The organism is Streptomyces sp. NPDC104814, from assembly GCF_055583185.1.
Genome location: NZ_JBVJOL010000005.1, coordinates 1 through 57,671 on the forward strand (window position 1 = coordinate 1; position 57,671 = coordinate 57,671).

A 57,671-nucleotide genomic window follows, 5' to 3' on the forward strand; every position below is an offset into this window, starting at 1 on the left:
GCCCGGTTACATTCCGAACCCGGAAGCTAAGCCTTACAGCGCCGATGGTACTGCAGGGGGGACCCTGTGGGAGAGTAGGACACCGCCGAACAATTCTTGGGAAAACCCCCGCATCTTCGGATGCGGGGGTTTTCTGCGTTTCCGGACGCTTACAGTCGACGTATGCGCTATGAACTGGTCATCTTCGACAACGACGGCGTCCTGGTGGACAGCGAGCCGATCTCCAACCGGCATCTCGCGGCCTATCTGACCGAGCTGGGGCATCCGACGACGTACGAGGAGTCCATCCGGGACTACATGGGGTCCGCGATGCACCGGATCCATGAGCTGGTGCTGGAGCGCACCGGGCAGCGGCTGCCCGACGACTTCGACGACGTGTTCCATGCCCGGGTGTTCTCCGCCTTCGAGCGGGAGTTGCAGCCGGTGGCCGGGATGGCCGGCGTACTGGAGAAGCTGGCGGCCGACGGGGTGCCGTACTGTGTCGCCTCCTCGGGGAGTCATGAGCGGATCCGGGTGGGCCACCGGGTGACCGGGCTGGACCGGTGGTTCGACGACACGCGGATCTTCAGCTCGCAGGACGTCGGGCGGGGCAAGCCGGCCCCGGACCTCTTCCTGTACGCGGCCGAGCGGATGGGGGTCGCGCCGGAGCGGTGTGTCGTGGTCGAGGACAGCCCGCTGGGGGTGCAGGCGGCCGTGGCGGCCGGGATGGACGTCTTCGGGTTCACGGCCATGACGCCGGCGGAGAAGCTGGCGGGTGCCACCCAACTCTTCTCCGAGCCGGGGCAGTTGGCTGACCTGCTGGTATGACCCGGGCCATGCGGGCGTGCTGACAATTGTCATGCCGAGGCCCGGACGATCGTTTCTACTGGGCGACCCCTCCTGGCCGCGAAGCTGGGGGCATGACGACGACGAAGAAGAACCTCCGGCCGCTTCTGCTCGACGTGGCGGTGCCGCTCGCTTCGTACTACCTCCTCAAGGAAGCCCTCGGGATGAGCACCTTCGCGGCGCTCGCCTGGAGCAGTGTGGTGCCGGCCGTGCGCACGCTGTGGAGCGTCGTGCGGGAGCGGACGGTGAACGGACTCGCGGGCCTCATCCTGGTCGTGAACGTCGTCAGCCTGGCGCTGAGCTTCGTCTCCGGCGACCCGCGGCTGATGCTGGCCAAGGACGGCGTGGTCAGCAGCACCGTCGGTATCGGGATCCTGGTCTCGGTGGCGCTCGGGAAGCCGCTCATGACGGCGGCGTTCAAGCCGTTCGTGGTGAAGGGTGACGCGGACCGGGAGGCCGCCTGGGAGCGGCTGATCGCCGGTTCCGCGGCCTTCCGGCGGGGTGAGCGGGTGTTCTCGCTGGTGTGGGGCGTGGTCCTGTTCGCGGAGTGTGTCGCCCGGGTCGTGGGTGCCTACACCGTGCCGGTGGACACGATGGTCTGGCTGGGCACGGTGCTGACGGTCGTCACCTTCGGACTCGGGTTCCTCGTCAGCGGCGGGCTGGCAGTGGAGCCGATGCGGCGGATGCTGGCCGCCGAGGTGGAGGCGGCGCAGGCCGCCGCCACCCGGCCGGAGGTCGCGGTCGCCGCGTGAGGCCGATCCGAAGCCGGGTCGCACGCTGACGGAAGCTGAGCGGAATTCATCTTTGGCTGGATCTACCCAGCAGTAGCCCGGGGCCCTACGCTCGCCGCCATGACTGATGTGCTGCGGCGCGGCAGGGCCTCGCTGGCGTTCAGCTTCTTCGCGCAGGGCGTCGCCTTCGCGCTCCTGGTGACGCGCATCCCCGCCATCCAGGACCGGTACGGCATCTCCGACGCGCTGCTGCCGGCGTTCCTGGCCGCCGTCCCGATCCTGGCCGGTGTCGGGAGTGTGACCACCGAGCACCTGGTGAAGCGGGTGCGGCCGAGCCGGGTGCTGCGGTGGTCCCAGCCGGTCGTGCTGCTGGCGCTGCTCGGGGTGGGGGCCGGGGACCGGCTGGGCGAAGTGGCGGCGGCGCTGGCGGTGTTCGGGCTGGCGGTGGGGGCGCTGGACGCCTCGATGAACATGCTCGGGGTCAGTCTGCAGCGGTCGTACGGGCGCAGCATCATGCTCAGCTTCCACGCCGCGTACAGCCTGGGCGGGATTCTCGGGGCGTCGCTGGCGTGGGTGGGGGCGCACTGGCACCTGGCGCTGTGGGTGTCGTATCTGCCGGTCGTGGTGGTGCTGTTGCCGGCGGTGCTGGTGGGGAGCCGGTGGTATGTCGACGGGGGCGCGGCGGCGGTGGAGGAGCCGGGCGGGAAGAACGGTCTCGTCTTCAAGCTGCTGCTGCCGCTGTGTCTGGTGATGACGTTCGCGTACATCGGGGACTCGACGGTCTCGAACTGGTCCGCGAAGTATCTGCAGGACGTGCTGGGCAGCTCGGAGCAGCTGGCGACGGTGCCGTACAACGTGTACATGGTGACGACGCTGCTGGGGCGGGCCATCGGGGATCTCGGGGTGCGGCGGTTCGGGGCGGTGGCCGTGGTGCGGGGCGGGGCGCTGGTGGCGGCGGCCGGGTTCGCCGTGGTGGCGGCGGCGCCCGGGGCGTGGGTCGGGATGCTCGGGTTCACCCTGCTGGGGCTGGGGCTGTGTGTGCTGGTGCCGCAGACGTTCGCGGCGGCCGGCCGGCTGTTCCCCGGTGCCTCGGACGCGGCGATCGCCCGGCTGAACGTCTTCAACTACGTGGGCTTCCTGATCGGCTCGCCGCTCGTGGGGGCGCTCGGTGACACGTGGAGCTATCGCGGGGCCATGCTGGTGCCGATGGCGTTGGTGCTGGTGACGTTGGTGTACGCCAGGTCGTTCGCGGCTCAACCGGACCGATACGGTGGCGGGCATGAGCGGCCGCGCACAGCTGATGTGGGACGAGGCAGTAACGGGCTATGACTTCGGTCCGGAGCATCCGATGGATCCGGTCCGTCTCGCCCTGACCCGGAAACTGGTCGGTGCCTTCGGGCTCGACCGTGAGGTGGACGTGGTGGCGGCGAAGGCCGCCGGGGAGTCGACGTTGCGGCTCGTCCACCGGGAGGACTACATCGACGCCGTGAAGGCGGCGTCCGCGGATCCGGCGGCGGCCGACCAGTCGTACGGGCTGGGGACCCTGGACGATCCGGCGTTCGCGGGGATGCACGAGGTGTCCGCGCTGATCGCGGGGCAGTCGGTGGGGGCGGCGGAGGCGGTGTGGCGCGGGGAGGCGCTGCACGCGGTGAACTTCGCGGGCGGGCTGCACCATGCGATGCCGGCGGGGGCGTCGGGGTTCTGCATCTACAACGACGCGGCCCTGGCGATCGCGCGGCTGCTGGAGCTGGGGGCGGAGCGGGTGGTGTACATCGACGTCGACGTGCACCACGGGGACGGGGTGCAGGCGGCGTTCTGGGAGGACCCGCGGGTGCTGACGATCTCGTTGCACGAGCATCCGCAGACGCTGTTCCCGCAGACCGGGTGGCCGCAGGAGACCGGGGCGGACTCGGCGGAGGGGTCGGCGGTGAATCTCGCGCTGCCGGCGGGGACGGGGGACGCGGGGTGGCTGCGGGCGTTCCACGCGGTGGTGCCGGAGCTGGTCGTGGACTTCCGGCCGCAGGTGGTGGTGTCGCAGCACGGGGCCGATACGCATTTCGAGGATCCGCTGGCGCATCTGGCGGTGTCGCTGGACGCGCAGCGGGCGGTGCAGGTGGCCTGTCACGACCTGGCCCACGAGTACGCGGACGGGAAGTGGGTGGCGCTGGGGGGCGGGGGGTACGCCGTGGTGGACGTCGTGCCGCGGTCGTGGACGCATCTGGTGGGGATCGCGGCGGGGCGGCCGGTGGAGCCGACGTCGGTGATTCCGGAGTCGTGGCGGCAGGAAGTGTTCGCGCGGACGCGGCAGTTGGGGCCGGGGCGGATGACCGACGGGCGGTGGCCGGTGTCCTTTGCCGGGTGGGACGAGGGGTACGACCCCGCTGATCGCTTGGATCAGGCGGTGCTGGCCACTCGGCGGGCGGTGTTTCCGTTGCGGGGGTTGTTGGCGTAGGGCTGCGCGCCGGGCGGGGGCTGTGGGGGTTGGGCTGGGCGCCCGGGGTGGCCCTGAGGGGGGGTGGGCTGGGCGCCCGGGCGTTTGCTTGTGCCTGCGTTGTGGTCGGCCGGGGGTGGGTGCGCTCGCCGGCGCCGGCGGGGTGCCTCCCCCAAGCACTACGTGCAGGGGGTACCCCCAGCCCACCCGTGCCGCCCTGGGGCACGACTGCCCGCAGCTGGGTGGGGGCGGTCCTGCAATCCCCTAGGGGCGCGGGGAACTGCGCGACCAGCCACAACGCAACCCGCGCAGGCCGCCGCAGGCCTGCTGCACACGCCGCTCCAGGCAGGCGCCGGTACCGTAGCCGTGGTTACGCCGACCGTGCGGTCTTTGCCGGAAAGCGGGTGTGCCGGCGGCCGGTCCGTCACCATCGGTCGTGTGGTGGGTGTGGGTGCTCTGCGGGACCATCTGCTGCGGACCCGGCTGGCCGGGGCCGTGGCGACCTCGAGGGAGGTGAGCCTGCGGAGCTATCGCGCGTTCGCGGCACGCGACCCCCGGGTGCTGATCGGGATCGATCCGCAGCGACCGTGGGCGCCGCGGGACGTGATCGAGTTGATGGCGGACAGGTGTGGGGTTTCGGCCGATCCGGGCCACACTTCCGGGCAGGATGTGATCGACCCGGAGCGCACGCTGGCCGCGCTGGACGCCTTCGCGGAGCGGCTCGCGGCGGTCGCCGGGCGTCGCGGGAGCGTACTGTTCGGCACCGGGCACCCGCACCGGCTGCTCGGTTTCTACGCCGCCCTCGCAGACGCGTTGTCGGCGGTGGGATGTGCCGTCCTCACCCCGGCGCAGGGTCATCGTGTCGACATATTGACCCAGTTCGGTCTACGCACGCACAACCTTGACTACGTACGAGGAGTCGCGTTGATCCGCGAAGGCGGCACGGAACGCCCCGGTGGTGCGCCCGGCGCACACACGCACTCGCCCCTCCCGGTTCGTCTCGCGCTGGCCGCGGCGGCCGAGACCGGCGGGTCGCTGCCGGACCTGGTGGTCGGCGATCACGGCTGGGTCTGCGGTGCAGGTCAGCTGGGGTTCGAGGCGATCGGGCTGGCCGACACCGACGATCCGGCGCTGTTCGTGGGGGAGGCCGAGGGCTCCGTGGCCGTCGTCGTTCCGCTTGATGACGGGGTGCGGGCGGCTTACTACCGGCCGCTGACCCGCTACGTACTCAATCGAGCGTGTCTGTCACAGTAGGACGCTGTTGGGTGCACCTCTTCCCCACTTGCATCACCCGCCCCTAGTCTGGGGAGTGAGCACGCAGCGACGAAGAGTCACCGGAAGGGGAAGCCGGTGGCCGTCGAGTGCGGAAGGTTCAGGTGTGTCATGGCTGCTGAGCAGAGGCCTCTGAGCGAGGTTCAGTTCCTTACCGTGGCGGAAGTCGCTGCGGTGATGCGAGTGTCGAAGATGACCGTGTACCGGCTGGTGCACAGCGGTCATCTGCCCGCGATCAGGGTGGGGCGGTCCTTCCGTGTCCCCGAGAACGCGGTTCACGAGTACCTTCGCGAGAGTTACGTGGGGGTGGAGACTGCCTGACGGCAACAAGGGAGGCCAGCGATCGGAACAGGGCACTTCCGGTCTCCCCGGACCCCTCGATTACGACCTCAGCGCTCGGGCGGGTAGGCTAGCCCCTCGTAGGTCGTGTGGGCCCATGGCGCCCAAACACCGAGTGATGAGAAGTGAGCGAGGATAGTCGTGGGCTCTGTTATCAAGAAGCGGCGTAAGCGGATGGCCAAGAAGAAGCACCGCAAGCTGCTGAAGCGCACGCGCGTCCAGCGTCGCAACAAGAAGTGAGCGACGCGAGCAACGCCGCGTAGAGCGTGTCTGTGGCCCCCCATCGCACTCGGTGGGGGGCCGCAGTCGTATCGGCGCACCTCGTCGGGCTCGCGTGGCCCCGTGTCACTGTGCTCCGCCCGGCCGTTTCTCGTCACTTCCCGCATCGGGTGGTCATCACAGCGCAACACCGAACCGCTAAGTTGGCCGCTGATGGGGAACGCGGGCGTGGTACGAGGTCTGGAAGGAAGGCGCTGATCTTGGGGAAGGTCGTGCTCGTGACCGGAGCGGCCCGTCAGCTGGGCGGCCGCTTCGTACGACGGATCCAGCGTGACCCGCAGGTCGACCGGGTCGTCGCCGTGGACGCGGTGCAGCCCGAGCACCATCTGGGCGGCGCCGACTTCATCCGCGCCGACATCCGCCAGCCCACCATCGCGCGGGTGCTGGCCGAGACCGGCGCCGACACGGTCGTCCACATGGACGTCACCGGCATGGCGCTCGGCGGTGGCAGCCGGGCCACGGTGAAGGAGACCAACGTCATCGGCACCATGCAACTGCTCGGTGCCTGCCAGAAGTCGCCCGCGGTCAAGCGGCTGGTGGTGAAGTCCTCCACCAACGTCTACGGCTCGGCGCCGCGCGATCCGGCCGTGTTCACCGAGACGACCCCGCCGAAGTCGCTGCCCAGCGGCGGCTTCGCGAAGGACACCGTCGAGGTCGAGGGGTACGTCCGCGGCTTCGCCCGCCGGCGCCCCGACGTCGCCGTGTGCGTGCTGCGGTTCGCCAACATCCTGGGGCCCACCGCCGAGACCCCGCTCACCTCGTACTTCTCGCTTCCGGTCGTGCCGACGGTGTTCGGTTACGACCCGCGGCTGCAGTTCGCGCACGAGGACGACGTGATCGAGGTGCTGCGCCTGGCCTCGCACGAGCCGCGCCGCTCCACGCTGAACAGCGGCACCTTCAACATCGCCGGTGACGGCGTCGTCCTGCTCTCGCAGTGCGCACGGCGGCTGGGCCGTCCCACGGTGCCACTGCTGCTGCCCGCCGTGACGTGGGCGGGCTCGCTGGTGCGTACGCTGGGGATGACGGACTTCTCTCCCGAACAGATCCGGCTGCTCACCCACGGCCGGGTCGTGGACACCACCCAGATGCGCGAAACGCTGGGCTTCGAGCCGACGTACACGACCGCGGAGACGTTCGCGGACTTCGTCCGCAGCAGGGGGCCGGGCCTGCTGCCCCCCGAGGCCCTTGCGGGGGCCGTCGACCGGATCGCCGCGCTGCCCCTCGCGGGTGGCGGCCACCCCCCGACGCAGAGCGCCAACTGAGGAGCGCAGCAACGATGGCGGACGCCAAGGTCATTCCGTTCGACGACGACCGGTCCCGGGGGAGCGCCGTGCAGCGCCCCGCGCGGCGCCGCGGCGCGGGCAGCCGGCGGGGGAGCGGCGAGCCGGTGCGAGAGCTGCGGGAGTCCCGCGGGGCCCGGGGGAGCCGGTCCGCGCCTGAGGCGCCCGGCGCGCAGGAGGAGGCCGCGGTGAGCCCGGAGTCCGGCGGGGAGGCGGCGCAGCCGCAGTCCTCGGACGGCGGTCTGGAGCGCCGTGTGGCGGCCGGTCTGGCCTTCCTGCGCCGCCGTCTGACCGGGGACTACGAGGTCGACGACTTCGGTTACGACGAGGAACTCACCGACCAGGTCCTGATGTCGCTGCTGCGGCCGGTGTACGAGAAGTACTTCCGGGTCGAGGTGAAGGGCCTGGAGAACATCCCGGCCGAGGGCGGCGCGCTGATCGTCGCCAACCATTCCGGGACGCTGCCGCTGGACGGCCTGATGATGCAGGTGGCGGTGCACGACCACCATCCGGCCGGCCGGCACCTGCGGCTGCTCGCGGCCGACCTGGTCTTCGTGCTGCCGGTGGTGAACGAGCTGGCGCGCAAGCTGGGCCACACACTGGCGTGCGCGGAGGACGCCGAACGGCTGCTGGGCCAGGGCGAGCTGGTCGGGGTGATGCCGGAGGGCTTCAAGGGCATCGGTAAGCCGTTCAGCGAGCGCTACAAGCTGCAGCGGTTCGGCCGGGGCGGTTTCGTCTCCACGGCGCTGCGGCAGGGCGCGCCGATCATCCCGTGCTCGATCGTCGGGGCGGAGGAGATCTACCCGATGATCGGCAACGCGAAGACCCTCGCGCGTCTGCTCGGCTTCCCGTACTTCCCGCTGACGCCGACGTTCCCGTGGCTGGGCCCGCTGGGCGCGATCCCGCTGCCGACCAAGTGGACGATCCAGTTCGGCGAGCCGATCCGCACCGACGGCTATCCGCCGGAGGCGGCGGAGGACCCGATGCTGATGTTCAACCTGACCGACCAGGTCCGTGAACAGATCCAGCACACCCTGTACAAGTTGCTGGTCCAGCGCAGGTCGGTGTTCTTCTGAAACGTTCCTCCGAAACGTTCCGGCATACGACGGTGGGGGCGCCCCTCGAAAGGGGTGCCCCCACCGTCGTCGTACCGGCCTGCGGTCGTTCCGGCTAGTTGGCGTCGTCGCTGTCGATGCCCAGGCCGGGCAGGAGGCCCGGGAGGAGCGGTGGGAGCGTCACGTCCGGCTCGGGGATGGACGGCTTGCTCTGCGACGGCGAGGCGCTGCCGGTCTCCTTCGGCGGGTCGAGAAGGCCGCCGGTGTTGCCACCGAGGAGGCCGTCGTCGATGCCGCCGACGCCGGGCGCGGACTTGCTGGGGCTGCCGGTGCCGGTGTGGTCGCCGGAGTGGGGTTCCCTGCTCGTGCCGCTGCTGGGTCCGTGGGACCGCTGGGGGCCGGACGACCCGGTGGACGCCGATCCGCCGCCGCCCGGCCGGCTGCTGTCACCGCCGCCACGAGTGGCGGGGGTCTGCGGCAGCAGCGACTGGAGCGGGGCGACCTCTTCGTCTATGGCGTCGAACACCGACGACACCTGGTCGCTGACGTCGCCGAGCTGCACAGGCAGCTGGTCGCGCAGCGCGCCCCACATCTGGCGGTGCGAGGCGGAGAACGCGGACAGCGCCTGGATGGGGCCCAGGGAGTCGGGGTCGCGCTCGTAGGCCTCGTGCAGCAGGCGGTGGCCTTCGGCGGCGTCGTGGGTCATCCCGGACAGGGTGCGGCGGATCTCGCCCAGCGACTCGTGGTCGAGGTGGCCGCCGCGACCGCGTTCGAGCAGCCGTCTTGCCTCGCTGAGCCGGGTGGACGCCTGGTCGAGGTAGGAACGGCCGCGTTCGTCGTCCCCCTCGGACAGGTAGTTGAGCCTGAAGTCCTCGATGCCGCGCTTGAGCCCGTACAGCCCGTCACCGGGCAGGGCGTCCGAGCTGGCAGCGGCGACTCCGCCGAAGGCGCCGGCCGCAACACCGACGCTGAGCCCGCCCGCGGTGAGGCCCTTGGCCAGCCGCGAGCGGGGGCGGAACTTGCCCAGCGGGGCGCGATGGGCGCCCCGGGCCCGGTGATTGCGCTGCTCGGGCACGGAAGGGTCCGCCGCCTCGCCCCCCGCTGCGCCCTCCTGCAGCATGGCCTCGAACGCGGCCACGAGCTGGGCTCGCTGGACGACCTTGACCTCCGGATCGAGCTCCGGCTTGGGCAGCGCGCCGAGGCCGGAGGCGAGGGCGACAAGACGCCCCTGCTCGGTGTGCTCCTCGGCGGCTGGGGCCGGTGGCGATCCTTCGGGCTGCTCGGCCGCCGCGCCCTGCTCGGACTGCTCCTCCAGGGCCTGGGCGAAGGCGTTCGCCCGCCGGTGCGCCGATACGTTCGCGATCACTGGCGGCACCTCCTCTCGTCATGACGGTCGACTCCCCAGGGGGTCCTGAGGGTTGCACGCCCCGGCCACTTCCACACGATCGTGTGATCAGCGTTGGCCTGGGCGTGACCACAGGGAGCCTGCATCCCGCACAACGAGCGGCGTGGCACTTGGGTTACGGACGGCGGATGATCGGATCGGGAAGTCAACGAACGCGAACGGAGCGTTACTTGAACGTCGCTGAGCGTGTCTGATCAGCGGGCGTCGTCGGGCAGGAGCCGGGCGAGGGTGCGGACGGCCCGGTACTGGAGGGTCTTGATCGCACCCTCGTTCTTGCCCATGACCCGCGCGGTCTCGGCGACGGACAGGCCCTGCAGGAAGCGCAGGGTCACGCACTCCTGCTGCTGCGGGTTGAGCCGTCGTACGGCGTCGAGCAGGGCGGCGTTGGACAGCGACTCGAGGACGGAGTCCTCCGGGGAGCGCTCGACCTCGTTGGCGTCGAGCATCTCGCCGGTGGTGACCTCCAGCCGGAAGCGGCTGGACTTGAAGTGGTCGGCCACGAGGTTGCGGGCGATCGTGACGAGCCACGCGCCGAAGTCGCGGCCCTGCCAGGTGAAGGTGCCGATCCTGCGCAGTGCCCGCAGAAAGGTCTCGCTGGTCAGGTCCTCGGCAGTGGCCTTACCTCCCACCCGGTAATAGATGTATCGGTAGACGGTGTCGCTGTACTGGTCGTAGAGGCGGCCGAACGCTTCGGCCTCGCCGGCCTGGGCGCGCTCCACGAGGTCCATCATCCGGGCACTGTCGCTGTCCGCGGCGGGGCGGCGGGCGGCGGTGGTGGCACCGGCCGCGCGCCCCCTTCTGCCCACCGCGGCCCCGCCCTCGGCCAGTGCGTAGCACGGGCCGGCGGGGGCGGCGGTGGCGAATGCGGGGACGGCGTGCGCGGCCGGGACGAGGCCGCGCAGAAGGTTTTGCGCCGTCGCGACCGTTGCGCGCAGCGTAGCCAGGCCCGAGGCGTCAACCCCGACGTGTGGGTACACGGGACTCCCAGAGGCAGAGCTTCCATCACGTGCAGTGCGGGACCGTTCACCCGTCGTGGCGACGGAGGGGTACCGGATTGCGTCTGAGGAGAATAACGCTTCGTGCAGGCACTGCTACACCGAGTTGCTCAAATCATCGATTGCGTCGCTTCTGTAGCCCTTTGACGACTGATCAGGTTCGACGTGCTGAGCGATTGTTGATCGAATTGGTTCGCATTCCGGGTGAGTGTGGGGCGTGTTGTGCTCGCGTGAGGAAACGGTGACTGACCGCTCCACGGGTGGGTATGTCCACTGGAATGCCCGGTGCGCCCGGGCGCGCGTCGGCCGCGCCGGGCGGGGTGACTGACCGGCGCTGCGCGGAAGGAAGGGCTACCGGCGTCGCCGGTGCAGGGCGATCGCCGCCGCGGTGCCGCCCGCCACCGCTCCCACGCCCGCCGCCGCCGGGATGCCGACCTTCGCCGCCTTGCGGCCCGTGCGGTAGTCCCGCAGGCGCCAGTCGTGCTCGCGCGCGTGGCGCCGCAGCTTCGCGTCCGGGTTGATCGCGTACGGGTGGCCGACCAGCGACAGCATCGGGATGTCGTTGTGGGAGTCGCTGTACGCGGCGCACCGCGCCAGGTCCAGGCCCTCCGCCGCCGCCAGCGCCCGTACGGCCTCGGCCTTCGCCGGCCCGTGCAGCGGCTCGCCCACGAGCTTGCCGGTGTAGACGCCGTCCACCGACTCCGCCACCGTGCCGAGCGCACCGGTCAGGCCCAGTCGCCGCGCGATGACCTGCGCGATCTCCACCGGTGCCGCCGTCACCAGCCACACCTTCTGGCCGGCGTCCAGGTGGGCCTGGGCCAGCGCCCGCGTACCCGGCCAGATCCGCTCGGCCATGTACTCGTCGTAGATCTCCTCGCCGATGGACTGCAGCTCGGAGACCCGGTGGCCCTTGACGATGGACAGCGCCGAGTCCCGCGCGTCCTGCATGTGCTCCGGGTCCTCGACCCCGGCCAGCCGGAACCACGCCTGCTGCCATGCGAAGCGGGCCAGGTCGCGGGTCTCGAAGAACTTCCGCTTGTACAGGCCCCGCCCGAAGTGGAACAGCGCCGCGCCCTGCATCACCGTGTTGTCCAGGTCGAAGAACGCGGCCGCGTGCTCGTCGCCGAGCACGGGGAACGCCGGCTCGGACTCCGGTTCTGTCAGCGGAGCCTCGGGCACGGACTTGCGCGCGGCCTCCGCCGAGGCCTCGCCTGCCAACACGCTCCGCGCCGTGGCGGAGCGCCTACGGGGAGTGAGCCATCCGAGAGCGGCCATGGCGTGAGCATAACGAGTCGGTACGGCGGTTCCGGACCCGAAGGGTTGTAACCCTGTGAACTCTGCGCGACCGGGTCGTCGACGCGGGCGCGCGACAATGGCCGGCATGAGCCCGCTCTTCCGCCGCCGCCCCCACCGTGCCCCCGAGGACCGTCTGGTCACGCTGGTCCGCAAGCCCGGCTGTCATCTGTGCGACGACGCGCAGCAGGTGATCGAGAGGGTCTGCGGGGAACTCGGCGTGCCCTGGGAGCAGAAGGACATCACGCAGGACCAGGACCTGCACGACCGGTACTGGGAGCAGATCCCCGTCGTCCTGATCGACGGTGAGCAGCACACGTTCTGGCGTGTGAACGAGCAGCGGCTGCGCTCCGCGCTGACCGAGTAGTTCACTGACCGAGTAGTTCAAGTCCGTACCGGACGTCGCTTAGGATCGATGCGGTCTGGTCTCGGGGGCGGGATTCACGAGGAGTGAGCCGGTTTTGCCCCCACGTAGCACGCGACATAAAACGCGCGTGAGTCCGGTCACGTTGGCCGGGCAAATCGGACACCATCTTTGTGCACGCGTTCACAAAGACATAGCCTGCTGTCGACGGGGCGGTCTGGGGACGTACGACCGCCCACAGCCCCGCTCTACCCGCAGGAGCACCGTGGCAACTGGCCGAACTCACCGACCGGCGACCCGCAGCCGAGGGATTCCCGAGGCCACCGTCGCCAGGCTTCCGCTGTACCTCCGGGCGCTGACCGCACTGTCGGAGCGCTCGGTCCCCACGGTTTCATCCGAGGAGCTGGCGGCCGCCGCCGGGGTCAACTCCGCGAAGCTGCGCAAGGACTTCTCCTACCTGGGTTCCTACGGCACCCGGGGCGTCGGCTACGACGTCGAGTACCTCGTGTACCAGATCTCCCGTGAGCTGGGCCTGACCCAGGACTGGCCCGTGGTCATCGTCGGTATCGGCAACCTCGGCGCGGCCCTCGCCAACTACGGCGGTTTCGCCTCCCGTGGCTTCCGGGTCGCCGCCCTCATCGACGCCGACCCCGCGATGGCGGGCAAGCCCGTCGCGGGCATCCCGGTGCAGCACACCGACGACCTGGAGAAAATCATCCAGGACAACGGCGTCTCCATCGGCGTGATCGCGACCCCCGCAGGCGCCGCCCAGCAGGTCTGCGAGCGTCTCGTGGCCGCCGGTGTGACCTCCATCCTCAACTTCGCGCCGACCGTGCTGAACGTCCCGGACGGTGTCGACGTGCGCAAGGTCGACCTCTCCATCGAGCTGCAGATCCTCGCGTTCCACGAGCAGCGCAAGGCCGGTGAGGAGGCCGCCGCGGAAGCCGCCGTCCCCACCACCACCTCGGACGCGGTGCCCGCCACCACGAAGGACGTCGGCGCCCCCGCGAACGCGCCCGCCGCTCCCGCCGCCAAGCGGACGCGTGCCGCCGGCTCCGCCGACCAGGGACCCGACGGGGACGTGCCCGCCGTGATGCCGGCATGAGTCTCCTCGTCGTCGGGCTGAGTCACCGCAGCGCCCCGGTCAGCGTGCTGGAGCGGGCCGCGCTGAACGCGGACGACCAGAACAAGCTGCTGCAGGACACGGTCGCCGCCGAACCGGCCACCGAGGCCGCCGTGCTGGCCACCTGCAACCGCATCGAGCTGTACGCCGACGTGGACAAGTTCCACGCCGGTGTCGCCGAGCTGTCCACGCTGCTGGCCCAGCACAGCGGGGTCGGCCTGGAGGAGCTCACCCCTTATCTCTATGTGCACTACGAGGACCGGGCGGTCCACCACCTGTTCTCGGTGGCCTGCGGCCTGGACTCGATGGTCGTCGGCGAGGGCCAGATCCTCGGCCAGATCAAGGACGCCCTCGCCCGGGCGCAGGAGCTGCACACCGCGGGCAAGCTGCTGAACGACCTGTTCCAGCAGGCCCTCAGGGTCGGCAAGCGCGCCCACTCCGAGACCGGTATCGACCGGGCCGGCCAGTCCCTGGTGACCTTCGGCCTGGAGCAGCTGGCGCAGGGCGCGGACGTCGCCGGGTGGGCCAGGGGCCGCAAGGCGCTGGTGATCGGCGCGGGCTCGATGTCGTCGCTGGCCGCGGCGACCCTCGCGCGCGCCGGTGTCGCCGAGATCGTCGTCGCCAACCGCACCTTCGAGCGTGCCGAGCGCCTCGCCGAGATCCTCACCGGCGGCGACGACACGGACGTGGCCGCCCGCGCGGTACGGATGGACGCCGTACCGGCCGAGCTGACACGTGCCGACATCGCCGTCTCGTGTACCGGGGCGACGGGGCTCGTCCTGACGGCGGAGGCGGTCATGTCGGCGCTGGAGGACCGTACGGGCGCCCCCGTCGCCGTGGCCGAGACCCCGCAGCGCGCGCTGCCGCCCACCTCGGTCGGGACCGAGGACGGCTGCCCGCTGGACCTGTCCGCCGTGCAGCCGGGCTTCTCCGTGGCCGGGGAGGCCGCCGTCGCCGGGATGGACGCGGCGACGCTTGAGCAGCACGCCGCCTGGGTCGACAAGGGCACCGTCGTCGAGCGCCGTGAGGACGCCCGGCGCGGGCCCGAGGCCGACGCCGAGCTGATCGGCGCGCTGGCCGCCGCCGTCAGGACGGTCGGCCGGATCCCGGAGCGGCGCAAGCCGGAGCCGGTCGCCGAGATCCCGCGGCCGCGGCCCTCGCTGTTCCTGCTGGACCTGGCGATGCCCCGCGACATCGACGCGGCCGTGCACCGGCTGGCCGGCGTGCGGCTGGTGGACATCGAGTCCCTCGCCGAGGCGTCCGCGGACGCGCCCATGGCGGCGGACGTCGACCAGGTGCGCCGGATCGTCTCCGACGAGGTCGCCGCGTTCGGCGCCGCCCAGCGCGCCGCGCACATCACGCCGACCGTGGTCGCGCTGCGCACCATGGCCGCCGATGTGGTGGCGGGCGAGATGGCGCGGCTGGAGGGCCGGCTGCCCGGCCTGGACGACAAGCACCGCGCGGAGATCACGCAGACCGTCAAGCGGGTGGTCGACAAGCTGCTGCACGCGCCGACGGTGCGGGTCAAGCAGCTCGCGGCCGAGCCCGGCGGCGCCGGGTACGCGGACGCGCTGCGCACCCTGTTCGACCTCGACCCCGAGGCGGTCGCCGCCGTCTCCCGCGCCGAGGACAGCACCGAGAAGAACGCCAAGAACCGAGGGCCGGCATGAGTACGAAGGCTTTGAGACTGGGGACCAGGCGCAGCAAGCTCGCCATGGCCCAGTCCGGGCAGGTGGCGGAGGCCGTGCGCCAGGTGACCGGGCGGCCCGTCGAGCTGGTCGAGATCACGACCTACGGTGACGTCTCCCGGGCGCACCTGGCGCAGATCGGCGGCACGGGTGTGTTCGTCACCGCGCTGCGTGACGCGCTGGCCCGTGGGGAGGTCGACTTCGCGGTTCATTCGCTGAAGGACCTGCCCACCGCGCAGCCCGAGGAGCTGGCCCTGGCCGCCGTACCGGTGCGCGAGGATCCGCGCGACGTGATCGTCGCCCGGGACGCGCTGAAGTTCACGGACCTGCCGCGCGGGGCGCGCATCGGCACCGGTGCGCCGCGCCGCATGGCGCAGCTGAACGCGTACGCCCGTGCCCACGGACTGGACATCGAGACGGTCCCCATCCGCGGGAACGTCGACACCCGCATCGGGTACGTCCGTGACGGCGAACTGGACGCCGTCGTGCTGGCCGCCGCCGGGCTGAACCGGATCGGCCGCAGCGACGAGGTGACCGACTTCCTGTCGGTCGACACGGTTTTGCCCGCCCCCGGCCAGGGGGCACTGGCGATCGAGTGTTCCGCGGACAACGCGGAACTGATCGCCGCGCTCGCCGAACTCGACGACCCGTTCACGCGGGCCGCCGTGACGGCCGAGCGGTCCCTGCTCGCCGCCCTGGAGGCCGGTTGCAGCGCCCCTGTGGGCGCGTTGGCCGACCTTCTGGCCGACGGGCAGATTGTCAAGGAAATGCGCCTGCGGGGCGTCGTCGGCACCACCGACGGCACCCGCATGGTGCAGCTGTCCACCACCGGTCCCGTGCCCGAGACGGACGAGGGCGCCGCGGCGCTCGGCCGTGAACTCGCCGCCGAGATGCTCGCCCAGGGTGCGGCCGGTCTGATGGGGGAGCGAGCACAGTGAGCCCCACCACCCTTCCCGCCGGTCCGGAACACGGGCACGTCACCTTCCTGGGTGCCGGACCCGGAGATCCGGGACTGCTGACTCTGCGCGCCGTGGAGGCGCTGGCGAACGCGGACGTCCTCGTCGCCGAGCACGAGGTACTCGACGTCGTACGCACGCACGCCCGTCAGGGCGTCAGCGTCGTGCCGACGGACGCGGGTCCCTCGTCGGACCCGAATACGGGCACGGGCACGCCCCAGCCGGCGATCGTTGACGGGGCGTCAACAACCGCTGGGATTCCCGCACTGCGGGATGCCGCACATCTTGTCATGGAGGCTGCGCGGGGCGGCAGGCGGGTCGTCCGTGCGGTGTCCGGCGACCCCGGCCTCGACAACTACGCCGCCGAGGAGATGCTCGCCTGCGCCAAGGCCGGCGTGTCCTTCGAGGTGGTCCCCGGCGTCGCGGCCGCGGTCGGCGTGCCCGCCTACGCCGGTGTGCCGCTGCGCGACGCCGAGGGCGCGGACGTGCGGTTCGTGGACGCCCGTACCGCCTCCGACCGGTGCTGGACCGAGGTCGGCGCCTCCGACGGCACGGTGGTCGTCTCCACCACGCTGGACTCGGTGGCCGCGGCCGCCGGCGAGCTGGTCTCGGCGGGCCGCAAGCCCGACACCCCGATGACGGTCACCGTCGCCGGGACGACGACGCGGCAGCGCACCTGGTCCGCGACGCTCGGCACGATCGCGCAGACGCTGAAGCAGGCGAAGGTGCTGCCCTCGCCGGACGGCGGCCGCCCGGTGATAGCCGTGGTCGGAGACCGCAGCGCCCCCGCCCAGCGCGACCAGCTGGCATGGTTCGAGTCCAAGCCGCTGTTCGGCTGGAAGGTCCTCGTGCCGCGCACCAAGGAGCAGGCGGCCTCGCTCTCCGACCAGCTGCGCTCCTACGGCGCCGTCCCGCACGAGGTCCCGACGATCGCCGTCGAACCCCCGCGCACGCCCCAGCAGATGGAACGTGCCGTCAAGGGCCTGGTGACGGGCCGCTACGAGTGGATCGCCTTCACGTCGGTCAACGCGGTGCGGGCCGTGCGGGAGAAGTTCGAGGAGTACGGCCTTGACGCTCGGGCTTTTGCGGGTATCAAGGTGGCTGCGGTGGGCGAGCAGACGGCGAAGGCCCTCATCGCCTTCGGTGTGAAGCCGGACCTGGTGCCCTCGGGCGAGCAGTCCGCGGCCGGCCTCCTTGAGGACTGGCCGCCCTACGACCCGGTCTTCGACCCGATCGACCGCGTGTTCCTGCCCCGGGCGGACATCGCCACGGAGACCCTGGTGGCCGGGCTGATCGAGCTGGGCTGGGAGGTCGACGACGTCACCGCCTACCGCACGGTGCGCGCCTCGCCGCCGCCGGCGGAGACCCGCGAGGCGATCAAGGGCGGCGGCTTCGACGCGGTCCTGTTCACCTCGTCCTCGACGGTCCGCAACCTGGTCGGCATCGCGGGCAAGCCGCACAACGTGACGGTGATCGCCTGCATCGGCCCGGCGACGGCGAAGACGGCGGAGGAACACGGCCTGCGCGTCGACGTCATGGCGCCCGAGCCGTCCGTGCACAAGCTGGCCGAAGCCCTGGCCGACTTCGGCATGAAGCGCCGTCTGGCGGCGCTGGAGGCCGGCGACCCGGTGACGCGGCCGAGCGAGCGGCGTCCGGGGGCGCGCAGGCGCCGCGCGGCGACGTGAGGTGATGTGAGATGACGACGAGGGCGGAGCGTTCCCGGACGACGGGACGCTCCGCCCTCGTCGTTCACCACCCGGTCAGGTGGTGAGGAAGCCGGTCAGGGCGGCCGCCAGGTCCTCGGGGGCCTCTTCGGCGACGTGGTGGCCGGAGTCGATGCCGTGGCCGCGGACGTCCGTCGCCCATGCGCGCCAGATGCGCAGCGGGTCGCCGTACAGCTGCTCCAGGTCGTCGCGCAGGGACCAGAGGATCAGGGCCGGGCAGTGGATGCGGGTGCCGGCGGCGCGGTCCTCCTCCTCGTGGCGCCGGTCGACGGTGAGGCCGGCCCGGTAGTCCTCCAGCATCGCGCGCACCACCTCGGGGTCGCGGGTGGCCGCACGGAACTCGTCGTGGTTCTCCTGGCCCATCGTGCGCGGGTCGCCCCGGTACCAGGCGTCCGGGTCGGCGTTGATGACGCGTTCCGGGGTGTCCGGCTGGGCGAAGAAGAACCAGTGCCACCACTGGGTGGCGAACTCGGGTGTGATGCGCGCCAGATGCTCGCTCAGCGGCAGGCAGTCGATCAGCGCCACCCGCTCCACCGCCCGCGGGTGGTCGAGGACGAGCCGGAACGCCACGGCGGCCCCACGGTCGTGGCCGACGAGCGCGAACCGCTCATGGCCCAGGGCGCGCATCACCGCCACCACGTCCGAGGCGGTGGCCCGCTTGGAATGGGCCTCGTGGTCCGCTGTCGGCGCCGGGCCGCGGGAGCGTCCGTATCCGCGCAGGTCGGGGCAGACGACGGTGAAGCCGCGCGCCACCAGCAGCGGGGCGACGCGGTGCCAGGTCGCGGAGGTGCGGGGGTGGCCGTGCAGCAGCACCACGGGCGGGCCGTCGCCGCCGTACCGGACGAAGGCCGACCCCTCGTCGGTCCGCACGTGCCTGGTCTCGAAGCCCTCGAACACGCCCGGTCCCTCCCGACGTCGCTGCGGGCCCGCCGCTCTGCTCCGTGCCGCGGCGGGTCCAGCGTTGCGTGTGCCCCGCGCGGCACCGCCGACACCGCTCGGGGCGACCGGCCGGTGCCGCCGTGGCCGACTGGGCGTCGGCAAAGGCACCGGCCGGGCGGGCGTAGCGTAGGCGGTATGTCGAAGTACGGATCTTTTCCCGGTTCGCGGCCCCGTCGGCTTCGCAGCACGCCCGTCATGCGGCGCATGGTCGCCGAGACCCGGTTGCACCCCGCCGATCTGATCCTGCCCGCGTTCGTGCGGGAGGGTGTGAGTGAGCCGGTGGCGGTCGGTTCGATGCCCGGGGTCGTGCAGCACACCCGGGACAGCCTGAAGAAGGCCGCCGCCGAGGCCGTGGAGGCCGGGGTCTCCGGGATCATGCTCTTCGGTGTGCCGGAGGACGACAAGAAGGACGGCCTCGGCACCGCGGGCACCGACCCGGACGGCATCCTCCAGGTGGCCCTGCGCGATGTGCGGGCCGAGGTCGGCGACGAGCTGCTCGTCATGTCCGACCTGTGTCTCGACGAGTTCACCGACCACGGGCACTGCGGCGTCCTCGACGAGCAGGGGCGCGTCGACAACGACGCCACCCTCGAGCGGTACGCCGAGATGGCCCAGGTGCAGGCGGACGCGGGCGCCCATGTCGTCGGCCCCAGCGGGATGATGGACGGGCAGATCGGTGTCGTCCGCGACGCGCTCGACCAGATCGGCCGTGAGGACGTCGCGATCCTCGCCTACACCGCGAAGTACTCCTCCGCCTTCTACGGCCCCTTCCGGGAGGCCGTCGCCTCCTCGCTGCAGGGCGACCGCAAGACCTACCAGCAGGACCCCGCCAACTGGCGCGAGTCCCTGCGCGAAGTCGCCCTCGACCTCGAGGAGGGCGCCGACATGGTGATGGTCAAGCCCGCCGGACCGTATCTGGACATCCTGGCCCGGGTCGCGGACGCGGTGGACGTGCCGGTCGCGGCGTACCAGATCTCCGGTGAGTACGCGATGATCGAGGCCGCCGCCGAGAAGGGCTGGATCGAGCGGGACCGGGCGATCCTCGAGACGCTCACCGGCATCAAGCGGGCGGGTGCGCGCAACATCCTCACCTACTGGGCCACCGAGGTCGCGCGCAAGCTGCGCTGAGACGCCACGGGCACGGGGGACGGCCCGGCCGGCGCGTGAGGGGACACCCCCAGCGCGTGCGAGGACGTCCCCAGCGCGTGGGACGGGCCCTCGTCGCGCAGGCCCTCGCCGTCGCGGCAGCCCGCCAGGGCGCCGGCCGCGAGAACCGCGAGGGCCGCGGCGGCGGCCAGCCGGCGAGGACGTGCGGGCAGGGTGCGGGTCCGGTGTCGTACGGGCATGACGTCACCCTCACCGCTCGCCCGTCCCGCGCGCCACAGCCGCCCGCGAATACGGGACGCAGGGACGGCGGAACCGGCGCTGAGCTGCGTGAACGTCATCCCGTTGGGACATGGTCCGGGACGCGGCGTCACCGCCTCCTCCTCCTTCTCCCCGACCCTGGCCCACCACGCCGTACTACTGGGACGTCGCTGAGCGTCCGCATGGCGAAAGGGCCGGTGTAGATGGCACGCATCTCTCTACGCTGCGAGCACATGAGGCAACCGCAGCCCGAAGGAGCCGTGTCATGACCGTCGACGCCCCCGCCCCGACCGCGCCCGTTCCCCCGCTCGCCCTGCGGACGTCGGCCATCGGCGGCTCGCCGGTACGCGACATCCTCGCCGTCACCGCACGGCCCGAGGTGATCAACTTCGCGGGCGGGCTGCCGGCCCCGGAGCTGTTCGACCGCGACGGCATCGCGGCCGCCTTCCGCGCCGTGCTGGAGGACAGCCCGGCGCGGGCCCTGCAGTACGCCACGACCGAGGGCGAGCCGGCGCTGCGCGAGGCGCTGGCCGCGCGGATCAGCGGGCGCGGACTGGAGACGGCCGCCGACGACCTGCTGATCACGACCGGTTCCCAGCAGGCGCTGTCCCTGCTGGCCACCGCGCTGCTCGACCCGGGCGACACCGTGCTGGTGGAGAACCCCTGCTACCTCGCCGCCCTCCAGGTCTTCGGACTGGCCGGCGCCCGCGTCGTCGCCGTCCCCGGCGACGACGACGGCCCCGACCCGCAGGCCCTGGAGGAACTGGTGCGCCGGGAACGGCCGAAGCTGCTCTACACCGTGCCGACCTTCCAGAACCCCACGGGCCGCACCATGCCCGCCGCCCGCCGCGCCGCGCTCGCCGCCGTCGCCGTGCGGTGCGGCCTGTGGATCGTCGAGGACGACCCGTACGGGGAGCTGCGTTACGACGGTGAGCCCGTGCCGTGGATCGCCGCGCACGCCGACGCCCGGGACCGCACGGTGCTGCTCGGCTCCTTCTCCAAGGTGATGGCGCCGGGGCTGCGGCTGGGCTGGCTGCGCGCGCCGCAGGAGCTGCGCCGGGCCTGCACGGTCGCCAAGCAGGCCGCCGACCTGCACACCCCGACCGTCAACCAGCTCGCCGCGGCCCGCTATCTCGACGTCCTCGACGCCCATGTGGCCACGGTCCGGGCGGTCTACGGGGAACGCCGGGACGCGATGCTCGCCGGGCTGCCGGACGCGCTGCCGGCCGCTTCGACCTGGACCCGGCCCGAGGGCGGCATGTTCCTGTGGGTGCGGCTGCCGCAGTCGTACGACTCGACGGCCCTGCTGCGGCAGGTCGTGCGGCACGACGTGGCCTACGTGCCCGGCACGCCGTTCTTCGCGGCCGCACCGGACCCGCGCACGCTGCGGCTGTGCTTCGTGACGCAGACGCCCGAGGAGATCGGGGAGGGCCTGCGGCGGCTGGCGGCCGGCCTCGCCTCCTCCTGAGCCGGCCAGGACAGGGCGACAACGGCCGGGCCCCGGCCGCCCCTTGAAGGGGTGGCCGGGGCCCGGTGGTGCGGTGTTCCTGTCGGTCAGCCGAAGGACTTGACGGTGTTCCAGTCGACGGAGAGGACGACGCGTACGGGTGCGTTGGTGTTCGTCCGGGAGGGGTGGTAGATCCGGGTGTAGCCGTCGGATGCGAGGCGGGCCCAGATGTCGGGGATGCCGTCGTTGTTGACGTCGGGGATGCCGATGGCGGTGGGGACGTTCACGTCGGTCCAGTTGGTGCCGTAGGCCTCGTCCTTGCCGGTGAGGCTGTTGGCGGCGACCTTGAGGGATTCCAGGTCGACGCTGCCGGCGACGGTGCCGGGCTTGCCCTGGCGGTCGTACATGTTGCCGTTGTCGAGGTTGCGCCAGAGCAGGTCCGGGGTGCCGTCGCCGCTGATGTCGGCGACGTTGACGATCTCGCGGCGGGCCCAGGCGGTGCCCTCCATGAGGGTGGCGGTCTGGAAGGTGGCGCCGGTGTAGCCGGACAGGGTCCAGAACGCGGGGCCGGCGCGCAGGACGAGATCGGGCAGCTTGTCGCCGGTGATGTCGCCGACGGCCTTGATCTGCGTCCACGTCGAGGGGGCGGGGGCGTTGGCGGGGAGGCGGACTTCGAGGCGCTGGGTGACGTCGAAGCTGCCGTAACCGTCGCCGGGGTAGAGGTAGAAGTGGCCGTCGGGGCTGACCGAGAACAGGTCGGTGGAGCCGTCGCCGGGGTAGGCGTCCTGGTAGTGCGTGATCAGGGCGGCCTTGCCGGTGGCGGGGTCGAACCAGTGGCCGGCCGGGTCGGTCTTCTTGTCGGCGTCGTAGGACGCGGTGAGGCAGTTGTACAGGTCGCCGTCGGGGCCGCCGACGCAGGTGCGCAGGTTGCCGTCGGCGTTGACGATGAGCAGGTCGGGCCGGGCGTCGTCGGGCTTGGAGTCACCGGTGACGTCCATCGGGCCGTCGGCCGTGTCGCGCGGGAGGACGTAGAAGGTGTAGTCGGTGCGCTTGCTGGCGTTGCCGGAGGCGTCGTAGGCATACACCTGCAGCGTGTTGGGGCCGGCGTGCGCGGGCGGCAGGGCTGCGACGGTGGCGGTGTCGTTGGCGGCGGTGACGTCGACGGGGTTGTTGCCCTCGATGGACCAGCGGAACTTCGCCGCACCGGGCGAGGTGAAGGTGACCGCGCCGGTGCTGCCGAACTTCACCTTGGACCAGGTCTGTCCGTCGGGGGTGGCCTCGGGGAAGACGTCGCTGTCGACGGTGGGCTGCGGCGGCGCGCTGGCGTCGACGTTCAGCCGGCACGGGTCGGAGCCGGGCGGGTAGTACGACGAGACCAGGACGTTCTTGCCGTCCTTGTCTCCGCTGTCCTCGGCGCGTACGTCCCAGGAGTAGGTGGCCTTGTCCTCCAGCGGGAACGTGGCGGGGATGGTGAGGGTGGCGGTGCCGCTGGAGTTCGGGGTGACCAGGGTGCCCGAGGGCACGGTGCCGCCGGTCTTCCAGAAGCGGAAGCGCAGCTTGCTCAGGTTGCCGTCGGGGTCCTTGGCGTTGGCGGAGAGCACGATGTTGGTCTTGCCGACGGTGGGACCGGATCCGCCGATGGAGCAGTTGCCGCCGGGGGTGGTCTTGCCGGCGGTGGGCTCGGAGGGCGGCCGGTTGTAGACGACCTCCATCACGGCGCTGGTGGCCTTGAACTTGCGCCAGGTCTGCACGTCGGACTCGCTGGTGGCCCGCAGGCCGAAGGTGATGTTCGACCAGCCGCCGTCCGCGCCCTTCTGCGCGGCGTCCTTGACGTTGAAGTCCTCGTAGTCGTCCGGGCAGGACGTGGACGACCAGCCGTGTGCGAAGGACTTCTTCTGCTGCACGGTCGACCAGCTGGGCTGCTTGTTCCACGTCGTGCCCGAGGAGATCGCCCCGGTGATGGCGAACTGGAACTCACGGGTGGTGCAGGACCAGGAGTGGTTGTTGAGGACCTTGAAGGTCGCCGAGGAGATCGTGGCGCCCTTGAGGCTGGTGCTGTAGTTCATCCGCCAGAAGGAGCGGGCGGTGCCACCGGTCTCGTTCTCGTAGCCGACGCGGGCGTCGGAGGTGCCGGAGGAGAAGTTGGTGCCGTTCCAGAAACTGGAGTTCGGATACGGCTTGTAGGCGACCGTCCAGGCCAGCCAACCGCTGTTCAGGGTGGGGTCGACGAAGACGGGGTACTTCGTGTCCGCCTTCGTGAACAGGCCGGTGCCCGCGGCGTTGAGGTCGAGGCGCGTGCTGCCGGTGCCGTCACCCTTGAGGTCGACGGGCATCGGGGCGCTGTGGGCGCCGGGCTCGATACCGGACAGACCCGACAGCTTCAGCACGTCGGAGGCGGTGGCGGTCGAGGTGCGGGGGGTGCCCCTGCCCTCGTCCAGCTCCGGGTCGCGGCCGGCGGAGTCCCACGCGAAAGGCGTCGGGATCGCCCCGAGTTCCTTGCCGGCCTTGTCCTTCACCAGGATGCGGCCGGCAGCGGAGTCATGCTGGAAGACGGCCGTCCTGGACCGCAGACCGTAGTTGAGGGTGGCCAGCGCCTTGGACTGCGCGGCCTCCTTGTTCTTCACGATCAGCAGCTGGGCGAAGCCGCCCTCCTCGCGGGCGACCAGCAGCAGGTCGACGCCGGGAAGGACCTCGGAGTACAGGGCGCGCGGGCCGTCCAGGACCGGCTCGGGCAGGGCGCCGGGCCAGGTGTAGGCGACGGTGTGGCCGTTGATGTCGACCTCGGCCAGCACCGAGTCCTGGGCTTCCGCAAGGGGCGCGCGGGCGAAGGAGCGGTCGGCGTGGGCGGCCTTGGTGCCGCTGGAGAAGCGGATCGGCTGGGCGGCGTTGACGGGCTGGACGCCCAGGTTGCGCGGGGCGTTCTTCACCCGCCGCAGCCGGTTGTCGATCGCAGCCCACACACCGTTCGCGGTCTTCGCCCGGGCCGGCGTCGCGGTCATCCGCGTGCGCAGCTTGCCGTCGGGCAGCGCCCAGGTCTGCGAGGTCGCGGTGGTCGCGGTGTCGATCAGGACCTGCTTGCGGGTCCGCCTGGCCTCGGCCTGGGCGGCCTTCTCGTCACGCGGGCCCGTCGAGGCCGGACGGGCGTCGGTGGCCTTGTCGGCCACGGGTGGTGAGGCTTCGTCGGGTTGCCACCAGGGCAACAGAGCTGCGGTCAGGGCGGCCAGTACGAGGCCGAGGGTGGCAGCCAGCCTGGTGCGCGTGCGCACGAAGGGGCTGAGAAAACGAGGCGGCGCGGACACGGCGGCGGTCTACTCCCGTGTGGACCAGGCGGATACGGACAGCACGAACAGCCCCGGTCGGCAGTCCGCGGGGCAAGGTCGCGCACACGATCACACGTTCGGCACAGCCAGTCCACGTATGAAGAATTTATGAAGTTGTGACGATCGATTGAGCAGCGCATGACTGTGCTTTGACCATGCCGCAAGTGCGGCTTTTGATCACCTGAAGTGCGGTCATAGGGGCGGGTAAACGTGATCTTGTCGACTTATCCATGAAGGTGACCATCAGTCAGGTCTCGTCCCGTGGCGCGGATCACATTCTCGCCGGGAACCTTTCGGGATCCGCGTTGAAACCCGTGGTGGTCATGACAGAGGGTGCGGATTCCATCTGTCGTTTTTCTTGCATGCCTTGGTGGGGTCGACGCGTATGCGCGCTCAAAGTCCACCGTCGTGGCTGGGGCGTTGGCGCCCAGCGGCGACGGAGTCACAACGACGGCGCCGCCGGCAAAGCCGCGCGGCGACCGTCCTTTTGTTGTCCACGGCCTTGTTGGTGAGCAGTCTCGGTACGGAGGCCTGGGCGATACCGGGTCCCGGGATGAACCGGGAGGAGGTCAAGCTCCCGGATCTGCCGAAGCCCACCGCGCTGGACGCGGACGAGGAAGCGGAGAAGAACCTCACCACGGCGCCCGAGGTGCCCGTCGATCCGTACGCTCCGACGGCGGTCACGCCGTGGGCGGCGGACAGCGGTGTCGCCACGCTCGCCGCGGACGCCACGCCGGGTACGACGGTCCCGGTCGATGACCTGCCGATCGCGGTCGGGGTGCCTGCGGGTACCGATCCGGCGGCGATCGACGGCACGTGGAAGGTCGATCTGGCGGCGCCGACGGCGTCGCAGGACGCGAACGTCTCCGGCATGATCATGAAGGTCACGCCGCCGGCGGACGCGGACCCGACCGCGCAGGTCTCCATCGCCGTCGACACGACGAGCTTCGCGGACCTGTACGGTCCGCAGGCCGCGGACCGTTTCGGCCTCGTGCTGCTGCCGAACTGTGTGATGGACTCCCCGGACACGGGTGACTGCGCCACCGACGCGGGTACGACCACCATGTCCGGCAAGACCGATGTGCAGCCGGAGCGGTTGCGTTCGTCGGTGAAGGTCGTGGCGGCGGACAAGGCGCCGACGAAGACCAAGGCTGCGAAGAAGGCGTCGAAGCGGAAGATCCTGACCGGTTCGGTGCCGGTCGGGGACCTGCTGGGCGGCAACGCCGGGGTCACGCAGTCCGGGGCGCGCACGGCTGCCTACCGCAGCGGTGACGCCCTGCCGGTCGTCGACGCCTCGGGTCCGCAGGTGATCGGCGCGATGGACACCGGAGCGTCCGCGTCGGGGGACTTCACCGCGTCCCCGCTGCTGTCCTCCGGTTCCTGGGCCGCGGGTTCTTCTTCCGGCGCGTTCACGTACTCCTACGACGTGCAGGTGCCGGAGACCGCCGGCGGTCTGATGCCGAAGATCTCCCTGGGCTACTCGTCGCAGTCGGTGGACGGCCGGACGTCGGCGACGAACAACCAGGCCTCCTGGATCGGTGACGGCTGGGACTACAACCCCGGTTCGATCACCCGCACCTACGCCAACTGCCGTGAGGACTCCAAGAAGGAGGGGTCGAACAACAAGACCCACCGCACGGCGGACCTGTGCTGGGGTTCGATGAACGCCACGCTGTCGCTGGGCGGGATGACCACCGAGCTGGTCTGGGACAAGGACCAGGGCAAGTGGTTCACCGCCAACGGTGACGGCTCCAAGATCGAGCGCCTCACCGACACGGACAACGCCAACGGCGCCCGCAACGGCGAGTACTGGGTGGTCACCACCAAGGACGGCACCCGCTACTACTTCGGCATGAACAAGCTGCCGGGCTGGGCGTCCGGGCAGCCGACGACCGACTCCGTCCTCACCGTCCCCGTCTACGGCAACCACGAGGGCGAGGACTGCTACAAGGCCGGTGACTGGGCCCACTCGTGGTGCACCCAGGGCTGGCGGTGGAGCCTGGACTACGTCGAGGACATCCACGGCAACGCGATGTCCTTGTGGTGGAAGAAGGCGCAGAACTACTACGCCCGTAACTTCGACTTCAAGGCGCCGGTCGTCTACGACCGTGACGGCTGGCTGGACCACATCGACTACGGCCAGCGCAAGGACACCCTGTTCTCCGCGACCGCTCCGGCCCGGGTGAACTTCACCGTCGCCGAGCGCTGCCTCACCGAGGGCACCCTGACGTGCTCGGACGCGAACTTCGAGGACAAGGACCCGGGCAAGTACCGCATCTGGTACGACACCCCGGCCGACCTGAACTGCAAGCAGGTCACCTCCACCTACAAGACGAAGTGCTGGAACGCCGGCCCCTCCTTCTGGAGCCGCAAGCGGCTGACGCAGATCCAGACCTCGGCGCAGCGCCGCACGGACACCACCGCCCGCCAGGTCGTGGACCGCTACGCGCTCACCCAGAGCTTCCCCGTTTTGAAGACCGGTCCGAACACGGCGCTGTGGCTGGAGTCGGTGCAGCGCACCGGCTACGCCCGCAACGGCAGCACGGACAAGAGCGTCACCATGAACGCGGTGCGTTTCGAGTCCAATGCCGAGGACATGCCCAACCGGGTGATGCGCCCGAACGACCCGCGGCCCGGTTTCTCCCGGCTGCGGATCGCGCGTGTCATCAACGAGTACGGCGGCGAGACCGTCGTCACGTACAAGAAGCCCGAGGGTGACTGCGCCACCGGCACCAACCTGCCGGACAAGAAGGACACCGCGGGCCTGAAGTCCAACACCCGCCTGTGCTACCCCTCGTTCTGGGCGCCGGATCCTGAGGTCGAGGACATCGACTGGTTCCACAAGTACGTGGTGGACTCCATCGAGGAACTCCCCAACGTCGACGGCGCGTTCGCGACGAAGACGGCGTACGTCTACAAGAACCCGGGCTGGAAGCTCGCCGACCAGGAGTTCACCAAGAAGTCCACGCGGACGTACTCGCAGTTCGCGGGCGTCGAGCAGACCACGGTGATCACCGGCACCGACGACGCGTCGATCGGCTCCAAGCGCTCCAAGGCGGTGACCCGCTTCTTCCGCGGCATGGGTGACACCGTGTCCGTGAAGGACATCACCGGCACCGAGATCGCCAAGGACCGCGAGGCCTTCGCCGGCCGCATCGCCGAAGAACTCGACTACAACAACGCCGACGACGCCGACACCGACTGGGTGTCCCGCTCGATCACCGTCCCCGAGGCCACCGAACTGGCCCACCGCGACCGCGACGACGGCCTCGACCCCCTGCGCGCCTGGCGTGTGACGGAGCCGGACGAGATCGCGTACACCAAGTCGTCGGGCACGAACAGCGACGACACCCGCACCGAGCGGATCGTCAAGACCCACACGACGTATGAGCCAACCTATGGTCTGCCGGTGCTGGTGGAATCGCTGGGTGACACGGGCAAGACCGGCGACGAGTCCTGCACCAAGTCGGAGTACATCCACAACACGGCGAAGAACCTGATCGGGCTGACCAAGCAGGTTCTGGTCTCTCCGACGACGTGTGCTGCCGCCGACTTCAGCAACCTCGGGTCGCTGAGCAGCGGTATCCGTACCGCGTACGACGGCCAGGGCTATGGGGTCGCGCTCGCCGACACCAGCAAGGGCGAGGCGTCGGAATCCTGGTCGATCAACGGTGACGGCAACGGCTGGCAGTCGGAGGGGACGACCGAGTTCGACGCGATCGGCCGTGTCACCCGCACCACCGACACGGACCACAAGACGTCGGGTCTGATCACCTACGAGCCGGCCACCGGTCAGGTCTTCAAGGTCACCGAGACCAACGCGGTCGGTCACTCCGAGAGCCGTGAGCTCGAGCCCGGTCGTGGCACCACGACCAAGACGGTCGACGCCAACGGCCACGTCACGCAGGCGGAGTTCGACCCGCTGGGCCGGCTCGAGAAGGCCTGGGCCGCGGACCGCGCCCCGTCCGACACCGCGGTGCCGGACTTCCGGGCCGTCTACACGGTTCCGCCGTACGTGGCAGGCGAGGACCGCAAGCCGTCCTACGTCACCACCTATTCGCGCGGCTACAACGACAAGATCGACACCTCCGTCACCCTCTACGACGGCCTCGGCCGCGAACGCCAGCAGCAAGAACAGGCGGACGGTGGCGGCTGGCTGATCACCGACACGCTCTACAACAGCTCCGGTGAGGTCTGGCAGACCAACAACGCCTACCTGACCTACGACTCCAAGCCCGGCGAGCTGTTCTCCCCGGAGGCCGACACTCAGGTCCCCAACATCACCCGCTACACCTACGACGGCTCGGGCCGCGTGGTCCAGGAGACGCCGGTCCTCAAGGTCGAGGACCCGGACACGCACGAGGTCACCGCGAAGGAGGTCCCGGCGCGGGCCACCAAGTACGAGTACGGCCTGGACTGGTCGAAGGTCGTCAACCCGCAGGGGACGTCCTCCTACCAGGTCTTCACCGACGCCCTCGGCCGCACCAAGAGGGTCGACACCTTCAACCCGGACGCGCCCGGCGGCTTCACCTCGATGAAGTACGAGTACGACGCCCGCGGCATGCTGGTGAAGGCGACCAACACCGCCGACGCCGCTCACCCGTGGACGTGGACGTACGACCACCGCGGTCGCCAGGACACGGCGACGGACCCGGACTCGGGCACCGTCTCCACGTGGTACGACAGCCACGACCGGGTGCTGCACAGCAAGAACGCCCGCGGCATCGACGTCTGGTACAACTACGACCAGCTGTCGCGCCCCACGGAGGAGCATCTGGGCGCCGCGGACGGCACCCTCCTGGCCAACTTCACCTACGACCTGGCGCCCGGCGGCAAGGGCATGCCCTACACCGCCACCCGCTACACCGACGGTGATGCCTACACCCAGCAGGTCGACGGCTACAACAAGGACTACCAGCCGACCTCGACCACGCTGACCCTGCCGACCACCCTGGCCTCCGCCTGGGGCCTGGACTCCTCGTACTCGTACTCCTACAAGTACAGTGACAACGGCATGCTGGAGGAGTCCACGCTGCCGAAGGTCGGCAAGTTCGACTCCGAGAAGCTGGTCGTTCGCTACAACGAGGACGGCAAGCCGCTCTCCGTGTCCGGCAAGGACTGGTACGGCTCCGAGACGGTCTACGACCCCTACGGCCAGGTGCTGCGCTCCACGCTGGGCGCCCAGCCCTACCGCGTGTGGACGCAGAACACGTTCGACGAGTCCAGCGGTGAGCTGAAGGACCAGCAGGTCTTCCGGGAGAAGGGCGCCACCAACGCCGGCGACACTTCCCTGGTCGGCGGCAACCTCGTCTCCAAGCGGTCGTACACCTACGACCCGTCCGGAAACGTCACCTCGATCACCGAGGGGGCGACCGGCATCGAGGAACGCCAGTGCTTCGCGTACAACCCGCTGGGTGAGCTGAAGACGGCGTGGACGGCCAAGGACCTGACGTCCAAGCCCGACACCGCTTGCCTCTCGCCGAAGAACACCGACGGTGCGCTGAACGTGGCGCCCGGCACGGACAAGTCCGGCTACTGGCAGGAGTACGAGTACGACCTGCTCGGCAACCGCACCAAGCTGACCGAGAAGGACCTCACCGGCAACACCGCCAAGGACGCCACGACCACCTACGCCTACGGCAAGGCCGACGGCTCCCAGCCGCGCACGCTGACCAAGGTGTCCAAGACCTACACCACGCCGGCCGGCGCGCAGGTCAAGGCCGAGGCGGAGCGTCTGTACGAGCTCACCGGCGACACCAAGACCATCACCTCGCTCCAGAACGGCGACAAGCAGACGCTGAGCTGGACGTACGACGGACAGGTCGACCGGATCACCGGTGCGGGCACCGGCGGCAAGACCCCGTACGTGGGTCTCGCCGACAAGTGCCTCGACCTCAGGAGCGGCCTCGCGGTCGCCGGTACGGCGATCCAGCTCTATGGCTGCAACGCCTCGCCGGCGCAGAACTGGCGCTTCAGCCAGACCCCGGGCGGGACCAACCCCGACCAGGGAACGCTGAACGTCTACGACAACTGGTGCGTCCAGCCCGCCGGCAACACCGCCGGCTCGGCCGTTCAGCTCCAGAAGTGCGACGGCTCGGCCGGCCAGGAGCTCAAGCGCAACGCCTCGGGTCAGCTGACCCACGTGGCGTCGGGCCTGTGCCTGGCGGTCCAGGGCGCCAACTCGGCGAACTCGACCCCGATCGTGCTGGCCACCTGTGACAGCACCAAGGCCGAGCAGCAGTGGGCGCCGCAGAACGACACCCGCTACATCTACGGCCCCGACGGCTCGCGTCTGCTGACCATCAAGGGCAAGCAGGCCACGCTCACCGTGGGCGATGCCGAGGTCACCGTCCAGAAGGGCGGCGTCCTGGTCAACACCCAGCGCACCTACCCCGCTCCCGGCGGTGCCGTCATGCGCTACGCCTACGGCACCGGCGCCGACAAGCTGGTCGCCATGACCACGGACCACCAGGGCAGCCCGTACGCCGAGGTCGCCCTGGACGGCGGCATGTCGGTGCGGATCCGCAAGCAGGACCCGTTCGGCAACCAGCGCGGTGCCGACACGGCCGGCGTCAACCGGCAGTCCCACACCGGGTTCCTGGGGTCCCCGCTCGACGACAGCTCCGGTTTCGTCCCGCTGGGCGCGCGTCTGTACGACCCGGTGGTCGGACGCTTCCTGTCCGCCGACCCGGTGCTGGACCTCAACGACGTCCTGCAGTCCAACGGGTACGCCTACGCGCACAACAACCCGGCGACGTTCTCCGACCCGTCGGGCGAATCCATCGTGCTGACCGCTTCCGAGCGGGCCGCGGCCCTCGCGGGCGCGGGTCTGTCCGCGGCGCAGGTCGCGCAGGCACAGGCGATGCAGGGCAAGTCCCTCACCTCGGTGATCCTGGCCGTGGCGTGGGAGACGCTGAAGGACTTCATCGGCATCAACGACGCCATGGCGTGCTTCGGCGGCGACATGTGGTCCTGCATCAGCATCGCGGTCGACGCCATCCCGTGGACCAAGCTGGGCAAGATCCCCTCCGTCATCAAGGCCGTCAAGCGCACCATCAAGGCCGTCGAGTCCTTCAAGGCGGCCAAGAAGGCAGCCGAGATCGTCCTGAAGGCGGCCAAGGCAGCCGAGGCCGCGGCACTCAGAGCGAAGAAACTCGCCATCGAACGCGCCAAGAAGCTCGCGGCGCAACGGGCGAAGAAGAGAGCGGCCGAGGCAGCCAAGAGAACCGCCGACAGGGCACTGGAGGCAGCCAGGAAGACCGGCAACCCGCGCCACAAGGCGGCGCAGGCCCACGCGGCCCCGAAGGTGTCCTCGCACACCCGCGGCGGCGGTGGCGGAGGCAAGGGCGGCGGCGGCAGCGGCGGGGGCTCCAAGCCCGGCGGCAAGTCGGGCGGCTCCTCCAAGAGCAACGGCGGGACCAGCGGCAGCGGCGGCTCGGGCAAGGCCGAGGGCGGCGGGACGTGCAACAGCTTCGTCCCGGGCACCCAGGTCCTGATGGCCGACGGCACCACCAAGCCGATCGAGAAGGTCAAGACCGGCGACAAGGTCGTCACCACCGACCCGAAGACCGGTGAGCGCCGCATCGAGACCGTCACGGCCGAGATCCGTGGCCACGGCCTGAAGCACCTGGTCAAGGTCACGATCGACGTCGACGGCAAGAAGGGCAGCAGGACGGCCCAGGTCACCGCGACCGACGGCCACCCCTTCTGGGTCCCCGAGCTCCACTCGTGGATCAAGGCCACCGACCTGCACGCCGGCGAGTGGCTGCAGACCAGCGCGGGCACCTACGTCCAGATCACGGCGATCGACCGCTGGACGACCCCGGCGGCCACCGTTCACAACCTGACGGTGTCCGACGTCCACACGTACTACGTCGTGGCGGCCGGCACCTCGGTTCTCGTCCACAACTGCAACCACGGTGGCGCGGAGCTCGACTACGGATCCGTGGACGCGGACGGGCGGCGCTCCGGTGCCGTCGGGATCATCACGCCGGAACTGGTCGCCGCCGATGTGGGCACCAAGGCGAACCGGCGCATCAGGCCCCCGGGCTTCGTCAGCGGCGACAACGGCGACGCCCGCGGTCACCTCATCCCGAAGGCGGCCGGTGGTTCCGGAGACGTGGAGGCGAACCTCGTCCGGACGAACGCGAAGGTCGACAACGAGGACATGAACAAGTTCGAGAAGGAGATCGTCGCGCATGTGACGGACAACCAGGCGACGATCATGTACTCGTCGACACCGCACTACCATCCAGGCGGTGACGTCCCGTTCGCCGTCACGATCGAGGCGTTCGACGACAACGGCTGGTACATGGGGCGGACCTTCTTCCAGCCCTGAATGCCAGTTCTGCATGCGCCCTGAATGACTGAGGGGGGAGCTCCGGCCGGAGCTCCCCCCTCTTCGTCTTGTCGCCGCCCGCCGTCAGCGACGCCACTCGTACGCGCCGGGCGACGTCTGGCGCACCTCGCTCGGCCAGGTCCGGCGCACGCCGGCCAGCAGTTCCTGCTGCTCGTCGAGCCAGCCGTCCGACACCGCGAGGGGCACGTCGACGACGGCGCCGGAGGCGGCCGCGTCCTCGACCCGCACGACAACGACCTCGCCGTCCTCCGCCCAGGTGACGCGGACCGCGGGATCGTTGCCCTGGTCCAGCCATGCGACGTCCCGGCCGGCCCGGAGCCCGGCGAGACACCGGGCCCACTCCTCCAGGTCCCTGGGGGAGAAACCGATCCGCAGGCGCCCGCGAACGAAGCTCGTCTCGATGAGGATCTCCGCGTCCAGCAGGTCGTGCAGGGGCAGCACCCCGGGTGCTCTCCGGCCCAGGACGCGGATGCGGAAACAGGACTCGTGGTCCACCACTCTGACCAGGTCCACGGCACCGTGCTCGTCCTCGTAGCTCATCACCCCATCCAACAACAAGCCCCGCCGGGTATCACCCGGCGGGGCTTGTCGTTGGGCCGGCGTCAGAGCCGCTCAGGCGTCCTGATCCCCAGCAGGGCCATGCCCTGGTGCAGGGTCTTCGCGGTCACGTCGCACAGGAACAGGCGGTTCTCGACCTGGGCCGGGGTGTCCGCCTTCAGGACCGGGCACTTGTCGTAGAACGTCGTGTAGAGCGACGCCAGCTGGTACAGGTACGCCGTCATCTTGTGCGGGGCGTACTCCGCCGCCGCCTCCGCGACGATCTCCGCGAACGCGTCCACGTGCAGGCCCAGCGCGCGCTCCGCCGCGTGCAGCTCCAGCTCCGGGTGGGCGGCGGGGCGGACCTCGCCGGCCTTGCGCAGGATGGACTGGATACGGGCGTAGGCGTATTGGAGGTAGACGCTGGTGTCGCCGTTCAGCGAGACCATCTGGTCCAGGTCGAACTTGTAGTCCCGGTTCGCCGACGTCGACAGGTCCGCGTACTTCACCGCGCCGATGCCCACCTGGGCGCCCCGCTCGGCGATCTCCTCCTCGGACAGGTCCTGCGCCTTCTCCCGGACGACGGCCGACGCGCGGTCGATCGCCTCGTCGAGGAGGTCGACCAGCCGGACCGTCTCGCCCTCACGCGTCTTGAACGGCTTGCCGTCCTTGCCGAGGACCGTGCCGAACGCCAGCTGGTGCGCCTTCACGTCGTCGTTCAGCCAGCCGGCCTTGCGCGCGGTCTCGAAGACCATCTTGAAGTGCAGGGACTGACGGGCGTCGACCACGTACAGCAGCGTGTTCGCCTTCAGGTTGAACACGCGGTCACGGATCGCGGAGAGGTCGGTCGCCGCGTAGCCGTAGCCGCCGTCGGACTTCTGCACGATCAGCGGGACCGGGTTGCCGTCCGGGCCCTTGATGTCGTCGAAGAACACGCACAGCGCGCCCTCGGAGCGGACCGCGACGCCCGACTCCTCCAGCAGACGGCAGGTCTCCGCGAGCATGTCGTTGTAGCCGGACTCGCCGACGATGTCGGGGTCGCGGACCTCCAGGTCCAGCTTCTCGAAGACGGAGAAGAAGTAGATCTTCGACTCGTCCACGAACTTCTGCCACATGGCCAGCGTGTGCGGGTCACCGGCCTGCAGGTCCACCACCCGGCGGCGGGCGCGCGTCTTGAACTCCTCGTCGGAGTCGAACTTGCGGCGCGCGGCCTTGTAGAGGCGGTCCAGGTTGGACATGGCCTCCTCGCCGCTCACCTCGGCGCCGCTGTGGTCCAGCTCGTGCGGGTGCTCGTCCAGGTACTGGATGAGCATGCCGAACTGGGTGCCCCAGTCGCCGATGTGGTGCCGGCGCACCACGTTCTCGCCGGTGAACTCCAGCAGCTGCACCACCGAGTCGCCGATCACCGCGGACCGCAGATGACCGACGTGCATCTCCTTGGCCACGTTCGGCTGCGCGTAGTCGACGACCGTGGTGCCCGGCTGCTCCGCCCGCGGCACGCCGAGCCGGCCCTCGCTGTCCGCGGCGCGCGCGGCGAGGTTCTCGGTGATCGCCCGGTCGGTGATCGTGACGTTCAGGAAGCCGGGGCCGGAGACCTCGATGTCCTGGATCAGGTCACCGGTGGTCACCTGCGCGACGACCTGCGTGGCCAGCTCCCGCGGGTTGGCCTTGGCCTTCTTCGCCAGGGCGAGGATGCCGTTGGCCTGGTAGTCCGCCCGGTCGCTTCGTCGCAGCAGCGGGTCGGCGCCGGCGGCCTCGGGAAGGGCAGCCGACAGCGCGGACGCGAGGCGCTGGTGGACGGAAGCGGTGAGGGACGTGACCGAGGCCATAGGAATGGGTGCCGTTCTCCTCGTGGGGTGTGTGGACACGGCCAGTATCCCATGGGGGTAAAACCGTTTTCCGGGCTCGGGCGGCCGCCCCGGTGCTCACGCCCGCCGACGGGCCCGCCTGCGCCGGATCAGCGCGCCGGCGGCGACCGCGAGCGCGACCGCGGCGCCCGCCGCCGCGGCGGTGACGACGCGCCACGGCCGGTGGGGTGCGGGCTTCGGCGGGGGCTTCTCGGCGATGACGAAGTCGATGCTGTCCGCGTTGTTCGACGTGTCCGGGTCGTCCGGGACGCCGGTGACCGAGGCGGGAGCCTTGTAGGTCGTGCCGGCTGCCTTACGGGGGAAGCGCCATCCCACGGGGAGGGTGATGCTCTCGCCCGGGGCCAGCTCGAACAGCAGGCACATCACCACGCCCGGGTCGGTCCAGCACCGGTAGGCGACGTCCTCGCGGGCCGCCCGGCCAGTAGTCCCCCATGACGGTCATCGTCAGTTCCAGCTGGGTGGCCGTGGCCGGGCCGTGGTTGGTCACCACCAAGGGCGTCTCCACGCCCTCGCCGGGAGCGACCGGCCCGGACGGCTTCCGCCACACGAGGCCGAGGTCGGCGGACCCGTCGCCGGTGACGGTGTCCGCCGCCTGTGCCACGGGCGCGGACGCGGCCAGCAGTACGAGGACGGCCGCGCCCGCGGCCCATCGGTGGCCCACCGGCTCAGTGCTCCCGGCGGCGGACCCGGCGTGCCAGGGCGAGCGCGCCGCCCGCGACGGTGAGCGCCGCCGCTGCCGCGGTGGCCGTGGTGAGGCCGTCGGTGCCGGTCGAGGCGAGTTCGCCGGAGCCGCCCTGCGGGGTGCCGCCGGTGCCGGTACCGGTCCCCGTGCCGGTGGCGGGCGCCCCGGTCGAGGCGGTCGACGTGGGCGACGGCGCGGGGGTCGCCGTCGGCTTCGGGGTCGGCTTCGCAGTGGGCCTCGGGGTCGGCTTGTGCGTGGGCTCGGCCGGGCCCGTGATCGTGAAGACCAGGGTGTCCTGGTCGTTCGCCGGGTCCGGGTCCAGGGGGCCGTTCGCCAGCAGGTCGGCCGGTACCCGGTAGGTCGTCCCGGCGGCCTTGCGCGGGAAGTTCCAGATGAAGGAGTACGTGCGGGACTCGCCCGAGGCCAGCTCGGGCAGGTCGCAGATCAGCTCTCCCGGGTCGGCCCAGCAGGTGGAGTCGTAGCCCGGCTTCGGCCAGTGGTCGTAGCCCACGAAGAAGCGCACCGCGGCGAGCCGGACCGGACCCGGACCGTGATTGGTCACCACCAGGTCCGTGCGCACGTCCTCGCCCGGCTTCACCGACACCTTGTCCCGCTGCCACGCCAGGCCGAGGTCCTGACCCGTCTCGACCGTGACGGACGCCGTCGCCGTGTTGTCCTGCGGCCTGGTGTCGACGGCGTCCCCGATGACGGCCGTGGCCGTCATCGCCAGGGTGGTGCCCGCCGCCACGCCCCGGCCGACCCGCACGGACAGCTGCTCCCACACATGCTCGTGCGGGGCGTCCAGGGAGCGGCAGGTGACCGTGCGGCCGTCCGCGGACGGTACGCAGCGGGTGTACTCCAGGTCGTCGTGGTCGGTGGGGCGCAGGTAGGTCAGACCGGCCGGGAGAGTGATCACCGTCGCCAGTTCGGGGACCGTGCCCGAGACCAGGTCCGCCGCCACGTTCAGCTGGAACGTGCGGCCGGGCGCCAGCACCGCCGGCTCCGGCACCAGCGACGTGCGCACATCGGCCTGCGCCGGCGCCGCCGGTACGGCCCGCGCCGCCGGTGCCGCCACCGCCCCGAGCAGCAGCGCGGCCGCCGCCGCGCCGGCGATCCGTGCTGCCCGTCCGATACCGCTCCGCATGGCCCCCACCCCTTCGCCGGCCGTTCCGTCGGGCAGTTGGACCAACCGGTGCGGGGAACGGTTGTGCCAAGGATCGGGGAAGTCGTTTTCCGCGTGGGGTCCGGGCCTGGGACAATGGGGGCGCGCGGCCGTGGCACCGTCCCGGCCGCCGGCTGAGAACTCCGTTTCGAGAACTTCAGAGAAGTCTGAGAACTCCAGAAAAAGAGGACGTGCCGATCGTGGCTCAGAGCGCCGAGACCACCGACTGGGTCTCCCGTTTCGCGGATGAGGTCATCGAGGAGTCGGAGCGTCGGGCCCCGGGCAAACCGGTCGTCGTCGCCTCCGGACTCTCTCCCTCCGGCCCCATCCACCTGGGCAACCTGCGCGAGGTCATGACCCCGCACCTGGTCGCCGACGAGATCCGCCGCCGCGGGTACCAGGTGCGCCACCTGATCTCCTGGGACGACTACGACCGCTACCGCAAGGTGCCGGCCGGCATCGACGGGATCGACGAGTCGTGGGCCGAGCACATCGGCAAGCCGCTGACCTCCGTGCCCGCCCCGAAGGGCTCGCCCCACCCGAACTGGGCCGAGCACTTCAAGGCGGCCATGGTCGACTCGCTCGCCCAGCTCGGCGTCGAGTTCGACGGGATCAGCCAGACCGAGCAGTACACCTCCGGGGTGTACCGCGAGCAGATCCTGCACGCCATGAAGCACCGGCAGGACATCGACGCCGTCCTCGCCCAGTACCGCACCAAGGCCAAGCCGGCCGAGCAGAAGAAGCAGCAGGCCAAGCAGAAGCCGGTCGACGAGGCCGAGCTGGAGGCCGCCGAGGGCTCCGGCGCCGCCGAGGAGGACGACGGCTCGTCCGGCTCCGCCGGGTACTTCCCGTACAAGCCGTACTGCGGCAACTGCGAGAAGGACCTCACCACCGTCACCGCCTACGACGACGACTCCACCGAGCTGACGTACTCCTGCACGGCGTGCGGCTTCTCGGAGACCGTCCGGCTCGGCGAGTTCAACCGCGGCAAGCTGGTCTGGAAGGTCGACTGGCCGATGCGCTGGGCCTACGAGGGCGTGATCTTCGAGCCGAGCGGCGTCGACCACTCCTCGCCGGGCTCGTCGTTCCAGGTCGGCGGCCAGATCGTCGGGATCTTCGGCGGCAAGCAGCCCATCGGCCCCATGTACGCCTTCGTCGGCATCTCCGGCATGGCGAAGATGTCGTCCTCGCGCGGTGGCGTGCCCACCCCGGCGGACGCGCTGAAGATCATGGAGCCGCAGCTGCTGCGCTGGCTGTACGCCCGCCGCAAGCCCAACCAGTCCTTCAAAATCGCCTTCGACCAGGAGATCCAGCGGCTCTACGACGAGTGGGACCGCCTCGACGCCAAGGTCGCCGACGGCTCGGCCCTCCCCGCCGACGTCGCCGCGCACTCCCGCGCCGTGCGCACCGCCGCCGGTGAGCTGCCGAAGACGGCCCGCCCGCTGCCGTACCGCACGCTGGCCTCCGTCGCCGACATCACCGCCGGCCACGAGGACCAGGCGCTGCGCATCCTCAGCGAGCTGGACCCGGAGCAGCCGCTGGCCTCCCTGGACGAGGCCCGGCCCCGGTACGACAAGGCCGAGGCGTGGATCAACACCCACGTCCCCGCCGACCAGCGCACCATCGTCCGCGAGGAGCCCGACGCCGAGCTGCTGAAGTCGCTGGACGAGGCCGGCCGCGAGTCGCTGCGGCTGCTGCTCGACGGGCTCGCCGAGCACTGGTCGCTCGACGGGCTCACCCACCTCGTCTACGGCGTGCCCAAGGTCCAGGCCGGGTTCTCCGCGGACGCCACGCCCAAGGAGCTGCCGCCGGAGATCAAGACCGCCCAGCGGTCGTTCTTCGCGCTGCTCTACCACCTGCTCGTCGGCCGTGACACGGGTCCGCGGCTGCCCACCCTGCTGCTCGCGGTGGGGCAGGAGCGGGTGCGGCGGCTGCTCGGCGCGTAACCAGCCCCGAAGGGTACGGACGAACGGGAGAGGGGCCCTCCACGGCGGAGGGCCCCTCTCCCGTTCCTGCCCTTACGCGATGTGCTCCTCCTGGAGCTCCGCCGTGTGGCGGGCGGCGAAGCGCTGCACCATCCGCTCGGCCTCGCCCTTGGGCAGCGTCCTGCCGAACGTCGCCTCCACGTCCTCCCGGAACTGGGCGGGGGTCGGGTAGCTGCCGTCGATCGACTTGCGGAAGACCAGGTAGAAGTCCTCCTCCGTCGGCTCCGGCTCGGGGACGCCGCCGCCGTCGCCCAGTTCGCGGGTACGGTTCGGGCCGACCGGGATGGGGAAGCTGCCGGTCTCCTCCGGGGAGGGCTCGTCGGCGGGCGGCTCCTCCTGGTACTGGTCCCGGTACTGGTCGGCTTCCTGCTGCTCGGCGTACCACTGGGCGTACTGCTCGGCCGGGTCGTAGTGGGGGTCGTAGCCGCCGTGGTACTCGACCTCGCGGGGGTTGTGGAACCACGGGCTCTCGTCGGGAACGGCCTCGCCGGCCTGCTGCCCGGCGTCGTCGCCGGCCGGCTCGGGGCGCTGCTCGGCGCGCGGCGCCGACTGCTGCGGGAGGGGAGCCGCCCCGGCGGTACGACCGCGCGCGGCCACCTCGGCGGAGGACGACGGCCCGGCCGCGGGCGCCGCGTCCAGGGCCGGCTTCGGGGCCGCCGGTATCAGCGCCGGCTCGATGCCGGCTGCGGCGAGGCCGGCGGGTGCGGTCTCGGAGAGGGGGACGCCGTAGCGGGCGAGGCGCAGCGGCATGAGGGATTCGACGGGGGCCTTGCGGCGCCAGGCGCGGCCGAAGCGGGAGCGCAGCCGGGCCTGGTAGACGAGGCGTTCCTGTTCGAGCTTGATGACCTGTTCGTAGGAGCGCAGTTCCCACAGTTTCATGCGGCGCCACAACAGGAAGGTGGGCAGCGGGGAGAGGACCCAGCGCATGAGCCGGACGCCCTCCATGTGGCGGTCGGCGGTGATGTCGGCGATGCGGCCGATGGCGTGCCGGGCGGCCTCGACGGAGACGACGAACAGGATGGGGATGACGGCGTGCATGCCGACGCCGAGGGGGTCGGGCCAGGCGGCGGCGCCGTTGAAGGCGATGGTGGCGGCGGTGAGCAGCCAGGCGGTCTGGCGCAGCAGCGGGAAGGGGATGCGGATCCAGGTCAGCAGCAGGTCCAGCGCGAGCAGGACGCAGATGCCGGCGTCGATGCCGATCGGGAAGACGTAGGAGAAGTTGCCGAAGCCCTTCTTGATCGCCAGTTCCCGCACGGCGGCGTAGGAACCGGCGAAGCCGATTCCCGCGATGATCAGGGCGCCGGACACGACCACACCGATCAGAATCCGGTGCATCCGAGTCAGCTGCGGTGGCGCGGCCACGCGTACTCCCCTCCCCTTGCCTGCTGTTGCGCGCAACAGGGTGGCACATGTGTACGGCGGACGTGGCGCCGGTACGGCGGGAACCCGGCCCCGCGGAGGGCCGGGTTCCGGCAAACACGCCCAGACCGGGGCCTGTTGACGCCGTAGCGGAGCGCCAGTCTTTTCCGGCCGTCAGCCCTCCCCGGTCGTCAGCCCTGTCCGGCCGTCGTGACTTCCCGGCCGTCAGCTCTTCTTCGCCGCCGACGCGGACGGGGAAGCGGGCTTCGACGCGGAAGCGGACGGGGAGGCGGGCTTCGACGCGGAGGCCGACGGGGAGGCGGGGGCCTTCCCGCCGCCGGTACCACCGCTCGTGCCGGCGCCGTCGCCGTTCGCCGCCGACACCGAGGCCACCGCCTCCTTCACCGCCTGCTCAGCGGCCTTCGTCAGCTCACCGGCGTCGGGCGCCTTGTCACCGGCGAGACCGGCGCCGTTGTAGTCCAGCGTGACGACGACGTTCTCGACCCGGGCGACGACCGTCTGCTGCTTGAAGTCGCCCTCCTTCTTCTTCAGGTCGTAGCGCACCGTCGTCGCCTCGTCGCCCGTCCCGGCGACCGGCTGCGCCGCGGTGTTCTTCGCACCCGTGGTCGACTTCGCCTCCTGCACCTGCTTCACGAAGTACGCATGGGCCTGCTCGTTGCCCGAACCGCGCGAGACGTCCGACTCGAAACGCAGCAGGGAGACGTTCAGCCAGCGGAACTGCGAGCCCTTCACGCCCTTGTTGTCCAGGCTGTTCCAGGAGCAACTGGCCCGCGTGGCGGAGTCGCTGGAGCTGCCGTCCTTGCCCTTGGTGCCCTTGGGCACCAGGTCCTCCAGCGTCTTCTGCGACAGCACCCCGCACGCCTGCGGCAGCTTGGCGTACGCCGCCGCCTGCACGGTCGGCGACGCGCTCGCCGACGACGACGAGCTGCTCGCGCTCGCCCCGGAACCGGGCTTGGCCTGGTCACCGGAGCCGGAGCCGGAGTCCGAGGAGGAGCAACCGGCGGCCACCAGCATCACGGGGACGGCGGCCGCGCAGACAAGGACGCGGCTCAGCCGCGCTGCGCTCTGCGGGCGCTTCGTACGCATCTCGGGCTGGTCGTCACGCTGGGCTCGTCGCTGCATGGTTCCTTCACTCATGTGGCTCGTGGTTCCTGCGGTCGGAACGGGTCCGAGGGGCCACGGTACGCGGTGCCGACGCCACGCGGCCGTGCTCCGTCCGTCCCCCGGACACCGGCTGCGGGGAGCGCCGGACGGGTCAGCCGGACAGCGAATCGTCCAGCTGCGCCGCCAGTTTCCGGGCCCTGTCCTGCATTTCCTTGCTGTCCGGGACCGCCGTGACGGACGTCGGCTGCTCCTCGTACCGGATGGTCACGATGACGTTCGACGTGCGGAACGCCACAGTCACCGTGCGCTGCTTGGCCGTCGAACCGGGGCCGCCCAGTTGGTCGTCGAGGAACGCCTGGTCGCCGACGTCGTCCAGGGTGCGGGGCTGCAGCTCGGTCGTGGAGGAGGCCGACGGCGAGGGGGAGACGGAGCCGGAGGCGGACCCGGACGGCGCCCCGGACGGCGGGGCCGAGGGCGCGGTGGAGGGCGAGGCGGACGGCGCGGTGGAGGGCGCTGTCGTGGACGGAGTCCCGGACGGGCTCGCCGTGTCGAAGTCCGCCGTGGCCGAGGTGCTCGGCGCCGGCAGACCGGCCGCGGTCTGCAGGCGCGCGAAGAGCTGCTCGGCCTGGGCGTCGTCGCTGACGGCACTGTCGTAGGAGACGACCCGCTCGAAGTCCACCGACAGATGGTCGGTGGCGGCCGCGGACTCCACCTTCCAACGGCACCCCACCTTGCGGTCGGTGCTGTACGTCAGCTCCGCCTCGCCCGCGTAGGCCTTCTGCCGCTGCTCCTCGTCGGTGATCTCCCGGATGCCGGGCAGCAGCGCGTCGAGGGTGTCGTGGCCGACCACGCCGCACGGCTGAGGCAGCGTGCGGTACTTGCCGGGCTCGGCGGCCGCGGTCGCCGTGCCGGGCGCGCCGGGGTTGGAGTTGTCGGTTCGGCCGCCCCCGTCGGAGCCGCCGGTGCAGGCGGCCAGCAGCGCCGCGAGAAGGGCGACGGTGCCGGGTACGTACGCCTTGCGCTGCACGGGTGGGGCTCCTCTCGACGGTGCGCGGGGGGCCGGTGTCCGCGCTGGTTATTCGCTTGCCGCACGGGGGCGCCCCCTGTGCACCATGTGTATCGCACGCACGACCGTGGATGCCGGTCCGTTGTCTCTTTCATCGACCTTGGCTCCGGTTTTTGCGATACAGGTCTTTTGTTCTGTTTTCCGGGGGAATGAGGAAGTCGAGATGTCGTACGTGGAGATGCCGGGCGCCAAGGTGCCGATCCGTATGTGGACGGATCCGGCGACGGTCGAGGACGTGGCACTGCAGCAGCTGCGCAACGTGGCGACCCTGCCCTGGATCAAGGGCCTGGCCGTCATGCCCGACGTCCATTACGGCAAGGGCGCGACGGTCGGCTCGGTGATCGCGATGCAGGGCGCGGTGTGCCCGGCGGCGGTCGGGGTGGACATCGGCTGCGGGATGTCGGCGGTGAGGACGTCACTGACGGCGAACGACCTGCCGGGCGACCTGTCCCGCCTGCGCTCGAAGATCGAACAGGCCATCCCGGTGGGCCGCGGGATGCACGACGACCCCGTCGACCCGGGCCGTTTCCACGGCCTGGCGACCGCGGGCTGGGACGACTTCTGGGGTCGCTTCGGGGGTGTCGCCGACGCGGTCAAGTTCCGCGAGGAACGCGCCACGAAGCAGATGGGAACGCTCGGGTCGGGCAACCACTTCGTTGAAGTTTGCACCGATACGACCGGTTCCGTCTGGCTGATGCTGCACTCCGGCTCCCGCAACATCGGCAAGGAACTCGCCGAGCACCACATCGGCGTGGCCCAGAAGCTCCCGCACAACCAGAACCTGGTCGACCGCGACCTGGCGGTCTTCGTCGCGGACACGCCGCAGATGGCGGCGTACGAGCACGACCTCTACTGGGCGCAGGAGTACGCCAAGTACAACAGGTCGATCATGATGGCGCTCCTCAAGGACGTGATCCGCAAGGAGTTCAAGAAGGCCAAGGTGACCTTCGAGCGCGAGGTGAGCTGCCACCACAACTACGTCAGCCGCGAGCGCTACGACGGCATGGACCTGCTCGTGACCCGCAAGGGCGCGATCCGGGCCGGCTCCGGCGACTACGGGATCATCCCCGGCTCCATGGGTACCGGCTCGTACATCGTGAAGGGCCTCGGCAACGAGATGTCCTTCAACTCCGCCTCGCACGGCGCGGGCCGCCGGATGAGCCGCAACGCGGCCAAGCGGCGCTTCACGACCCAGGACCTCGAGGAGCAGACCCAGGGCGTGGAGTGCCGCAAGGACTCCGGCGTCGTCGACGAGATCCCGGGCGCCTACAAGCCGATCGACCAGGTCATCGACCAGCAGCGCGACCTGGTGGAGGTCGTGGCGAAGCTGAAGCAGGTCGTCTGCGTCAAGGGCTGAGCCGCTTCTCCATCAGGGTCACCGCGTACGGGCTGCCGGCGCCGTCCGTCTTGGCCGGTTGTTCGCCTGTGACTCGGTAGCCGGCCGACTCGTAGTAGGTGCGCAGGCGGGGGTTGGTGGAGAGGCAGTCCAGGCGGGCGTGGGGGCGGCCGGTGGCCGTGATGCGGGACTCCGCCTGGGCCAGCATCGCCCGGCCCGTGCCGGGTGGGGCCGTGTGCGGGGTGGTCATCAGCCGGTGGATGTAGCCGGCGTCGGCGGGGCGGGGGCCCCAGGCCGCCTCGTCGGCCCACCAGAGTTCCCAGGCGCCGACGAGAGCGGTGCCGGCGTACGCGAGCCAGACCTCGCCCTCGTGCATGCGGTGGACGAAGTGGGCCTCGTCCTTCTCGCCCGGCTTCCACTGGTCGATGCCGCGGGCCAGCTGCCACAGGGCCGCGGTGTCGCGCAGGCGGACCAGGGCGGGAGCGTCCGCCTCGGTGGCCTTGCGGAAGGTCAGGGGCGGCCAGGTCGTGGGGCGGGGTTCCAGGAGGGCCTCGCGCAGGGTGGCCGACAGGGTCGCGGCGTCCATGCCGAGGGACCGGGTGACGTACGCCTCGACGCTGCCGTGACGCTCCTTCAGGGCCGCCAGGAACAGGCGCATGATCGCGGCGGGGGCGCGGCCGTAGCCGGGCCAGACGGGGGAGGCGCCGTCGTTGCGGGTGCGCCAGTCGGCGAGCAGGGCCTCGGTGGCCAGTTCGGTGAGGCTGAAGTCCTCGGTGATCGTGTCTTCGTCGATGCCGAGGAGGGCGAGGACGAGGGCGGCGATCTCACCGGTGCGGTCCTTGCCGGAGGCACAGTGGAAGACGACGGGGGTGTCGCGCCGGGCTGATTCCGCGATGGTCTCCAGGGCCGCGCGGATCTCCTTGACGCCGTCCTCCGCCACCTCCATGAACCGTTCGGCCAGATAGGGGCCCGGGTCGATGTCGGGCGTCAAGGCGGCCTGGTCGTAGGGGCGGTGCTCGATGCTCAGGTTGTGGTAGGCGAGGGAGGGGTGCTCGGGGACGCGGCCGGTGCGCTCGATCTCCCAGGGGTAGCGAAGGTCGATGACCGTGCCGACGCCGAGGGAGAGGAAGCGGTCCCAGTCCGCCGTGCCCTCGGCGAGCTTGCCGAGGGAGTCGGAGCGGTAGAGACGGCCGGGGCGGACGCGGTGGGTGCCGTCCGCGGTCGGATAGCCGCCGAGATCACGGAAGTTGCGCAGGGCGTCGAAAGGTATGTGTCGGTCCACCCGCCTATTCAGCCCTACTTGGCGTGCCGGACGGCGTAGATCATGACGAACGCCACGATGTGGATGCCGAAGAGGAAGTACGCCAGGAAGATCCACACCTGGCGTTCGTCCTTCGTCTCCTGGGCCAGCCGGCGCTGTTCCGGCGACAGCTCCCTCTCCTCTTCGGCCATCAGCGTTCCCGGTGCACCTTGGTGTTCGACGCCTGGGCGCGCGGACGGACCACCAGCAGGTCGATGTTGACGTGGCTGGGGCGGGTGACGGTCCAGGTGATGGTCTCGGCGACGTCGTCGGCGGTCAGCGGTTCGGCGACGCCCTCGTAGACCTTCTCCGCCCGCTCCCGGTCGCCGCCGAAGCGGGTGAGGGCGAACTCGTCGGTCTTGACCATGCCGGGGGCGATCTCGATGACGCGGACCGGCTTGCCGACGATCTCCAGGCGCAGCGTCTCGGCGAGGACGTGCTCGCCGTGCTTGGCGGCGACGTAGCCGCCGCCGCCCTCGTAGGTGCCGAAGCCGGCCGTCGAGGACACGACGACGATCGTGCCGTCGCCGCTCGCCTCCAGCTTGGGCAGCAGGGCCTGGGTGAGGTTGAGGGTGCCGATGACGTTCGTCTCGTACATCGTGCGCCAGTCGTCCGGGTCGCCGGTGGCGACCGGGTCGGCGCCGAGGGCGCCGCCGGCGTTGTTCACCAGCACGCCGATGGTCTTGAACGCGGTCGCGAACTCGTCGACGGCGGCGCGGTCGGTGACGTCCAGCGGGTACGCCGTCGCGGAGTGCCCGGCGGTGTTGATCTCCTCGGCGATCGCCTCGATGCGGTCCTTGCGGCGGGCGGTGAGCACGACGCGGTAGCCGGCGGCGGCCAGCCGGCGGGCCGTGGCGGCGCCGATGCCGCTGCTCGCCCCGGTGACGACGGCGATGCGGGCGGCGGCGGACGGTGCGGCGGTGGCCATGGGCTGCTCCTCGGACGTCGGTGCGCTGGTCCGGCCCAGGATAGGCGGCTGCGCCGGCGTGCGGGCGGGGCCGGTCAGCCGTTGCCCCGGGGCGCCCACATGATCAGCGCCATGCCGGCCAGGCAGACCAGGGCGCCGGCCACGTCCCAGCGGTCGGGCCGGTAGCCGTCCGCGACGGCGCCCCACAGCAGGGAGCCGGCGACGAAGATCCCGCCGTAGGCGGCGAGGACGCGGCCGAAGTGGGCGTCGGGCTGGAAGGTGGCGACGAACCCGTACGCGCCGAGCGCGAGGATGCCGCCGGCGGCCCACAGCCAGCCGCGGTGCTCGCGCACGCCCTGCCAGACCAGCCAGGCGCCGCCGATCTCCAGGATCGCGGCGAGGACGAAGAGGGCGGCGGACCGGAGGATGAGCATGCGCGCAGCTTGGCACACGGCCCTTGCGCGGGCGGCCGGGACCAGCAGGCAGGAGGCGCCCGGCGGTGCCGGGGGGCCCTCCTGTGGAGTCAGCGGGGGCGGCGGGGCCGGCGGGAACCGGCGCAGGCCACGGGGGCGGGCGGCGGCCGGGGTGGAGCTGCGCGATGTGCGCGACGCGGGTCGTGTGGCCGGTCGTGGGGTGGTGTCACCCGCTGGGCGGCGCCTGGGGCGGGGGGCGTGGGGGATACATGGCAGCGATGTGCCGGACGGCCGGGTGAGGAGTGGGTGGCGTGCGTGTGCTGGCGAAGTGGGGTGCGGGTGCGGCACTGGCGGCGCTCGGTGTGCTCGCCGTGGGCGGGCCGGCGGGTGCCGCCGTCGCGGTGACCGGGGCGCAGGGCGGGCCGGCGGGTGCTGCTGCCGCGGGGCCGGGGGCGCAGGGCGGGAGCGGGGTGGCCGGGGCCGGGCGGGTGGTGCCGGAGGCGGACCTCGCGTATCACGGGTCGGTGGTGCTCAGCGGGGGCCGGGTCCGGGTCGAGCTGACCCCGCGCAACCACGGCCCGGCGGCGGTGCCGGAGGCCGCGCTGCGGCTGCGCTGGTCGGTGCCGCTCGCCGAGAGCGGGCAGCGGCTGCCTGGCGGCTGCGTGCGCACCGGCGAGCGCGAGGTGGTGTGCCGTACGGGCCCGCTGGCCGAGGGCGAGGTGGGCGAGCGGATCGACCTCGATCTGCGGCTGCGCGGCCGGCCGGCGGAGGTCCGGCTGGAGCTGGGCACGATGTGGCGCGGAGGCGTCCCCGACCACAACCGGGCCAACGACCGCTACCAGGTGCTCGTGCTGGACACCGGGGACGCGTACCCCTTCTGACGGCTCCGGCTTCTGACGGCTCCGGCCGGGTCCGCCGGCCGTCGCTGCGTCGTACGCTTTCTGCATCACGCAAGCGAAGGGGTGCGGCGGATGACGCGGGACGGGCGGGCGCGGCTGCTGGAGGAGCTGTCGGGCGTGTCCCGGCGGTACATGGCGTCGTACGCGTTGTTCAACCAGGCCGTGGCCGATCATCTGCGGCTGCATCCCACGGACGTGCAGTGCCTGAACCTCCTCACGCTGGAGGAGGAGCCCGTGACCACCGGCCGGGTCGCGGAGCTGACGGGGCTGACGACCGGATCGGCGACGCGACTGGTGGACCGGCTGGAGAAGGCCGGTTATGTGCGCCGGGAGCGGGACGCGACGGACCGGCGCAAGGTGCTGGTGGTGACCGTGCCGGAGCGCATCGCCGAGTTCGGCCGCATGTGGGACCGGCTCGGCGGCGGCTGGTACGCCCTCTTCGACGACCTGGACGAGTCCCAGCTCGGCGTCATCGTCGACCACATGCGCCGTACGACGCGGTTCGGCGCCGAGCAGGTCGCGCGGTTGCGGGCGGGGGACGTGTAGGGCCTGTCGCGCGGATCGTCCCGACGCCGTTGGGTCCGGTCGCCGGGCGGTTCAGCCGGCGGAGGTCCGCACCAGGTCGGCGTACAGGATGATGTTGTCCGGGCGGTGGCCGGCGCGCAGGTCGCCGCCGCAGGTGATGACGCGCAGTTCGGGGCGGGCGGTGTCGCCGTACACCCGCTGGGTGGGGAAGTGTTTCTTGTCCACCTGTTGCAGAGCGCGTACGGCGAAGACGGCGGTGGAGCCGTCGGCGCGGTCCACGGTGATGGTGTCGCCGGCCTTGACGCGTGCCACGTTCCGCAGGACCGCGGGGCCCTTGACGGTGTCGAAGTGGCCGATCAGGACGGCCGGTCCCGTCTGGCCGGGGGTGACGCCCTCCCGGTACCAGCCGATGCGGTCCGCCTGGGCCACGGACGGCACCTGGACGGTTCCGTCGGCGGCCAGGCCGAGTTCGAGGACGGGTCCGGTGTCGACGCCGGCGGCCGGGATGCGGACCCGCACGGGCTCGGCGGCGGCCAGCGGTGCCGGCGGGGGCGTGGACGCGGCCGGGGTGGGTGTGGCCGGGGCGGTCGCGGCCGGCGGCAAGGCGGAGGCGGTGATGTTCGCGGCCGGGCCGTGTGCGGCCGCCGGTGCGGTGCCGTCGGCGTGCAGGGCTGTGAGGGTCATCCAGCCGCCGACGGCGAGCGCGGCCGCCGCCGCGGCCGTGATCCGGCGCAGGCGGCGGCGGTGTGCTGCGGACGGTTCGTCCGGGGCGGAGGGCGCGTTCATCTGGTTCCTCGGGTGTACGCGGAAGGCGGGCCGCCGGTGAGGACCGGCGGCCCGCCCTGGACCGGGTGGTGACGGGGGATCAGACGCCCGCGCGGCGACGGCGCACCACGTAACCGAGGCCGATCACGCCGGCCGCGGCCACGGCGGCGCCGCCCGCCAGCAGCGCGGTGTTCTGCTCGCCGCCGGTGCCCTCGGCGCCCGCGGCCACGCCGCCGGCCGGGACGACCTTGGTCTGGGTGGTCCTGGTCGTGCCGCCAGTGGTGCCGGTGGCGGTGCCGGTGCCGGTGCCGGTGTGCTGGGAGGTGCCGGTGCCGGCGCCCTTGTCCGTGCCCTTCTCCGAGCCCGAGCCCGTGCCCTTGTCCGTGCCGGTGTTCACGCAGCCCTTGGGGAGCTTCGGGAAGGGCGTGACGCGCCAGGGGAAGTCGCCGCCCTGGTTGCGGTCGAGGAAGAGCGGGGCGGTGCTGTCGGCGTTCTTGATCTTCAGGCCGTCGGCGAGGTCCTCGGGGTGGTCGCGGTCCACGGTGGCCACCGCCTTGCCCTTCTCGTCCTTCAGCACGGCCTTGGGGCCCTTGCGGAGACTGTTGGTCAGGTCGACCGTCCAGCCGCCGAAGCTGGAGGGGATGGTCTGCAGCACCGTGCACTTGCCGATCACGGTGACCGTGCCGGAGCCCGTGCCCGTGCCGGTCCCCGTGCCCGTGCCGGTCCCCGTGCCCGTGCCCGTGCCCGTGCCGGTCCCCGTGCCCGTCCCGGAGCCTGTGCCCGTGCCGGTCCCCGTGCCGGTCCCCGTGCCCGTGCCCGGCTTCGCGCAGTCCTGCGGCAGTGCCGGGAAGGGCGTCTCGCGCCAGGGGGTGTCACCGCCCTGGGTGCGGGAGAGGAAGAGCGGGCTGACGGTGTCCGCGTTCTTGATCTGCAGACCGTTGGCGAGGTCCAGCGGGTGGGCCCGGTCCACGCCGGCCACCGTCTTGCCCTTGTCGTCCTTGAGGACGGCCTTCGGGCCCGCCGAGAGGCTGTTGGTGAGGTCCACCGTCCAGCCGCCGCCGAAGACGGAGGGGACGGTCTGCGTCGCGGTGCAGTGGGTGCCGGTGTCGCCCTGGCCGTCGGCGGCGAAGGCGGCGGCCGGCGTGAGCAGCGCGCCGGCGAGCGCGGCGGTGGCGACGGCGGCGCGGAGTACGACGCGGTGGCGCGAGAACACAGCAGACATGGTGATCCCCCCAGGGACGGCAAGAGCGGTGAAGACAAGGAGATCGCCCCGCGCGGTTCTCCGTCCGGCCCCCTGGTTCGGCCCTGCGCTGTGCGATGCCTCAAGTCTGCTGATCACATGACCTTGATCGATACGGGAATCGTCACCGCCGGGTAACAGGGCGCAGGGGCCTCATTTCTCCGGCTGTTCCGCCGTTCTCGGCGTCGTAGCGTTCGCGGGCCGTGTGGACCTCGTCGAAGTGGGTCTCCGCCCAGTCCTTCACGGCCGTCAGCAGGCGGGCGAGGCTGTCGCCGAGCGGGGTGAGCGCGTAGTCGACGCGGACCGGGACCGACGGGGTGACGGCACGGGTGACGATGCCGTCGCGTTCCAGGGCGCGCACGGTCTGGGTGAGCATCTTGGGGCTCACACCGGCGATCTTGCGGCTGAGGTCGCTGTAGCGCATGGGCCCGGCGGACAGGGCGGCGACGACGAGGCTGACCCACTTGTCGCTGAGCCGGCCGAGCAGCTGGTTGGTGGGGCATTCGCGCAGGAAGGCGTCGTACTCGATGCGGGCCTGTTCGCGGCGCTGGGCCGCGGTGGTCGTCGCCATGGCTCTCCTCGCGGTGTCATAGGCACCTTCAGGTAACTACTTCCTCTTGGATAGTAGCTCTCTTTACGGTTGTCCACATCGCAAGGGAAGCACGGCAAGTGCCGGTGTGACGAGGAGAGTTGACATGCGTGCTGCAGTGGTGAGGACCTTCGGCGGACCCGAGGCCGTGGAGGTCGTGGAGACCGGGCTGCCGGAGCCGGGCGCGCGGCAGGTGCGGATCAGGGTGGCCGCCAGCGCGCTGAACCCTGTGGACGCGGGGGTGCGCGCCGGGGCCTTCGGTGGTGCCGGCAAGCAGATCGGGCTGGGCTGGGACGTCGCCGGGACGGTCGACGCGACCGGTGTCGCCACGGCCTGGAACGTCGGCGACGAGGTCGTGGCGCTGGACTACGGCATGGTCGCGCCGCTCGGGGCGCACGCCGAGTACGTCGTCGTCGACACCGACGCGGTGGCCAAGGCGCCGGCCACGGTCGACGCGGTGCACGCGGCGACGCTGCCGCTGAACGCGCTGACCGCCGTGCAGGCCCTCGACAGCCTGGAGTTGGCGCCCGGGCGGACGCTGCTGGTGACGGGTGCCGCCGGGGCGGTCGGCGGGTACGCCGTGCAGCTCGCCGCGCACCGGGGCGTGACCGTGACCGGGCTGGCCCGGGAGGGCGACGCGGAGCTGGTGCGCTCGCTGGGCGCCACGCATGTCACCGCGCCGGAGGCGGGGGCCTTCGACGCGGTGCTGGACGCGGCGGTCCTCGGTGAGACGGCACTGGCCTGGGTGCGGGACGGCGGCGCGTACACCGGGGTGATTCCGCAGGCCCAGCCCGCCTCCGTGCGCGGGGTGCGCACCGCGGCGGTCGAGGTGAGCGCCGACGGGGCGCGGCTGGCGGAGCTGGTACGGCTGGTGGACGAGGGGGTGCTGACCCTGCGGGTGGCCGAGACGTTCGCGCTGGACGACGCGGCCAAGGCCCACGCCCGCCTCGCGCAGGGCGGCGTACGCGGGCGCCTGGTGCTGGTGCCGTAGCGGTGGGACTCGGTGGCCGTGGCCCCATGGGCGCCGGCGGGGGTCCGGGCTCGGGGCCAGTGCCCCGTGGGCGGCGTGCGGGGGCCTGGCTCAGTGTCCGTGGTCCGCGGGTGCCGTGCGCGGCAGGAGGCGTACGAGGGGCAGGCAGGCGGCGACGGAGACGGCGACCACGGTGAGGGTGACGGTCATCGCGTGGCCCTCACCACCGTCGGGCACGGCGGCGAAGTACACCGTCGTCACGGCCGCGGCGCCGAGAGCGTTGGCGAGCTGCTGCACGGCGTTGAGCGAGCCGCTCGCGCTGCCCGCCTCGTCGGGGGCGATGTCGCCGATGGTGACGTCGTAGACCGTGCCGAAGCAGGTGCCCATGCCGAGGCCGACGAGCAGCAGGGGTGGCGTCAGGGCCCAACTGCCAGGGCCGCCCTGGGAGACGAGGGCCAGCAGCCAGCCGCAGCCGGCGAGGAGCAGCACCAGTCCGGTGAGGACGAGCCGGCGGCCGTGGGTGGCCAGGAAGCGGTGGCAGGCGATCGAGGCGACGACGATCCCGGCGCACAGCGGGATCAGGGCGAGCGCGGTGCCGGTGGGTGTGCGGCCGAGGCCGCGCTGGAGGTAAAGGGAGACGCCGTAGAGCAGTCCGGCGACGGCGGCGAAGGCGACGACACCGAGCAGCAGGCCCGAGGTGAACCCGCGGTGGCGCAGCAGGCTCGGGCGGATCAGCGGATCGGGCGCGGTGGTCTGGCGGCGGGCGAACCCGGCGAACAGGGCGAGGCCCGCGAGCAGGGCGAGGAGCGGCCGGGCGCCCCAGCCGTGGTCGGAGCCGTCGATCAGGCCGCCGAGCAGGCCGAGCATCGCACCGGCGAGCAGGAGGGCGCCCGGGGTGTCGACGACGGTGCCGGGGGTGCCGCGGTCGCGGGGGAGCAGCCGGTGGGCGGCGAGCAGGGCGGCGCCGCCGAGGACCAGGTTGATCAGGAACATGGGGCGCCAGCCGAGGCCGGCGACGTCGGCGTCGACGAGGAACGCGGCGAGGACCGGGCCGCCGACGGCGGACAGGCCCATCACCGGCCCGAACAGGCTGAACGCCTTGCCGATCTCTTCGCGTGGCCAGGTGGCGCCGAGGATGCCGAAGCCCTGCGGGATGAGCAGGGCCCCGAAGGCGCCCTGAACGAGCCGGGCGGCGACGAGGGGGGCCGGCGTGGGGGCGAGTCCGCAGGCCAGGGAGGCGAGGACGAACCCGGTGAGGCCGATGAGGAAGGTCCGGCGGCGGCCGTACCGGTCGCCGAGCCGGCCGCCGGGCACGAGCAGCACGCCGAGCGCGAGGGCGTAGGCGGCGCCGAGCCACTTCACGAGTGCGGCCCCGCCGCCGAGGTCGGCGGTGATGGTCGGGGCGGCGATGTTGGTGATGGTCGCGTCGAGCAGGTCGAGGACGTCGGCGGCGAGCACCACACCGAGGACGGCCCAGCGGGCGCGGGCGGGGAGGGGCGGACTGTTGGGGTGCGCGCCGCCCGAGCCGGGGCCGGAGTGCGGGTCGGAGCGGGGGCCGGAGGCTGTGTCCGGGCCGGAGTTGGAGCCTGTGCTCGGGCCGGAGCGGGAGCCTGCGCCTGAGCCGGAGTTAGAATCTGCGTCATGCAATGTCTGCGTCACGCAGATAAATATGGAGGGGGCGGTGCGCGGCGTCAAGGGGATATCGGGTGTCCGTCTGCAGGAGGTGGGGTCACTGGGGGCGGAATACGAGAGCCCGGGTCGCCGTTGGGCGGTATAGTTCAACAATCAACTATTTGGAGGGTGAGCGACCATGCAGTTCGGTATCTTCAGCGTGGGCGACGTCACGCCGGACCCCACCACCGGCCGGACGCCGACCGAACGCGAGCGCATCAAGGCCATGGTCGCGATCGCGCTGAAGGCCGAGGAGGCCGGGCTCGACGTGTTCGCCACCGGGGAGCACCACAACCCGCCGTTCGTGCCCTCGTCGCCGACGACGATGCTCGGTTACATCGCCGCCCAGACCGAGCGGCTGATCCTCTCCACGTCCACGACGCTGATCACCACCAACGACCCGGTGAAGATCGCCGAGGACTTCGCGATGCTCCAGCACCTGGCCGACGGGCGCATGGACCTGATGATGGGCCGCGGCAACACCGGGCCGGTCTACCCCTGGTTCGGCAAGGACATCCGGCAGGGCATCAACCTCGCCATCGAGAACTACGCCCTGCTGCACCGCCTGTGGCGCGAGGACGTGGTGAACTGGGAAGGCAAGTTCCGCACCCCGCTGCAGGGCTTCACCTCCACCCCGCGCCCGCTGGACGACGTACCGCCCTTCGTCTGGCACGGCTCCATCCGCTCCCCGGAGATCGCCGAGCAGGCCGCGTACTACGGCGACGGGTTCTTCCACAACAACATCTTCTGGCCGGCCGACCACACCAAGCGGATGATCGAGCTGTACCGCAACCGGTACGCCCACTACGGCCACGGCACGCCCGAGCAGGCCATCGTCGGCCTCGGCGGGCAGGTGTTCATGCGCAAGAACTCCCAGGACGCGGTGCGCGAGTTCCGGCCCTACTTCGACAACGCGCCGGTGTACGGCCACGGGCCCTCCCTGGAGGAGTTCACCCGGGAGACCCCGCTGACCGTCGGCTCCCCGCAGCAGGTCATCGACAAGACGCTGTCCTTCCGCGAGTACGCCGGCGACTACCAGCGCCAGCTGTTCCTGATGGACCACGCCGGGCTGCCGCTGAAGACCGTGCTGGAGCAGATCGACCTGCTCGGCGAGGAGGTCGTGCCAGTGCTGCGCAAGGAGTTCGCCGTGGGCCGCCCGGCCGGCGTGCCGGAGGCGCCGACCCACGCCTCGCTGCTCGCGACCGCCCGCAGGGAAACCGCCGCCACGAACGCCGAGGAGGCCGCCGTATGAAGCTCGTCGTCGTCTCCGCGGGCCTGAGTGTGCCCTCCTCCACCCGGCTGCTCGGCGACCGGCTGGCCGCCGCCACCGCCGAGCGCACCGGGGCGGCAGAGGTGCGGGTGATCGAGCTGCGCGACCTCGCCGTGGCGATCGCGCACACCTTCACCAGCGGCTTCCCGGGCGGGGAGCTGTCCGACGCGTTCGACGCGGTGCGCGCGGCGGACGGGCTGATCGTCGTCACGCCCGTGTTCTCCGCCTCCTACAGCGGACTGTTCAAGTCGTTCTTCGACGCGCTCGGCGCGCACGACCAGGACGCGCTCGCGGGCAAGCCGGTGCTGATCGCCGCGACCGGTGGCACCGCGCGGCACTCCCTGGTGCTGGACCACGCCCTGCGGCCGCTGTTCGCCTATCTGCGGGCCGTCGTCGTCCCGACCGGGGTCTACGCCGCCTCCGAGGACTGGGGCGCGGAGGGCCTGCCGGAGCGGATCGAACGCGCCGCGGGCGAGCTGGCCGCGCTCATGGCCGGCCTCTCCACGGCCCGGCCGCCGGCCCAGCGGGACGCCTTCGACGTCATCCCCTTCGAAGAACAACTGACCGCACTGCGCCCGACGGGCTGAGCGGAGGGCTCCGCCGGGGAGCCCTGCCCGGCCGGCCGCGCCGCGAGGGCCGAGCCGACCCGGGCGGGGGCCACGCGCCCGTGTCCGGGCCGGCCCCGCCGCGGACGGAGGGCTGAGCGGATGGGGGGCCACGCGCCCCCTGCCCGGTCGGCCTCGCCACGACGCCCGGGCCGCCTGGGCGGGCCACGCGCCGCTGCCCGGCGGCCCCGCCGCGACGGAGGGCTGAGCGGCGGGGGTCACCCGCCCGCCCGGTCGGCCCCGCCGCGACGGAGGGCCGATCGGGTCCGGGGCCTCGCCCCAAGGGGCCGCTTCTCGCCGGCCCCCTCGGCCCCGGCTCGGGCGGAACGGGTGCAGAGAGCCCGGCCTTGATCCCGGCGATCCCGGCGGGGGCGCCCGCCTCCCGACCTGCACCGGCGGCCCGGCGGAGGCGCCCGCCCTCCGACCTGCACGTCCCACCCGGTCGGCGCGGACCGGGAAAGCCCCCGGACAGCGGCTTGCGGACGGTGAGATCCGAGTAAGAAGGGTGATCGTCGCACCGCTCGCCCGGCCGGGGCGTCCCAGGGCTTGGCAGACTGGTCGGGTGCCCCAGACAGTTCTCCTCGCCGAAGACGACCGAGCCATCCGCCACGCCCTGGAACGCGCCCTCACCCTGGAGGGCTACCAGGTGACGGCGGTCGCCGACGGCGTGGAGGCGCTCGCGCAGGCCCACAAGTCGCCGCCGGACGTGCTCGTCCTGGACGTGATGATGCCCGGCATCGACGGACTGCAGGTCTGCCGCGTGCTGCGCGCCGAGGGCGACCGTACGCCCATCCTCATGCTGACCGCGCTGGTGGAGACCGCCGACCGGATCGCCGGGCTCGACGCCGGTGCCGACGACTACGTCGTCAAGCCGTTCGACGTCGACGAGGTGTTCGCCCGGCTGCGCGCCCTGCTGCGCCGCACCACCCCCGAAGCCCCCGCCCCCACGGTGACCCGTGACGAGCCGCAGATGCCCGAGCGGCACATCGAGGCCGCCGGCATCCGCATGGACCCCCAGGCCCGCCGGGCCTGGCGCGGCGGACGCGAGCTGGAACTCACCCGCACCGAGTTCGAGCTGCTGGAACTGCTCGTGCGCAACGCGGGCATCGTCCTCGACCACTCCACGATCTACGACCGGATCTGGGGCTACGACTTCGGCCCCGGCTCCAAGAACCTCGCCGTGTACGTCGGTTACCTGCGCCGCAAGCTCGACGAGCCCGGCGCCCCGCAGCTGATCCACACGGTGCGCGGCGTGGGTTACGTGCTGCGGGAGGACTGACATGGGGCGCGGGCGCCTGCGCCGCCTGGTGTCCGGGCGGCGGCCCGGGCTGGTGTCGCTGCGGACGACGTTCGCGGTGTCGTTCGCGGCCGTCACCGCCGCCGTCACCGTCCTGGTCGGCATCCTGTCGTACAACGCGGCGGCCCGGCTGGTGCGCTTCGACCAGCAGACGGTGTTCGACGAGGTCGTGCAGGACGTGCGCAGCGAGGTGCGCCAGCACCGGATGTCCCCGGAGGACTTCTCCTCCTCCGCGCCCGGTCACGACGTCGTCCGCCCGGCCCGCACCAATGTGCAGGTGCTCGGCGCCGACGGCGCGGTCTCCGACAGCGGCAGCCCCGCCCTGCCGGTCAGCGAGGCCGACCGGACGATAGCGGCCGCGGGCAGCGCCGGGCGCATGGTGCTGCACAAGGAGGTCGACGTCGGCAGCGACGTGTACCGCGTCGCCACGGTCTCGCTGGGCGGGAAGCGCGGCGCGGTGCAGGTCGCGCAGGAGTTCAGCGACACCGAGGACCTGCTGCGGGCGCTCCAGCAGCGCACGCTGATCCTGATGGCGGCGGTCGTGGTCGCGGCCGGTCTGTTCGGCTGGTGGCTGGCCCGGCGCATCACCCGCCGGCTCATCGTCCTGACCGCCGCCGCCGAGGACGTCGCCCGCACCCGCCGGCTCGGCATCCAGGTGCCCGTCACCGGCTACGACGAGGTGGGGCGCCTGGGGCGCGCCTTCGACCGGATGCTGGGCCGGCTCGCCCAGTCCGAGGAGGACCAGCGGCGCCTGGTCCAGGACGCGGGGCACGAGCTGCGCACCCCGCTGACCTCGCTGCGGACCAACATCTCGCTGCTGAAACGGATCGACGAACTGCCGCCCGGCTCCCGCGAGGACCTGGTCGCCGACCTCGGCCAGGAGGCCCGCGAGCTGACCGACCTGGTCAAC

Annotated in this window: 47 protein-coding genes and 1 rRNA gene (1 of these 48 running past the window's edge); 27 read left to right on the forward strand and 21 right to left on the reverse strand. The window is 71.5% G+C overall.

The genetic code is table 11. The features are described from left to right. The 10 genes from rrf to ACZ64A_RS18370 all read left to right on the forward strand — a co-directional run. A 5S ribosomal RNA gene (rrf, locus tag ACZ64A_RS18325) occupies positions 1–91 on the forward strand; the annotation flags it as partial. A gap of 71 nt (positions 92–162) precedes the next feature. Next, on the forward strand, positions 163–807 hold the full coding sequence (locus tag ACZ64A_RS18330; RefSeq protein ID WP_469811391.1) for an HAD family hydrolase: 645 nt from the start codon (positions 163–165) through the stop codon (positions 805–807). A gap of 92 nt (positions 808–899) precedes the next feature. Beyond that, the gene (locus ACZ64A_RS18335) at positions 900–1,577 is read left to right on the forward strand and encodes a VC0807 family protein (protein ID WP_469811393.1); all 678 of its coding nucleotides are present in this window, start codon (positions 900–902) and stop codon (positions 1,575–1,577) included. Between the two features lie 99 nt (positions 1,578–1,676). After that, positions 1,677–2,885 (forward strand): MFS transporter, encoded by a 1,209-nt coding sequence (locus ACZ64A_RS18340; RefSeq protein ID WP_469811394.1) that lies wholly within the window; start codon positions 1,677–1,679, stop codon positions 2,883–2,885. Continuing rightward, positions 2,836–4,008: an acetoin utilization protein AcuC gene (locus ACZ64A_RS18345; protein WP_469811395.1), complete on the forward strand. Its 1,173-nt coding sequence runs from the start codon at positions 2,836–2,838 to the stop codon at positions 4,006–4,008. Before ACZ64A_RS18340 ends, ACZ64A_RS18345 begins: the two co-directional genes overlap by 50 nt. A 417-nt stretch (positions 4,009–4,425) precedes the next feature. Next, positions 4,426–5,241: a phosphatase gene (locus ACZ64A_RS18350; protein ID WP_469811896.1), complete on the forward strand. Its 816-nt coding sequence runs from the start codon at positions 4,426–4,428 to the stop codon at positions 5,239–5,241. A gap of 129 nt (positions 5,242–5,370) precedes the next feature. After that, entirely contained in the window at positions 5,371–5,580 is a 210-nt protein-coding gene (locus ACZ64A_RS18355; RefSeq protein ID WP_181139929.1) for a helix-turn-helix domain-containing protein, read from the forward strand. Between the two features lie 159 nt (positions 5,581–5,739). After that, a complete protein-coding gene (locus ACZ64A_RS18360; protein ID WP_003948845.1) occupies positions 5,740–5,838 on the forward strand; it encodes a 30S ribosomal protein bS22 in 99 nt (32 codons plus the stop codon). 239 nt (positions 5,839–6,077) lie between these two features. Further along, the gene (locus ACZ64A_RS18365) at positions 6,078–7,139 is read left to right on the forward strand and encodes an NAD-dependent epimerase/dehydratase family protein (protein WP_469811396.1); all 1,062 of its coding nucleotides are present in this window, start codon (positions 6,078–6,080) and stop codon (positions 7,137–7,139) included. A gap of 14 nt (positions 7,140–7,153) precedes the next feature. Further along, positions 7,154–8,233, forward strand: coding sequence for a lysophospholipid acyltransferase family protein (locus ACZ64A_RS18370; RefSeq protein WP_469811397.1), 1,080 nt, complete (start codon positions 7,154–7,156; stop codon positions 8,231–8,233). Positions 8,234–8,327: 94 nt separating this feature from the next. On the opposite strand, the gene ACZ64A_RS18375 is transcribed toward ACZ64A_RS18370, so the two are convergent. The 3 genes from ACZ64A_RS18375 to ACZ64A_RS18385 all read right to left on the reverse strand — a co-directional run bounded on the left by ACZ64A_RS18375 (position 8,328) and on the right by ACZ64A_RS18385 (position 11,887). Then, a complete protein-coding gene (locus ACZ64A_RS18375) occupies positions 8,328–9,578 on the reverse strand; it encodes a DUF5667 domain-containing protein (protein WP_469811398.1) in 1,251 nt (416 codons plus the stop codon). Positions 9,579–9,811: 233 nt separating this feature from the next. Further along, the gene (locus tag ACZ64A_RS18380; RefSeq protein WP_469811399.1) at positions 9,812–10,594 is read right to left on the reverse strand and encodes an ECF subfamily RNA polymerase sigma factor, BldN family; all 783 of its coding nucleotides are present in this window, start codon (positions 10,592–10,594) and stop codon (positions 9,812–9,814) included. A 369-nt stretch (positions 10,595–10,963) separates the two neighbouring features. Continuing rightward, on the reverse strand, positions 10,964–11,887 hold the full coding sequence (locus ACZ64A_RS18385; protein WP_469811401.1) for an HAD family hydrolase: 924 nt from the start codon (positions 11,885–11,887) through the stop codon (positions 10,964–10,966). Positions 11,888–11,984: 97 nt separating this feature from the next. Between ACZ64A_RS18385 and ACZ64A_RS18390 the strand changes: the two genes are divergently transcribed. The 5 genes from ACZ64A_RS18390 (at position 11,985) to ACZ64A_RS18410 (ending at position 17,721) form a co-directional block, all read left to right on the forward strand. Then, the gene (locus ACZ64A_RS18390; RefSeq protein ID WP_469811402.1) at positions 11,985–12,272 is read left to right on the forward strand and encodes a glutaredoxin family protein; all 288 of its coding nucleotides are present in this window, start codon (positions 11,985–11,987) and stop codon (positions 12,270–12,272) included. A gap of 262 nt (positions 12,273–12,534) precedes the next feature. Next, positions 12,535–13,374 (forward strand): redox-sensing transcriptional repressor Rex, encoded by an 840-nt coding sequence (locus tag ACZ64A_RS18395; protein ID WP_469811403.1) that lies wholly within the window; start codon positions 12,535–12,537, stop codon positions 13,372–13,374. Further along, a complete protein-coding gene (locus tag ACZ64A_RS18400) occupies positions 13,371–15,062 on the forward strand; it encodes a glutamyl-tRNA reductase (RefSeq protein ID WP_469811404.1) in 1,692 nt (563 codons plus the stop codon). The genes ACZ64A_RS18395 and ACZ64A_RS18400 overlap by 4 nt, the downstream gene beginning before the upstream one ends. Continuing rightward, positions 15,059–16,018 (forward strand): hydroxymethylbilane synthase, encoded by a 960-nt coding sequence (hemC, locus tag ACZ64A_RS18405; RefSeq protein WP_469811405.1) that lies wholly within the window; start codon positions 15,059–15,061, stop codon positions 16,016–16,018. The genes ACZ64A_RS18400 and hemC overlap by 4 nt, the downstream gene beginning before the upstream one ends. Beyond that, positions 16,015–17,721, forward strand: coding sequence for a bifunctional uroporphyrinogen-III C-methyltransferase/uroporphyrinogen-III synthase (locus tag ACZ64A_RS18410; RefSeq protein ID WP_469811406.1), 1,707 nt, complete (start codon positions 16,015–16,017; stop codon positions 17,719–17,721). The genes hemC and ACZ64A_RS18410 overlap by 4 nt, the downstream gene beginning before the upstream one ends. Before the next feature lie 75 nt (positions 17,722–17,796). Here ACZ64A_RS18410 and ACZ64A_RS18415 read toward each other — a convergent pair whose 3' ends face one another. Next, the gene (locus ACZ64A_RS18415; RefSeq protein ID WP_469811407.1) at positions 17,797–18,657 is read right to left on the reverse strand and encodes an alpha/beta fold hydrolase; all 861 of its coding nucleotides are present in this window, start codon (positions 18,655–18,657) and stop codon (positions 17,797–17,799) included. A 177-nt stretch (positions 18,658–18,834) separates the two neighbouring features. Between ACZ64A_RS18415 and hemB the strand changes: the two genes are divergently transcribed. Then, complete coding sequence (gene hemB / locus ACZ64A_RS18420) at positions 18,835–19,827, forward strand: porphobilinogen synthase (protein WP_469811409.1); 993 nt, start codon at positions 18,835–18,837, stop codon at positions 19,825–19,827. On the opposite strand, the gene ACZ64A_RS18425 is transcribed toward hemB, so the two are convergent. After that, positions 19,791–20,045, reverse strand: coding sequence for a hypothetical protein (locus ACZ64A_RS18425; RefSeq protein WP_469811410.1), 255 nt, complete (start codon positions 20,043–20,045; stop codon positions 19,791–19,793). The genes hemB and ACZ64A_RS18425 overlap by 37 nt on opposite strands. Before the next feature lie 284 nt (positions 20,046–20,329). On the opposite strand from ACZ64A_RS18425, the gene ACZ64A_RS18430 reads away from it, so the two are divergent. After that, positions 20,330–21,532 carry an aminotransferase-like domain-containing protein gene (locus ACZ64A_RS18430; RefSeq protein WP_469811411.1) on the forward strand — a complete coding sequence of 401 codons (1,203 nt, stop codon included), beginning with the start codon at positions 20,330–20,332 and terminating at the stop codon, positions 21,530–21,532. Positions 21,533–21,618: 86 nt separating this feature from the next. Here ACZ64A_RS18430 and ACZ64A_RS18435 read toward each other — a convergent pair whose 3' ends face one another. Further along, positions 21,619–24,777 carry a DNRLRE domain-containing protein gene (locus ACZ64A_RS18435; RefSeq protein WP_469811412.1) on the reverse strand — a complete coding sequence of 1,053 codons (3,159 nt, stop codon included), beginning with the start codon at positions 24,775–24,777 and terminating at the stop codon, positions 21,619–21,621. Positions 24,778–25,384: 607 nt separating this feature from the next. On the opposite strand from ACZ64A_RS18435, the gene ACZ64A_RS18440 reads away from it, so the two are divergent. Continuing rightward, positions 25,385–33,169 (forward strand): ricin-type beta-trefoil lectin domain protein, encoded by a 7,785-nt coding sequence (locus tag ACZ64A_RS18440; RefSeq protein ID WP_469811413.1) that lies wholly within the window; start codon positions 25,385–25,387, stop codon positions 33,167–33,169. A gap of 84 nt (positions 33,170–33,253) precedes the next feature. Here ACZ64A_RS18440 and ACZ64A_RS18445 read toward each other — a convergent pair whose 3' ends face one another. The 4 genes from ACZ64A_RS18445 to ACZ64A_RS18460 form a co-directional block, all read right to left on the reverse strand. Next, complete coding sequence (locus ACZ64A_RS18445; RefSeq protein ID WP_469811414.1) at positions 33,254–33,730, reverse strand: DUF5959 family protein; 477 nt, start codon at positions 33,728–33,730, stop codon at positions 33,254–33,256. Between the two features lie 62 nt (positions 33,731–33,792). Further along, the gene (gene argS, locus ACZ64A_RS18450) at positions 33,793–35,556 is read right to left on the reverse strand and encodes an arginine--tRNA ligase (RefSeq protein WP_469811415.1); all 1,764 of its coding nucleotides are present in this window, start codon (positions 35,554–35,556) and stop codon (positions 33,793–33,795) included. Between the two features lie 96 nt (positions 35,557–35,652). After that, positions 35,653–35,964: a hypothetical protein gene (locus ACZ64A_RS18455; protein ID WP_469811416.1), complete on the reverse strand. Its 312-nt coding sequence runs from the start codon at positions 35,962–35,964 to the stop codon at positions 35,653–35,655. 296 nt (positions 35,965–36,260) lie between these two features. Further along, positions 36,261–37,421, reverse strand: a complete 1,161-nt coding sequence (locus tag ACZ64A_RS18460) for a hypothetical protein (RefSeq protein ID WP_469811417.1) — start codon at positions 37,419–37,421, stop codon at positions 36,261–36,263. A 209-nt stretch (positions 37,422–37,630) separates the two neighbouring features. On the opposite strand from ACZ64A_RS18460, the gene lysS reads away from it, so the two are divergent. Then, positions 37,631–39,385, forward strand: a complete 1,755-nt coding sequence (gene lysS, locus ACZ64A_RS18465) for a lysine--tRNA ligase (RefSeq protein WP_469811418.1) — start codon at positions 37,631–37,633, stop codon at positions 39,383–39,385. Between the two features lie 72 nt (positions 39,386–39,457). On the opposite strand, the gene ACZ64A_RS18470 is transcribed toward lysS, so the two are convergent. From ACZ64A_RS18470 to ACZ64A_RS18480, 3 genes are all read right to left on the reverse strand, one after another. Then, the gene (locus tag ACZ64A_RS18470) at positions 39,458–40,786 is read right to left on the reverse strand and encodes a DUF2637 domain-containing protein (RefSeq protein ID WP_469811419.1); all 1,329 of its coding nucleotides are present in this window, start codon (positions 40,784–40,786) and stop codon (positions 39,458–39,460) included. A gap of 222 nt (positions 40,787–41,008) precedes the next feature. Then, entirely contained in the window at positions 41,009–41,941 is a 933-nt protein-coding gene (locus tag ACZ64A_RS18475) for a DUF3558 family protein (RefSeq protein WP_469811420.1), read from the reverse strand. 118 nt (positions 41,942–42,059) lie between these two features. Next, positions 42,060–42,935 (reverse strand): DUF3558 domain-containing protein, encoded by an 876-nt coding sequence (locus ACZ64A_RS18480; RefSeq protein ID WP_469811421.1) that lies wholly within the window; start codon positions 42,933–42,935, stop codon positions 42,060–42,062. Positions 42,936–43,137: 202 nt separating this feature from the next. Here ACZ64A_RS18480 and ACZ64A_RS18485 point away from each other — a divergent pair, with 202 nt between their 5' ends. Then, positions 43,138–44,331: an RtcB family protein gene (locus tag ACZ64A_RS18485; RefSeq protein WP_469811422.1), complete on the forward strand. Its 1,194-nt coding sequence runs from the start codon at positions 43,138–43,140 to the stop codon at positions 44,329–44,331. On the opposite strand, the gene ACZ64A_RS18490 is transcribed toward ACZ64A_RS18485, so the two are convergent. From ACZ64A_RS18490 to ACZ64A_RS18505, 4 genes are all read right to left on the reverse strand, one after another. Further along, positions 44,321–45,592 carry a GNAT family N-acetyltransferase gene (locus tag ACZ64A_RS18490; RefSeq protein ID WP_469811423.1) on the reverse strand — a complete coding sequence of 424 codons (1,272 nt, stop codon included), beginning with the start codon at positions 45,590–45,592 and terminating at the stop codon, positions 44,321–44,323. The two genes, ACZ64A_RS18485 and ACZ64A_RS18490, sit on opposite strands and share 11 nt — an antisense overlap. A 14-nt stretch (positions 45,593–45,606) precedes the next feature. Beyond that, positions 45,607–45,762, reverse strand: coding sequence for a hypothetical protein (locus ACZ64A_RS18495; RefSeq protein WP_469811424.1), 156 nt, complete (start codon positions 45,760–45,762; stop codon positions 45,607–45,609). Next, entirely contained in the window at positions 45,762–46,538 is a 777-nt protein-coding gene (locus tag ACZ64A_RS18500; protein WP_469811425.1) for an SDR family NAD(P)-dependent oxidoreductase, read from the reverse strand. Before ACZ64A_RS18500 ends, ACZ64A_RS18495 begins: the two co-directional genes overlap by 1 nt. 74 nt (positions 46,539–46,612) lie before the next feature. Continuing rightward, complete coding sequence (locus ACZ64A_RS18505) at positions 46,613–46,951, reverse strand: YnfA family protein (RefSeq protein WP_469811426.1); 339 nt, start codon at positions 46,949–46,951, stop codon at positions 46,613–46,615. Between the two features lie 290 nt (positions 46,952–47,241). On the opposite strand from ACZ64A_RS18505, the gene ACZ64A_RS18510 reads away from it, so the two are divergent. Continuing rightward, entirely contained in the window at positions 47,242–47,811 is a 570-nt protein-coding gene (locus ACZ64A_RS18510; protein WP_469811428.1) for a hypothetical protein, read from the forward strand. Positions 47,812–47,901: 90 nt separating this feature from the next. Further along, on the forward strand, positions 47,902–48,375 hold the full coding sequence (locus ACZ64A_RS18515) for a MarR family winged helix-turn-helix transcriptional regulator (RefSeq protein ID WP_469811429.1): 474 nt from the start codon (positions 47,902–47,904) through the stop codon (positions 48,373–48,375). Between the two features lie 51 nt (positions 48,376–48,426). Here the strand turns inward: ACZ64A_RS18515 and ACZ64A_RS18520 are convergent, their stop codons facing one another. The 3 genes from ACZ64A_RS18520 to ACZ64A_RS18530 all read right to left on the reverse strand — a co-directional run bounded on the left by ACZ64A_RS18520 (position 48,427) and on the right by ACZ64A_RS18530 (position 50,930). Further along, on the reverse strand, positions 48,427–49,140 hold the full coding sequence (locus tag ACZ64A_RS18520) for a class F sortase (protein ID WP_469811430.1): 714 nt from the start codon (positions 49,138–49,140) through the stop codon (positions 48,427–48,429). A 79-nt stretch (positions 49,141–49,219) separates the two neighbouring features. Further along, positions 49,220–50,341, reverse strand: coding sequence for a hypothetical protein (locus tag ACZ64A_RS18525; RefSeq protein WP_469811431.1), 1,122 nt, complete (start codon positions 50,339–50,341; stop codon positions 49,220–49,222). A 142-nt stretch (positions 50,342–50,483) separates the two neighbouring features. Further along, positions 50,484–50,930 (reverse strand): winged helix-turn-helix transcriptional regulator, encoded by a 447-nt coding sequence (locus tag ACZ64A_RS18530; RefSeq protein WP_469811432.1) that lies wholly within the window; start codon positions 50,928–50,930, stop codon positions 50,484–50,486. Positions 50,931–51,054: 124 nt separating this feature from the next. Here ACZ64A_RS18530 and ACZ64A_RS18535 point away from each other — a divergent pair, with 124 nt between their 5' ends. After that, a complete protein-coding gene (locus ACZ64A_RS18535; protein WP_469811433.1) occupies positions 51,055–51,939 on the forward strand; it encodes an NADP-dependent oxidoreductase in 885 nt (294 codons plus the stop codon). 90 nt (positions 51,940–52,029) lie between these two features. On the opposite strand, the gene ACZ64A_RS18540 is transcribed toward ACZ64A_RS18535, so the two are convergent. Next, entirely contained in the window at positions 52,030–53,577 is a 1,548-nt protein-coding gene (locus tag ACZ64A_RS18540) for an MFS transporter (RefSeq protein WP_469811434.1), read from the reverse strand. Positions 53,578–53,728: 151 nt separating this feature from the next. Here ACZ64A_RS18540 and ACZ64A_RS18545 point away from each other — a divergent pair, with 151 nt between their 5' ends. The 4 genes from ACZ64A_RS18545 to ACZ64A_RS18560 form a co-directional block, all read left to right on the forward strand. Then, positions 53,729–54,841, forward strand: coding sequence for an LLM class flavin-dependent oxidoreductase (locus ACZ64A_RS18545; RefSeq protein WP_469811435.1), 1,113 nt, complete (start codon positions 53,729–53,731; stop codon positions 54,839–54,841). After that, on the forward strand, positions 54,838–55,446 hold the full coding sequence (locus ACZ64A_RS18550) for an FMN reductase (protein WP_469811436.1): 609 nt from the start codon (positions 54,838–54,840) through the stop codon (positions 55,444–55,446). Before ACZ64A_RS18545 ends, ACZ64A_RS18550 begins: the two co-directional genes overlap by 4 nt. Positions 55,447–56,026: 580 nt before the next feature. Then, positions 56,027–56,743 carry a response regulator transcription factor gene (locus ACZ64A_RS18555; protein WP_469811437.1) on the forward strand — a complete coding sequence of 239 codons (717 nt, stop codon included), beginning with the start codon at positions 56,027–56,029 and terminating at the stop codon, positions 56,741–56,743. A gap of 1 nt (position 56,744) precedes the next feature. Continuing rightward, positions 56,745–57,671: the 5' portion of a sensor histidine kinase gene (locus tag ACZ64A_RS18560; protein ID WP_469811439.1), read on the forward strand. It continues 519 nt past the right edge of the window; only the first 927 of its 1,446 coding nucleotides appear in the window; the start codon lies at positions 56,745–56,747; its stop codon lies beyond the right edge, outside the window.

Excerpts from the sequence above, each read along its gene's own strand:
- ACZ64A_RS18530 (WP_469811432.1), bottom strand. The coding sequence starts at position 50,930 with ATGGCGACGACCACCGCGGCCCAGCGCCGCGAACAGGCCCGCATCGAG.
- hemB (WP_469811409.1), top strand. The coding sequence starts at position 18,835 with ATGTCGAAGTACGGATCTTTTCCCGGTTCGCGGCCCCGTCGGCTTCGC.
- ACZ64A_RS18550 (WP_469811436.1), top strand. The coding sequence starts at position 54,838 with ATGAAGCTCGTCGTCGTCTCCGCGGGCCTGAGTGTGCCCTCCTCCACC.
- ACZ64A_RS18355 (WP_181139929.1), top strand. The coding sequence starts at position 5,371 with ATGGCTGCTGAGCAGAGGCCTCTGAGCGAGGTTCAGTTCCTTACCGTG.
- ACZ64A_RS18330 (WP_469811391.1), top strand. The coding sequence starts at position 163 with ATGCGCTATGAACTGGTCATCTTCGACAACGACGGCGTCCTGGTGGAC.
- ACZ64A_RS18400 (WP_469811404.1), top strand. The coding sequence starts at position 13,371 with ATGAGTCTCCTCGTCGTCGGGCTGAGTCACCGCAGCGCCCCGGTCAGC.
- ACZ64A_RS18425 (WP_469811410.1), bottom strand. The coding sequence starts at position 20,045 with ATGCCCGTACGACACCGGACCCGCACCCTGCCCGCACGTCCTCGCCGG.
- ACZ64A_RS18500 (WP_469811425.1), bottom strand. The coding sequence starts at position 46,538 with ATGGCCACCGCCGCACCGTCCGCCGCCGCCCGCATCGCCGTCGTCACC.
- ACZ64A_RS18385 (WP_469811401.1), bottom strand. The coding sequence starts at position 11,887 with ATGGCCGCTCTCGGATGGCTCACTCCCCGTAGGCGCTCCGCCACGGCG.
- ACZ64A_RS18345 (WP_469811395.1), top strand. The coding sequence starts at position 2,836 with ATGAGCGGCCGCGCACAGCTGATGTGGGACGAGGCAGTAACGGGCTAT.
- argS (WP_469811415.1), bottom strand. The coding sequence starts at position 35,556 with ATGGCCTCGGTCACGTCCCTCACCGCTTCCGTCCACCAGCGCCTCGCG.
- ACZ64A_RS18440 (WP_469811413.1), top strand. The coding sequence starts at position 25,385 with ATGAACCGGGAGGAGGTCAAGCTCCCGGATCTGCCGAAGCCCACCGCG.
- ACZ64A_RS18430 (WP_469811411.1), top strand. The coding sequence starts at position 20,330 with ATGACCGTCGACGCCCCCGCCCCGACCGCGCCCGTTCCCCCGCTCGCC.
- ACZ64A_RS18460 (WP_469811417.1), bottom strand. The coding sequence starts at position 37,421 with ATGCGGAGCGGTATCGGACGGGCAGCACGGATCGCCGGCGCGGCGGCG.
- ACZ64A_RS18475 (WP_469811420.1), bottom strand. The coding sequence starts at position 41,941 with ATGAGTGAAGGAACCATGCAGCGACGAGCCCAGCGTGACGACCAGCCC.
- ACZ64A_RS18520 (WP_469811430.1), bottom strand. The coding sequence starts at position 49,140 with ATGAACGCGCCCTCCGCCCCGGACGAACCGTCCGCAGCACACCGCCGC.
- hemC (WP_469811405.1), top strand. The coding sequence starts at position 15,059 with ATGAGTACGAAGGCTTTGAGACTGGGGACCAGGCGCAGCAAGCTCGCC.
- ACZ64A_RS18390 (WP_469811402.1), top strand. The coding sequence starts at position 11,985 with ATGGCCGGCATGAGCCCGCTCTTCCGCCGCCGCCCCCACCGTGCCCCC.
- ACZ64A_RS18370 (WP_469811397.1), top strand. The coding sequence starts at position 7,154 with ATGGCGGACGCCAAGGTCATTCCGTTCGACGACGACCGGTCCCGGGGG.
- ACZ64A_RS18340 (WP_469811394.1), top strand. The coding sequence starts at position 1,677 with ATGACTGATGTGCTGCGGCGCGGCAGGGCCTCGCTGGCGTTCAGCTTC.
- ACZ64A_RS18485 (WP_469811422.1), top strand. The coding sequence starts at position 43,138 with ATGTCGTACGTGGAGATGCCGGGCGCCAAGGTGCCGATCCGTATGTGG.
- ACZ64A_RS18545 (WP_469811435.1), top strand. The coding sequence starts at position 53,729 with ATGCAGTTCGGTATCTTCAGCGTGGGCGACGTCACGCCGGACCCCACC.
- ACZ64A_RS18525 (WP_469811431.1), bottom strand. The coding sequence starts at position 50,341 with ATGTCTGCTGTGTTCTCGCGCCACCGCGTCGTACTCCGCGCCGCCGTC.
- ACZ64A_RS18515 (WP_469811429.1), top strand. The coding sequence starts at position 47,902 with ATGACGCGGGACGGGCGGGCGCGGCTGCTGGAGGAGCTGTCGGGCGTG.
- ACZ64A_RS18335 (WP_469811393.1), top strand. The coding sequence starts at position 900 with ATGACGACGACGAAGAAGAACCTCCGGCCGCTTCTGCTCGACGTGGCG.
- ACZ64A_RS18495 (WP_469811424.1), bottom strand. The coding sequence starts at position 45,762 with ATGGCCGAAGAGGAGAGGGAGCTGTCGCCGGAACAGCGCCGGCTGGCC.
- ACZ64A_RS18505 (WP_469811426.1), bottom strand. The coding sequence starts at position 46,951 with ATGCTCATCCTCCGGTCCGCCGCCCTCTTCGTCCTCGCCGCGATCCTG.
- ACZ64A_RS18535 (WP_469811433.1), top strand. The coding sequence starts at position 51,055 with ATGCGTGCTGCAGTGGTGAGGACCTTCGGCGGACCCGAGGCCGTGGAG.
- ACZ64A_RS18445 (WP_469811414.1), bottom strand. The coding sequence starts at position 33,730 with ATGAGCTACGAGGACGAGCACGGTGCCGTGGACCTGGTCAGAGTGGTG.